This is a genomic window from Moraxella sp. TY6 (assembly GCF_048551375.1).
In the GTDB taxonomy this organism is placed as follows: Bacteria; Pseudomonadota; Gammaproteobacteria; order Pseudomonadales; family Moraxellaceae; genus Faucicola.
The window spans coordinates 114054-161660 of the sequence record NZ_JBLYZJ010000007.1 but is presented as its reverse complement, the minus strand read 5'-3'; the positions used below and the strand labels follow the sequence as shown (position 1 = coordinate 161660).

Sequence of the window (47607 nt, the reverse complement as noted above, 5' to 3'; positions counted from 1 at the left end):
GATTTTCCGTGGGTTACGCTTCGCTAACCCACGCTACGAGAATTGAATCTTATACGATAATTCTGTTTCGGTACTTACTATTTATCTGTTTTATTAATCATGTGTAAATCCTAAGGATAACGAAAATGCCCACTAATCGGATATTGATACAAAATATCACTTTCTTCCGTGCCACGCCCAATGTTATGAATAATCAATGGCGTGCCATCTGCCGTGGTATTGTCCGACACAATGCCAATATGCGGTAGCTTTTTACCATTGACATCCAGTCGCCATGTGACCAAATCCCCTGCCTTAAAACTTGCCTTATCGGTCAGCGATAAGGTTTTGCCATGCCGTTTAAAAAACACTTCCAAGTTTGGCACACGCCGATGGTCGATATTGTTATCAGGCTTGGATAATCCCCATGTTTTTGGGTAGGCGTTCCATGCTTTTTTCATATCCACATTTACCAAGGCTTGCAAATCTTTGCCTTGTTGTCTATAAGCTCGAATCACCACATCGGTACACACGCCTGTGGATTTGTCCACATCCCCCATTGGGAATTTAAGCTTGCGATAGGTTGGGTCGTAGCTAGTGGTTACGCCAATTTGTTGCCGTGCCGATTTGACCAGTGGCGGTGAGTTGGGGTGGTCTTTTGGCTTTGGTATTAAGGTTTGCTCAAGTGTGGTCACAGCGGTGTCAATCGCTGAGGGTTTATTGGGTTTGGCGGTGCTGGTATTTTGGTTTGGCGGTTGGCAAGCGGTTAAGACAAGGCAACAGCCAATGATGGATAAATGATTTTTCATAGTCGCCAAAATTGATGATTACAATGCGATGATAATAGCATTTTGCCAAATTTAAGTTTGTGAAAAATTGATGGATTCCATGACGACCAATCTCATTTAAGCTATCATGCGTTTTTAACCATAATATTTTTAGGTGGCATAATGAATTATCTATATTTAGCATTGGGCTTGTTGGCGGGCATGGTGTTACCAGTACAGGCTTCGATTAATAATCGGCTAGGGACGATGTTTGGCAAAGAGCCATTATTTGCCAGTTTTATTTCGTTTTTTGTGGGGGCATTGGTATTGGGTGTTTTGGTGTTGCTCAGAATTGATAATCAAGTGATTAGCCAAGGCTTTGGCAATATGACCTTAGCTGATAGTTGGAAATGGGTAGGCGGTGCGATGGGGGCATTTTTTGTGTTCACCTCAATTTTTCTTTCCCCCAAAATTGGGGTCGCCAACATGATGTTCTTGTTTATTTTGGGGCAGTTGGCTATGGCAATGTTGATTGATAGTTTTGGTTTAATTGGTATGCCTGTACAAAGCGTGCATTGGACAAAAATCGTAGGTTTGATTGCGATGGTGGGTAGTGTAGCGTTTTTTATTATGGGTAAAAAATGGTTTGAATAATTGGTGAATGAGCAAAAAATTCAAAAATTAATGAGGTTGGCAAAGGCTTAAAGCGTTGAATAAGTCATATCCTAAAATAGCAAATTTCTTTATAATAAATCCAGTTTACACAGATAACTGAAAATAGATTAATTAAAAAATCAGGACGACATCATGCCCACTTTAACCAACAACATCCCAGACAATATCGGACAATTTTACCTTGGCACGGACGTATATCCGCAAGATACCCAAGGACAGCCCACCCTCTATGACATGGCGGACTTGACCACCCATGCCGTCATCATCGGTATGACAGGCTCTGGTAAAACAGGCTTGGGGATTTCGTTACTCGAAGAAGCCTCACTCGACAATGTGCCGATTATCGCCATTGACCCAAAAGGCGATTTGGGTAATTTGGCATTGACCTTTCCAAACCTTGCCCCAAGCGATTTTGAGCCGTGGGTTGATAAAAGTCTGGCAGGGCAGTCTGGTTTGAGCGAAGCCGACTTTGCCAAACAAACTGCCGAGCAACTTGCCAAAGACTGGCAACAAGGGCTTGCCAATACCCACCAAACCCTAGAGCGTGTGCAAGCGTTAAAAAACGCCAATCCTGTCAGCATTTACACCCCTGGAAGCGACAACGGTCTGTCGATTGCGTTGCTTGGCAACCTTGTACCGCCACCTGATGCGGTGAAAGCCGAGGGTGAGGCGTATGCCGAATATATTGATGCCACCGTGTCGGCATTGCTAATGTTGCTCAAGGTCAATGGCGATAATTTTAGCCCTGAACACGTTTTTTTGGCACAACTGCTCAAAACCGCTTGGGACAATAACCAAACCTTGACCCTAGTCGATTTGATTACCCAAATCCAAACCCCACCGTTTGACAAAGTGGGTATCATGCCGTTGGCTCAAGTGTTTGCCGACAAAGACCGCATGGCGTTGGCGATGAAGCTGAACACCTTGCTTGCGTCACCCTCATTTGCTAACTGGTTAAAAGGGATGCCGTTGGACTGTGGCTCGCTGTTTTATGGGACAGACGGCAAAGCCCAAACCAGTGTGATGAATATTGCCCATCTATCGGACGATGAACGGTTGTTTTTTGTCACCCTGTTGCTGACCAATTTATTGGCGTGGATGCGTCGTCAGCAAGGCACATCGACCTTGCGAGCGATTTTGTATATGGATGAGGTGTTTGGCTACCTACCACCGAACGGCAATCCACCGACTAAAGTTCTGCTATTAACCTTGCTAAAACAGGCTCGTGCGTTTGGCTTGGGTATTGTGCTTGCTACGCAAAACCCTGTCGATTTGGACTACAAAGCCCTATCCAATGCAGGGACTTGGTTTATCGGACGCTTGCAAACCGCCCAAGACCGTGAGCGAGTGATGGACGGCTTGCTGTCCGCAGGTAGCAATAATTTGACCAAAGCTGAACTCGGTACATGGTTTGACCAACTGGGCAAACGTCAATTTTTGTTAAAAAATATCCACGAAGCCAGTCCTGTGATTTTTGCCACTCGTTTTACCCTAAACTACCTCTCTGGTCCTTTAAGCAAAAATGCGATTGCCACGCTAAAAGCCCAAAAATTAAGCCTTGTGAATGCCCAAAACCCTGCCCAAATAGGTACGGCAATCCCTGCTGTGACCGCTGACCCATTGCAAAGTTCATCAAACCAACCGCCTGCCTTGCCAAAAGATATTGGGCTGTACTTTTTGCCAAAAGATAGCGTAAGCGAAGGGCAGACTTTTTATCAACCACAAGCCTTTGCGTATGCGAGGGTGTTTTTTAACGATAAAAAATCTGGGGCAAACACTCAGCAACAGTTAATTTTAACCACGCCATTTGGCGAACCGCCTTTAGTCGTGGACTGGCATGGGGCGGTGTTAAGCGATGTTAGTTTTGAGCAATTGCAAACCTCTGCTCATCAACCTGCGGTGTTTAAAGAATTGCCGACTCAAGCCCTTGATAAAGCCAACTGGAAAGCATGGGAAAAAGAAGCCAAAGAAGCCATTCGCCAACAACAAGTGCTGAATTTATGGTGGGTCGAAAGCGTTGGGCTATACAGCGAAGTGGGCGAAACCGAAGCCAGTTTCCGCAATCGCCTTGCCGTGCCATTGCGTGAACAGCGTGACATTGCCATCGCTAAATTGCGTGATAGCGTTGCCAAAAAACAAGAAGCCTTAAACAAAAAAATCCAAACTGCCAACGAAAAATACGAAAAAGAATCTGCCGAAGCCAACAAAGGCTGGCTCGATGCAGGCATGAGTATTGGCTCTGCGGTGCTAGGGGCATTTATGGGGCGAAAAGCCTTGTCACAAACCAACATCACCCATGTCAAACGTGCGATGAACTCGGTGGGCGACATGAACGCCACCAAACAAAGTGTCGCCGAACTTGACGGTGTACGTCAGCAACTGCAAGCCGAATACACCGCCCTTGAGCAAGATTTACAAAGCCAATTGGACGCACTTGCCCAGCAGTTTGACCCACAAAGCATTGCCTTTGACAGCGTACAAATCACGCCCAATGTCAAAGATATTAGTATCTTATTGGTGGGCGTATTGTATCAGCCGATTTGATGATGGTATAAAAATTGGCATTTGTGGTAAGATAGGGGTTTTGAGATAAATTAAACATTCACGGAAATCCCCATGACTGATACCCAAGCCCAAGCCGATTTTTTGCGTTATGCCGAACTTGCCGAACAAGGCGATGCCGAAGCCCAGTATCAAACAGGGCAATGCTATGCCAAAGGCTTGGGCGTTGCTCAAAATTACCACCAATCTGCCCATTATTGGCTGATGTCTGCCAAACAACAGCACCCTTTGGCACAAGTGTATTTGGGGACGTTATTTGAAAAAGGGCTGGGGGTAGCTCAAGATTTTGTCAAATCTGCCCAATGCTATCAAGTCGCTAGCCAACAAAATTTAGCGATTGCCAAAGTCCGTCTTGCCATGTTATACCTCAAAGGGCAGGGCGTGCCACACGACCCTAAACAAGCCATTGCATTATTTATCCAATCTGCCGAACAAGGCGAGCCAACCGCCCAATATAATTTAGCCGTTGCCTACGAAAAAGGCTTGGGCGGACTGACACCCAATGACCAGCAAGCCCTTTTTTGGTATCAACAAGCCGAGCAACAAGGCTATCCACAAGCCACGCAAGTATTACAACAAGCCAAATTTACTGACTTATTGAATGTTCAAGCTAATATCTCGTCCAATACCCTAACTCACATATCCTCTAGCACGCCAACACCCACCGCTGATAATGGCGAAGCCTTGTTTGAGCAAGGGGTGGCGTTGTTGGGGCAGGATTTGGCAGGGGCGATGGACGTATGGCGAAAATCTGCCGAACAAGGTCATGCCAAAGCCCAGTATAACCTTGGAGTTGCCCATTTATGTGGGATTTCCCAATCCGAGCCGAATATTGATAGAGCGGTGGAGTATCTTAAACAATCTGCCGAGCAAGCCTTTCGCCCTGCTCATTTGGTGTTGGGATGGTTGTATCAAGGTGGGGCAACGACTTTACCCCAGTCGCCAGTGGGTTCAAGCTTGCCAATCGACCATGAGCTGGCATTGGGCTATTATGAGGTTGCCAGCGAATTGGGTAACCCACAAGCCCAGTATTTTTTATATCAAATGTATGCCACAGGCAATGGGGTGGATGCCAACCAAGAGGTGGCATTAACATGGTTACGCCAATCTGCCAAACAGGGCTATGGTAAAGCGTTTGAGCGACTAGAAGCATTAGATAATTAACGGAAGGTATAAGTAATGACAACCACTAAAAAAATCCTCGTCACAGGCGGTGCTGGCTATATCGGTTCGCACACGCTGATTGAGCTTATCCAAGCAGGGTTTAGCCCCATTGTGTATGACAATTTATCCAATGCCAGCCCCATCGCCCTTGAGCGAGTCGAGGCGATTGTTGGGCAAAAAATTGACCTTATTCAAGGCGATATTTTGGATAAAGACTTGCTTGCCAAAATCTTTGCTGAACATGAATTTTTTGCGGTGATTCATTTTGCAGGGCTAAAAGCGGTGGGCGAATCGGTTGCCAAGCCGTTATGGTATTATCAAAATAACGTCACTGGCACACTAAATTTATTGGATGCCATGAGCCAAGCCAATGTGAAAAATATCATTTTTTCATCCTCAGCCACTGTGTATGGCGACCCAGCAAGCCTACCGATTACCGAAGATATGCCTCGTTCGGCGACCAATCCGTATGGTCAAAGTAAGCTGATGATTGAACATATTTTGGCGGATTTGGCGGTGTCGGATGGCGATTGGCAGGCAGTTTCGTTACGTTATTTTAATCCGATTGGGGCGTATCATACAGGCACAATTGGCGAAAATCCCAACGGTATTCCCAATAATCTCATGCCTTATATCAGCCAAGTGGCGGTGGGTAAACTCAAACAACTCAGCGTGTTTGGTGATGATTATGACACGGTAGACGGCACAGGCGTGCGTGATTATATCCATGTGGTGGATTTGGCAAAAGGTCATGTGAAAGCCTTGCAATATTTGCAAACTAAGCAAAAGCTAGGCTTTGAGGCGATTAATCTTGGCACAGGCAATGGTACGTCCGTGCTTGAATTGGTCAATGCTTTTATCAAAACCACCGAGCAAGCCGTGCCTTATACGGTTGCCCCAAGACGGGCAGGGGATATCGCCAGTTGCTATGCCAGTAGCGATAAAGCCAAGACATTATTGGATTGGCAAGCAGAAAAAAATATTGAGCAAATGTGTGAAGATACGTGGCGATGGCAGTCGAATAATCCGCAAGGGTATGTGTAAATTTTGATGCAAAAAATCCCCAATTTGACAAATTTCACTTGACCCACCACGTCAGTAAGCGATAATAAGCGGTTATTTATACTTAATTTGATTTTATTTACGGTTTGTTATGCCAAAGACGCTTGCCCCACTTGCTGTTAGTGATTTTAGCCATGAAACGGTTTTATTAACTGAAACCGTTGCCAGTGTGTTGGGGGTCAAAAACCTTGATGCCTTAGGTGAGCGACCCACAGGAATTTTTGTTGATGCGACCTTTGGGCGAGGTGGACATAGCCGATTGTTGCTTGAGTATCTGAGCGATGACAGCCGTTTGATTGTGTTTGACAAAGACCCTCAAGCGATTGCAGTCGCCAATGCGTTGGCAAGCCAAGACCCACGAGTGACTGTGGTGCATGAAAGTTTTGCTAGCCTACAAGCCAGTTTACAAGCGTTGGGTCTTGAGCAAGTCGATGGCATTATGGCGGATTTGGGCGTGTCATCACCACAACTCGATGATGGTAGTCGTGGCTTTAGCTTTATGCGTGATGGCGTGGTGGATATGCGAATGGATACCAGCCGAGGACAGACGGTGGGTGAGTGGCTTGCCGAAGTCGATGAAACCACGCTTGCCGATGTGCTGTATGAATATGGCGAAGAGCGTCATAGTCGGCGGATTGCCAAAGCCATTAAGCAAATGCCAAATTATGATTCGACCTTAGCCCTTGCCGAAACGATTAAACAGGCTCATCCGAATTGGCAAAAAGGCAAACACCCTGCAACGCAAAGTTTTCAAGCCATGCGAATTTTTATTAACAATGAATTGGGCGATGTGGCAAGTTTTTTGGAGCAGTCGCTGTCGGTATTGGCGAGCGGTGGGCGATTGGCGGTGATTAGTTTTCATTCGCTCGAAGACCGTATGATTAAGCAGTTTTTGCAAAAACATAGCAAAGGGCAATACCCAGAAGATGAGCATTTGCCGATACCAATCCCTCGCCCTAAACTATTGAGTAAGCCTGAGCGTGTTGCCCCTTCCGATGCCGAAATCAAAACCAACCCAAGAGCCAGAAGTGCGTGGTTACGCAGTGCCAGTCGTTCAGCGGTTCATTTCACCTTAACAAGCTAGAGAAAATAACGTGTCATCTGTCAATCCTCAAGCCATCACTACCCCAAATGCTCAGTCTAAGCCGACCCCACCTGTGCCACGCACAGACATCATTAATATGAGTATTATTGAGGTGTTAGAAAGCGATTATCGAGGTGTGAGTTTATATACTGTGGCAATGGGGATTTTGGTCATAGCAATTCTTTGGACAGGCGTTAGCGTGGTGGAGCAAATTCAAAGCTACCATCACCGCTATGGTGAGATGTCAAAACTCAAAAAAGAATTTCGTCAATTACAGGTCGAACGCCAACGGATGTTGATTGAACAGCAGACGTTCAGTGCCACGCCTCAGGTCACGCAACGAGCGGTGGCTGAATTGAATATGTTTTATCCAGATTTATCAGATCGGATGATTGTGCATGCCAATCAAGGTCAATACTCAACAACACAGACAGTAAATCAAGCAACAGCAAAGGCTCAATAAGTCAGTGGCGTTGAATGATATCCCTACAAAATTTATCTTATACCAAGCCTAATAAATATTGTATTGTAGGGGTTTATTACTAATAGGACTTACGCAAAAGACACTGGATTCCTGCATTCGCAGGAATGACGACCAAATTTAAATTACTCGTCACCCCTGCGTATGCAGGGGTCTAGCGTCTTTGTAAAGAAACGATATTTTAAAATTGCGTAAGTCCTAACTAATTGAAACAACAATCATTATCACATAACTTTATCAGAACCTTGTAGAAACAGTTCCACTCTATGCCAAAAGATACCCCAAATACCGACTTGCCTGCGAATAATTCTGCCAATAAATCGAGCAAAGCGAAGACTCGTCAAGCTACTAGCCCAAAGCAAGCCTCTAGCTCAAAAAATACTGGTGTATTGCCCAAAAAAGTAAGTACACCAAAACGGCGAACTTCTGCGTTACGTGGGGCATCGTTACGTGGTGGCGTTGAGGAGGATAGTTTAAGGTTTAAAGGTATTTGGCTATTGATGGGGTTGGGGTTTTTGGCAATTTTTGTCCGATTGTACTATATTCAAGTCATTAACAAAGATTATTACCAAGACAAAGGCAATACCCTTATCACCACGACACGTGTTCAGCCGTCATTCCGAGGCATGATCACTGACCGTAATAACATTCCGCTTGCTATCTCTGCTCCCTTAGTGACTTTGGTGTTTAGCCCACATGAATACGCTGTTGAATATTATTCGCTCAAAGGTCGGTTACAAGAACTACAAGCCTCTACGCCCAGTGAAGCGGTGAAGAAAGAAATCGAACGCATTACCAAACGCCTACAAAATATGGATTTGGGGAAATTGTCTGCCCTCACAGGCATTGATGTGGCGGAGTTTCAAAATGCGGTACGTCTTAATGATAATGTGAATTTGAACGACAAAGAAGCCATTCAAGCGGTACTCCCCACTGGGGCAGGCTCACATTATTTCTTACTGATGAAAGATGCCAAGCCAGAGCTTGCCAAGCCGATTATTGATAGCAATTTTGTGGGCGTTAATGCGGAGCATTTTTACCAGCGTTTTTATCCCCAGCCTCAGCCCAATGCCCAATTATTGGGTTTTATGGCACGTACTAGCGATAAACAAGCAGGGCATTATCAAGGGCAGGCAGGGATTGAGCGAGTATTTAATGATGTTTTGTCAGGTAAAAATGGCGAAATACTGGTGATGCGTGATGCCAAAAATAACAGTATTAGTGACATTGAGCAAATCAAACCTGAAATTGCAGGTAAAGACCTACAGCTCACCATTGATTCACGTTTGCAATATATTTTATATCAACAACTTGAGCAGGTTGGACGACTACAAAAAGCCCGTTGGGCGACAGGGATGATTGTCGATGTCAATTCGGGGGAAGTCATGGCGATTTCTAACTGGCCCTCGTTTAATCCCAATGATTTAAACAGCATGACCAATGAAAATCAGCGTAATCATGCGTTGATTGATGTGTTTGAACCAGGGTCAGTGATGAAGCCCATCACTGTGGCAACAGGGCTAAAATCTGGACAGTATACAGTCAATTCTCTCATTAACACCAGTCCAGGGAGCATGGTGGTACAAGGGCATACCATCCGTGACCACGGTAATTTAGGGATTATTAGTCTTCGTACCCTACTGCAAAAATCCAGTAATATCGGCTCGGCAAAAATTGCCTTGTCATTACCGGGTAGCGTGATGAGCGATGGGCAAAAAGCCTTTGGGCTTGGCAAAAAAACCAACTTAAATTTCCCAAGCGAAGCATCAGGGCTGATTCCAGTACCAGAAGATAGGGAAACGGCACGCCGTGCCACCGTATCGTATGGTTATGGCTTGCAGGTGACGTTGGCACAGCTTGCCCAAGCCTATAGCGTACTGGGAGCAGGCGGTGTGATGCACCCATTGACATTGGCAAAAAGCACCCAAGACAATGCCCTAAATAGCAATAACACCCAAAATATCAGCATCCCTTATCAAAAACCCACCAGTACCCAAGTGATTAAGCGAGAAGATGCTCGTGCGATTGTGGACATGATGACTTCCGTCACTGAAGCAGGTGGTACAGCAACATTAGCAGCGATTGACGGCTATAAAGTCGCAGGCAAAACAGGGACAGCAAGACGTTCTAATCCCAAAGGTGGTTATTATGATGACCAATACCGCACCTCCTTTGTTGGCATTGCCCCAGCATCCAATCCACGTTTTGTGGTGGCGATTATGGTCGAAGACCCTCAAGTGCAGAAATTCGGTGGGTTGGTTGCCGCCCCAGTGTTTCGCAACGTGATGAAAGAAACCTTACGCTTGTATAATGTACCGTTTGATAAGGGCTTAACAGGCAAAGAAAATCAAACAGCCGATGAAAATAGCGTGAATGATTTATAACATGATGACATATCAAATAATTAGGGGAAATCATGCAACTCCACCAATTCAACTTATCCCAAACCCTACAAACTAAGCTTCAAAGCGTTGCCAATCTTGAATTTGACCAATTTGCCATTGATAGCCGAAAAGTCACCAATGGCAATGCCTTTATCTTGCTAAAAAGCCAAAATCCCAACGCCAAAACCGATATGGCTACCCTACAAGGCTACCTTGACCAAGTCAAAGACAAGGCGGTATTTGTGCTATCTGAGCTGGATGTATCAGCGATTGCGAATCACTATAATTTTCCGATTGTAACGATTGTCAATATCCGAGATATGTTGGGGGATATCATCGCTCAAAGTCTGCAACTGGCTGACCCCATCAAGCTTCCCACCATCATCGCCACTACAGGCACGAATGGCAAAACCACCGTAAGTCAGCTTGTCGCCCAGTTGGTGAGCCATGCAGGTAACAAAACTGCCATCATGGGAACAGCAGGTAATGGTTTAATTGATGCCAATGGCTTACCAGTCTTGACCCCTGCCACCCATACCACGATGGAAGTGTTTAATCTGCATCATGCGGTATATGATTTTGCAAAACAAAACGTGCAAGTATTATCCATCGAAGCCAGTTCACATGGCTTGCACCAACAACGTTTACAAGGGTTGCCAATCCAAGTCGCTATTTATAGCAATCTCAGCCGTGACCATCTCGACTACCATACCGACATGGACGACTATGCCAATGCCAAAGCTCGCCTATTTGACAAAGCCTATTTCCTAAGCCTGACCCATGCTATTATCAATTTGGATGATGAATTTAGTGCGTTGATGATAAATACTGCCAAACAATCGGGTGTCACGGTTTGGACGTATAGTTTGATGGATAATACAGCGGATTTTTTTGCCAAAAATATTGCCCCAAGTTTGAATGGTGTGGATTTGACCATTGCTACGCCACAAGGTGATTTAACGGTAAAAAGTCCGCTATTGGGGCGTTTTAATGTCGCCAATTTGCTTGCCAGTATCGCAGGGGCGGTTGCTATGGGCGTGTCGCTTGAACAGTTGCAAGTCGCTGTGCCGAATCTAAAAGGGGCGACAGGGCGTATGGATAGAGTAGCGTCAAAGGTTGGGGCGTTTATCGTGGATTATGCACACACGCCTGATGCCCTTGAGCAAGTGTTAACTAGCTTACGTCCGCATTGTGAGGGCAATTTGTGGGCGGTGTTTGGCTGTGGGGGCGACCGTGATAAAGGCAAACGTCCGCTGATGGCTCAAGTGGCGTTGAAGCTTGCGGACAAGGTAATTTTGACCGCTGACAATCCACGCACCGAAGACCCCAATGATATTCTCAATGATATGCAATCGGGCATGAGTTGCGAACAGCACGAAAAAGCCGAAATTGAGGCTGACCGCAAAACCGCTATCAATATGGCAGTACAACACGCCAAGCCGAATGATATCGTGGTGATTGCAGGCAAAGGGCATGAAACTTATCAAGAAATCAATGGGATACGCCATGATTTTGATGATAAACAAGTGGTGGCGGAAGCGATTGCCAAATTTAATAAGTAAGTTTGGGAAATAAATTTGGAAGATAAATGAACCCAACACTCATTCTTGATTTACCGTCAAAGTTTTATGGGATTTTGCAAACGGCTGTTAAAAATGAAATTCAGCGAATGCAAGTTTTGCTAGAGGATGACACTACGCCCGAAATGGTTTTGGCAGAGATGGACTACGGCAATGACCAATGGATTTTAAAGATGATTGCTGATGACCTTGCCAATCCCAATCATTATGTCGAAACTGAGTTTTATCAATTAAGCACAAACGCAGATAGTACAGAATATACCTTAACGAAGTTTGGCAAACCAATTTCTGATAACGAAAAACGGTTGTTTGTATTTTCTGCGACTGATTATAATCAAGCAATGGCAATTAGAAATCAATTTTTGGGCTTTGAGCCGTACAAACCGTTTTAAGTGCTAAGGATAAACCATGTTTGATACAGGACAGACCACTCAACCAAAAAATGGCAAAAAAATCTACCTAATCCGCCATGCCCAAAGTGAGTCCAATGCGGGCAAGTTGGTGCGACCCAATCATGAAATCAACATCACCGAATTGGGGCAGACCCAAGCCAATGAGCTTGCCGAGTGGTTGCAATCGCACATTAACGAGCCGATTGCTGATATTTTTATCTCGCAATATGTGCGTACACATCAGACCGCCAAGCCGTTTTTGGATAAAGTCGGTCGCAGTGCCACAATGATTGATGATTTGCATGAAATCAATTATTTGGACTTTGAGCGTATCAAAGATTTGTCATTTGATGAGATACGCAAGCTTGCCGATGAGTTTTGGCAAAAATCGCCAAGTCATCAAGATAGTGATGTGACCGATAGTTTTGAGCAGTTTGTTCAGCGTGTGAAGAATGTTAGAGCGTTTTTTGATGGCTTGCCCGATGGGACGTATGTGGTGTTTACGCATGGGATGTGGATTGGCATGTTGATGTGGCAGGTGTTGCTTGGCAATAGCCCTCGTGTGATGAATATGCAACGCTTTCGTGAGTTTGAGCTTGTGGTGCGACCGAAGAATTGTGAGGTGTTTTTGTTTGATGGTCTGGCTATTCACAAGGTGCGAAGTCGTAATGATGGCAATGATGATGAAATTCGTTAAAGTTCAGATAAAACAAAGCACTATACTGAAATTGATAGATTTTTTATGAATATCAAAACTAAAAAGAGAACTTAAAATGACCCCATATATTTGGCAAACCGAAAACCTAACTCAAGCCGTCCAAACCCTTAATCCCACTTGGCACGGCAAATTTACGACTACCGCCACACGCATTATCACCGACACCCGCAAAATCGAACAAGGCGATATCTTCCTCGCTATCAAAGGCGACAACTTTGACGGACACGACTATGTCCAAACCGCCTACGACAAAGGGGCATTGATGGCAATTGTCAGCCACCAAACCGCCTGCCAATTCCCCCAACTGATTGTCGATGACACTAAACTCGCCCTCGGACAACTCGGCAAATACCGCCGTGACCAACACCCCAACCTAAAAGTGGTCGCCATCACAGGCAGTATGGGCAAAACCACTGCCAAAGAAATGCTTGGCAGTATTTTAAGCGGTATCGCCCCAACGCTTGTGACTCGTGGCAATCTCAACAACGACTTGGGCGTTCCCATGATGCTCTTGGAACTCTGTGACGAACACCAATTTGCTGTAATGGAATTGGGGGCGAATCACGTTGGTGAAATCGCCTACACCACCCAGCTTGTTAGCCCTGATGTGGCATGCGTGCTAAATATCGGCACGGCGCATCTTGGTGAGTTTGGCGGACGTGATAATATCGCCAAGACCAAAGCCGAGATTTTTCAAGGCTTACAACAAGATGATATGCAACAGGCAGGCGTGGCGGTTGTGCCATTTGGCGATGATTATTTTGATAGTTTAATAGCACAAGCCCAACAGTTTACCCCAAATGTACTGACCTTTGGTGAGCGAGATGTGTCGCTTGCAGAGGCTGGGGTGGATATGGAGCAAGCCAAAGAAATTGGTTTGACCGATGAAGACACCGTGCTATTGATGGGCGATGTGTTTGCCGATGATGTGGATGTATTTGCCGACCACAGTGCCTTTAGCCTAAACGTCAATTTGGAAGTCGATGAGATTGACAGCCTTGATGTCTGCCTAAACTTCAGTGGTGAGCATAACATCGTTAATGCGTTAGCCAGTACCGCCTGTGCGGTGGCGTTGGGCGTGCCGTTAGAAACCATTGCGACAGGGCTAGAGAATGCCAAACCTGCTAAAGGGCGACTCAATTTTATTAATTTTACCAATCAAACAGCAAGCCACACCTTGATTGATGATACTTACAACTCTAACCCATCTGCAGTATTGGCAGGGGCGGATGTGCTGATTCAACAAGACGGTTATAAAGTGTTGGTGCTGGGTGATATCGGTGAATTGGGTGATGAAGCGGTGAGCGAACACGCCAAATTGGGTGAAAATTTAGCAAAATTGCCAGTTGATAATTTATTGGTCGTGGGTGATTTGATGGCTCATACCGCCCAATCTGCCAACGTAGAGCGAACTGATTTTGCCATTCATTTTGCCAATAAAGACAACTTGACTGCTCATTTACAATCGCTTTTGGCAGAGCAAAAATGTAGCGTATTGGTGAAAGGCTCACGGTTTATGGCGATGGAAACGGTATTACAACAAGTGATGGGGTAGGTGGTTAGCTATTCACTTGAAAATACGCATAATTTTACGTGATTTTTCACAAGAATTTTTTTACAATATTGCATTTTTAGTAAATTTTAACAATAAGCAGACCACCCCAAAGGAGAAACCTTGTGCTATTGTGGTTATTTGAATGGTTAGGACAGTTTTACTCGCCATTTTCGGCAGTATCATCACTGACCTTACGAGTGTTGTTGGCAGTATTGACGGCATTGGGTTTTAGTATGGCGTTTGGTGGGCGTGTTATCGCCAAGTTGCATACCCTCAAGTTTGGACAAGCGATTCGTGAAGACGGGCCTCAAAGCCACCTTGCCAAAAAAGGCACACCAACGATGGGTGGGGTGCTGATTTTGGCCAGTATCTTGGTGACGACCTTGCTATGGGCGAACCTTGCCAATCCGTATGTATGGATTTTGATGGTGGTGTTGGTAATCTTTGGGGCAGTCGGTTGGGCGGATGACTGGCTAAAAATCAAGCATAAAAATCCTGATGGCTTGATTGCTCGTAAAAAATACTTTTGGTTATCCATTGGGGCGTTATTTGTCGGTATTTCGCTGTATTTTATTGCCACTCAGCAAACGCATATTGCCACTGCCAATGCGATGCAAGATTTGCTGATTCCATTGTTCAAAAATTTATCCATTCCGTTCTCGGCTGTGCCGTTTGGCTTGGCGTTTATTATTTTTACCTATTTTGTGATTAATGGCACATCCAATGCGGTCAATCTCACCGATGGTTTGGACGGTTTGGCGATTTTCCCTGTGGTGTTGGTATCGGCAGGGCTTGGCGTGTTTGCCTATATTTCTGGTCATGCCAATTTTGCCAATTATATGCACGTTCCTTTTATTGCTTATAATGCCGAAGTCACTGTGGTTTGCGGTGCGATGATAGGGGCAGGGTTGGGCTTTTTATGGTTTAATGCACCACCTGCTCAGGTATTTATGGGCGATGTTGGCTCATTGGCGTTAGGCGGTATGCTTGGTACAATTGCGGTGATGACTCGCCAAGAATTTGTGCTATTTATCATGGGTGGATTATTTGTGGCGGAGGCGATTTCGGTGATGCTACAGGTCGGCTCTTACAAATTGCGTAAAAAACGAATTTTCCGTATGGCCCCTTTGCACCACCATTTTGAATTGGGTGGCTGGCAAGAAACCCAAGTCGTTGCACGCTTTTGGATTATTACCATTATCCTTGTGATTTTGGGATTGATGACATTAAAATTGCGTTAAGGCTTGACTCACTTTCGCCATCGCTAGTGGATAACCTCGTTGATTTGCCAATTGGTGGGCGAGGGTGTTCACTTCCTCCACTTCAATCACTTGCCAACTCAACCGCTTACGAGCCTCAATCGGCAATAGTTTCCCCTCAATCAAGGCTTCCACCACGCCATCCGCCACGTCAAGGGCGGAGTTGGCTTTGACGTTTTCGGCAATCGCATAACGTTTATCCGCAAATACTTGCAAATCCGCCACACGCACGCTGATATCATCGCTCGGCACTTGCTGACCACCATATAACGCATTATCAATCGGTGTCGCTGTCGCAAAATTGGGGATAAATTCCGCCACATAATCAATCGCCTTTTGCGTGCGATTTTGCAAGGTGGATTTATCCCAACCGTTCTCGATATAGTCGAGGTATTGCGGATTGATGGGCGGTTGCGAACTGGTGTCGGTGCTTTTGCTTAAGCCATCTTTAAACAGGGTAATGGCTTCGGTCATGCCATGTAATTGGAAAATCCCATTGGGATAGGGGGTAAACTGTGCCATGCCGTGTGGTGTGCCACGTTCACCATGAAAAATCATCTCAGGCAGTGGATAGCCAAAATTTTGCCAATATGCCAAATACGAAGCTTTAAACTCGACCATCCGCTCGACTTTCACGCCCACTTTATCATCAATTATACCTGTGCGAAAACCGCAGGCGTTGATGACATAATCAACATTAAAGGTTTTGACTTCGGCTTGTTCGGTTTGGTTTGTTTCAACAGTTATTTGCCAACCGTTTTCTGATTGGGTTAAATCAGTCACTTTGGTATGGGTCAAAACGTGGGCGTTTGGTAAATTGTCTAACTGCAAATGAGCTGAAGCCGATAGCCGAAAAATATTCCAGCCGTATTCTTGCACCGCTATCACAGGGTATTGCAGTTTGTCCAAATCCACCAGTTTGGCGTAACCAATCAGCCAATCATCCGTGGTTTGTGGATTCGCTACAAGGTCACATTTGGCTAAACTTTCCAACTCGTCACGCTGATAAACACGGTAGTAATCTTCGGCTTTGCCTAATACTTGATGACTGGGGTTTTGCTCAATCAAGGTTTGGTAAAAGGTTTGCAATAATTTTAGGCGTGGTAATAAATCACTGGCGGTTTGTGTATCTCGTGTTGGCACAGCGATAATGGTGGGACGTACGTCAATGCTATGTGGATATAGCCGAGCGATGTCGATACATTGACACATGAGGGTTTTGCAGTCGTCATCGCTGATTTCTCGGTACAGATTGCCCCCTGCGTGGAGGTGGCACATGGGTGGGGCGTTGATAAGACTGGCATTTTTCTCGAATAAATGCACGGTCGCCCCTGTCATGGCGAGGCGAATGGCGATGGTCGAGCCTGCCACGCCACCGCCGATGATGGCGACTTTGAGGGGCTTAGATAATGGGTTATTTTTGGTTGTCATTGTTATTATTTTTGGATAAATTTAAAAGCGTACCATAGCAAAAAAGGGTATTAGTTAATACCCCTTTTTGGTAAGTCTTTTTGAATCAAGCACTTTTTGTCAGTAACTTTTCACCTAATGCTAACAACTGTTTTAATTCGTCATTGGCTGGCATAGTGTCACCAAGCATTTCATTTACCAACTCAATTTCATTTTCGCTAAGATAATAAACTGGAATGTTATCAGTAAATTGCAAAAATTCTTTTTTATAGTCAGTGTTCACTGCTTTTATTTCCAAACACTATCAATACTGTCAGTTTCTAATAAGGTTTTGCAAATAGCTTCTTTAGTTTTTGCTTTTTGATGATACTTATGCGATTCATTAATTTCTGCTGTTAATTTTTTGCCTGTAAGTTCAGTCGCTGTGGCGTTTTCATACGCATAAACATCTGCACGAAGTGCCAGTAAATCTAAGGTTTTGAGCTTTGGGTCGCTACAAACGGCTTTATCATAAGCAGACTTAGGGCTTTTGCATTGTACAGGCGATTTTACTTTAGCATAATATTGATTGGAGTTCGCTAACTGAGCGTTTAGGTCTTGAAGATTGAGAGAGGAAACACAATCAGCATGGGCTACGCTCATCAATAATAAACCACTAGTGAATAAAGTTGTTTTAAAAAGCTTCATTGGTTTGTCCTTAATAGAAATTGTAAGTAATCCTGCTTATTTAATTTAGCTTAGATAATCATGTTTATCAATATAATCTCTTGAAAATATTTCAAATTTCTGAATATAACATGAATAAACTTTTTTCTGAACTTGTCGCTAACCCATGCTATAGCCTCTATCGTCAATCAAAAATTTTCCCTTTATTCATAATGCCATTGGGGTCAAATACCGCTTTCACGCCACGCAGATAGTCAATTTCCGTTGCCGAGCGAGTATAAGTGAGATACGGTTTTTTGGTCATGCCCACGCCATGCTCTGCCGAAATCGAACCGCCATATTTCTGCACGGTTTCAAACACTTTGACATTTACCACTTGGCATTTCTCAAAAAACTCTTCCTTGCTCATCGTATCAGGTTTTAGGATGTTCAAATGCAAATTGCCATCACCAATATGCCCAAACCAACACACTTGGAAATCTGGGTAATTTTCGCTGACGATTTTATCAATATCGGCAATAAAATCAGGCACATGGGTGATTAGCACCGATACGTCATTTTTGTAAGGGGTAAACACTGAGATGGTTTCAGAGATATACTCACGCAGTTTCCATAGCTCTTGGGCTTGGTGAATCGACTGGCTCATCACACCATCTAGCACCCAACCCGCTGCCATACAGTCCTCAAAAATCTGCATGGCGGTGTCCATGATTTGCTCATACGGGGCTTCAAATTCGAGCAAGGCATAAAATGGGGCATCGGTTTCAAACGGCTTATGCACATGACCTGTGGCGAGTAGTTTCTCGACTGCCACCTCATCAAAAAATTCAAAAGCGGTCAAATCCATTTGGCTTTGAAAGGCGGACAAAATCTGCATGACATTGGCAAAGGCTGGCACGCCTAGTACCATGACGGTGAGGTTTTTGGGTGGGCGTTCGAGGCGGATTTGGGCTTCGGTGACGATGCCGAGCGTTCCCTCTGCCCCAATCAATAACTGGCGTAAATCATAGCCTGTGGCGTTTTTTATCATGCCGTTATTGAGCTTGAGGATATCGCCTTTGCCTGTGACCACGGTCAAGCCTGCGACCCAGTTGCGAGTCATGCCGTAGCGAATCACCTTGATACCGCCTGCATTCGTGCCGATGTTGCCACCGATTTGGCTTGAGCCTGCGGAGGCAAAATCGACAGGGTAGTACAGCCCTTGCTCCTCGGCATAGTCTTGCAAGGCTTTGGTGACGATACCTGCTTCGACATGAACAAGGCGGTCAGCAGGGTAGAAGTCAATGACTTTGTGCATTTTATCAAGGCTGACCACCACTTCACCGTTACTGGCAACTGCCCCAGCCGATAGCCCAGTACGTCCGCCACTTGGGGTAATGACAATGCCGAGTGCGTTACATTGTTTGACGATGGTTTGCACTTGTTCGGTGGATTTTGGGAATAAAATCGCACTGGCGTTGGGTTCAAAGTGTTTTGTCCAGTCTTTGCCCCAAAAGGCGAGGCTGTCGGCATCGGTTTTGATTTGCTGTTCGTCAAAACCTTGGGCGGTAAGATGGTCGATAAGGGTTTGGATGGTCATCTTTGGTACTCTTTACACTAAGTTTTCTAAATTAGGCATTAGGAATGAGAAAAAATGGGATGAATTTTAATTTTGGAATAAACTGATAAAAAATTACGTCCCTTGCTCATTTGATTTAATAGGGCATTGACTTCTTTTTGTTGCTGTTCGATATCGTCCGTATCGCTAAAACGGTCTTGCCACATGGTATAAAAATTCAGTTCACCTGTCGGTTCTTCGGTCTTATTGGTATAAATGGGTTGTTGTGAATCCAACAACATTAAAGCATTTTGATAGGCATATTCTTGAATAAAATCTGCCATCGCCATGCCTGCGATTTGCGAAGCTTGCTCAATGACGGCTTGCTTTTCTGGGGCAAAATCTAACGCTATCATTTTATTTTCCTTTTTATCAAAAATTTAACCGTATTAACACCAAAAGTTAGACCTTATGCCGTTTAATGTTATCGATATTCAGCACAAATTTATTCGCATTTATGATACCATATTCCCCATTCCAAAAAGCACCATCCCCCTGCAAAACCTTAAAAAAGAGGTAATCATGGCACAAAATCTTTCGCTCGAAAAAGACAAAATCCGTTTTCTAATGCTCGAAGGCTTGCATGACAATGCGTTCAAAGTGTTGCACCAAGCAGGGTACAACAACATTGAAAACATCAGCACCGCCCTCGACCCAGAAGAACTTGCCGAAAAAATCAAAGACGCACACTTTATTGGCATTCGCTCACGCACCAACTTAACCAAAGACATCCTCGAAAAAGCCGAAAAACTCATTGCGATTGGCTGTTTTTGTATTGGTACAAACCAAGTCGATTTGGATTCGGCTCGTGAGCTTGGGATTCCTGTGTTTAACGCCCCATTCTCAAACACTCGCTCAGTCGCAGAATTGGTACTTGCCGAAATCATCATGCTAATGCGTGGTATCCCAGAAAAAAATGCCGTTGTACATCGTGGCGGTTGGAATAAATCTGCCAAAGACAGCTACGAAGTGCGTGGCAAAACCTTGGGGATTGTCGGCTATGGCTCAATCGGCTCACAGCTATCAGTATTGGCAGAAAGCCTAGGCATGAAAGTCATCTACCATGATGTCATCACCAAATTACCATTGGGTAACGCTCGCCAAGTCGCAAGCCTTGATGAACTGTTGGCGAATGCCGATGTGGTCACGCTACACGTGCCAGACTTACCAAGCACTCGCAATATGATTACCGCCACCGAATTGGCAAAAATGAAGCCAAAATCTCACCTGATTAATGCCGCTCGTGGCAAATGTGTGGATATTGACGCATTGGCAGATGCACTCAAAAGCGGTCATATCATTGGGGCGGCGATTGACGTATTCCCCAAAGAGCCAAAATCGGCTGATGAAGAATTTGAATCGCCATTGCGTGCCTTTGATAATGTGATTTTGACCCCACACGTTGGTGGTTCAACCCAAGAGGCTCAAGCCAATATTGGGCTAGAAGTTGCCGAAAAATTCGTGCGTTATTCAGATATGGGTGATACTGCAACGTCTGTGAACTTCCCGAACATCAGCCTACCACAAAAAGAAGGTACGCACCGTTTGCTCCACATTCATAAAAACGTACCAGGGGTATTGTCGCAAATCAATAAATCGTTTGCCGATGCCAATATCAATATCTTTGCTCAAAGTCTGATGACGGAAGAAGATGTGGGTTATTTGGTGATGGATGTGGGTGATGGCGATTCGCAAAAAGCCCTTGATGCCCTAAAACAAATCCCAGAAACCATTCGTGTTAGGGTGTTGTTTTAATACAAGTTTTTAAAGTAAAAAGGGCGTATTGAATACGTCCTTTTTAATTTTTTAATCACTTCGCTAAAATTTTTGACAACTCTTCCACCAAAGCAGGCTTTCGCCCACGGTTAGCAGTTTTGGTGGAAAACTGCGTAATCCAATGTTGTACACTGGCTGTCCAAGCCGATTTGCCTTGCGGAAACTGTGCCATCGCTTGACTGATTTCGGTGGCAAAGGTTTGATATTCTTTGCGACTGGATAAATGGTCAATACGTTGTTGCCATGATTTACGGTAAAAATCTATTAACCATGTCATGTCTTGTTTGGCAATTTTGTCAGCATATTTATCAATTAAATATTTCATGCCTAACTTTTTTAACAAGTTAACCAATTCATTATCTTGCCCCTCAAGGTCATAAAATTTTGCCAATATTTCATATTTTTTGGCTTTTAAAAGTTGGTTTTGGGTCGTGTTTCTAACCTGCTCCCAGTCTTTATTATCAAAGGTATTTTTCCAAATAGCCATATATTTTTTATTCAGTTCATAGTTGTTGAAAGTCAAAATTTCGCTGATTTCTCGTACCAATTTTACATCATTGATTTGCTCACCAATCTGTACCAACTGCTCATACCATGTGGTTTGTTGGTTTTGAAATTTGGTCGTGCGGATACCCTCATTGATTAAGGCAATGGCTTCATCAAACTGGGATTTTTGTAGCAATCTATCAATCTTTAATTGACGTATTTTTGGTAAATTTAAGTGTTTATCAATTTCAGCTTGGGTGTCCTGTCCCAAAGAATCCAGCACTTGCCATTTAAACTTGAGCAAGCTATCTAATTGATAGCTTTGATATTTTTCTGCTCTTTCAATCACTTGATTCAGCCACTTCATTGCTTCATCTTGCTGATTCAAGCTCCACAAAAAATCAAACCAAAAACGCTCAATACTGGTAACACTGGTATATTGACCCCGTAAAGTACCTTGTCGCCAACTATCTGCTAAAATCGATAGCTGTTGAATCATATCGTTGTCCATCTGCGACGTGACTGGCATAAAGTCTTGATACCAGTCAGCATGATAATCATTAATAGCGAAACATTGTTCGGATAAAACGGCAAGGCAAAGTATCAAGGTATCGTCAACTTCGTCATAAACCTCATCATAGGTGCTAAGTGCAATATCAATCCAAGTACAGGCGATTTGGCGTAAATAATGCGGTTGACACTGAAATTCAGCGAATAAATCCTCAAGGGCTTGGCTTTGCTCATCAAACACAAATTCTTCCCAATCGTTGAATTCATCTAGGGTCAAGATTCGGTTAATGCGTTGTTGGATGGTTTTTTGGACTTGGTCATCTGTGGGATATCGGGGTTTTTGGTGGGGTGTCGCTTTGTTTGGTTGATGGGCGTGTTTGTTTGCCCATAATATCCAGTCTTGTTCTAAGTTTAGATATTTATCTGATAAATAGGTGATAAATTCAATAAGTTGGGTTTTGTCAAAACTGGCAAGTTGGTCGCTAAGGCTAGGGGCTTGCGTTTTGGGCGTATCATTGACGGTGAGGATTTGGTCTTGTAGTTTTAGCAATACGGCAACTTGGTGTTTGCAGTTATCTTCGTATTCACAGGTACAATCCATGTTATCAATAAAGATATCGCCCCAGCCATTTTTGGATAGTTCGATTTCGACTCGATAACGCTGATTGCCTTGAACAATGGCTGTCCAATGGTTGTCGTAGTCATTGCGTAGGTTTAGCACCTCACCGTTTTTGTGATAGCCAATCCCACGTTCGATGATTTTAGGGTTGAAAAGTTGTTTAAAGTTACGGAGTAATGTGGGCATGATTAGAGTTCTTTGTGTAATGTAAAGTAATCAACCAGTTCTTTGGCACTGGGGCAATTCGGGTGATTGGCAGAATTTTCGATAGAAAATCCATGATGTTTGGTCATTTGTTTGGCTAATAAAACCTTTGAGCCAATCCCACGAACTTTTAACTGCATGATAATTTCTTTAATTCTATCAAAGGGCATGGTTACTGTTTGCTCTGGGTACGTTTCTAACGCAAAATTTTCTGATTTCAAGAATTTTTTCATCGCTTGCGTATCTGCCAAAAACCAAGCTTCGATGGCTTTGACAGCGACAAAAACCAATTCGATTTTTGCATGATAAATACGTTGTCTAACATCAGCAATGCTAGCGTTATTTTCCAAATCAGTCAAAACGAAGATTTTATCAGGCTGACCTTGTTCGATAGCCTTAATGGATGGTTCAATATTTTTGGGTAATAGATTGCCACCACCTTTGGCATTAACAACAGGGTCTATCAACTCATAGCCATGTTTTTGCAAAAATGCTCGGAACTGCTCCGATTCAATGATGATTTTTTCGGTTTCACCCTCTACGATAAAGCCAACTTTTACCATGGCAGACCGCCGTTAAGCAAATTCATTAGCCATGCAGTATCTAGGGGAATTTGGCTCTTATCTACGCCAGAATCTTTAACACTTTTGATTTTGGTAATACCTTGCTCTTTACTGACAAAAAACAGCTCATCAAGCTCCAATTCTCGTACCACGGATTCGCTATGGGTTGTTAAAATAATGGGATGATGGTGGCTGGCGTGCTGTCTGATAAAGCCAATCAATTCACCAATCGCTTTGGGGTGTAGTCCACGCTCTGGTTCTTCGATGATGGTAATGCCTGCTTTTTGGGTGCGTGTTAATACTGCTACTAGCATAGATAGAGCATATATCGTGCCATCTGATACCATGTGAGCAGGGAATTTCTTGCCACTTTCTTCTTCAAACTGAATGCTTTTTGAGCCGTCAAGTTGTCGATTATCGCTAATGACATTTTGCATTTCGGGAACGATAAGACATAACCAGTCAAGGATAGTGGCTCGCATTTCGTCATCTTGCTCTAAATTGGCAAGGATATTGGCAAGGTTACTACCGTCAGATTTTAGGTGAATACTATTGTCAATCGATGGCTTCTTTGCTTCGAGATGGTTAATGCGGAAAATTTTGATGTTTGATAAAGTTGAAACGAATGTTTCCAGTTCCTCAATTTGACTAATCTGGTTTTTATATATTTGAACTAAACTAAATTCTTCATCAATATCTAGATAACGAATTTTATCTTCATAATCTCTAATTTTTAAGTTGATATCAAATAATTCTAGACTAATCTCATTTAATTTTTTTATATCGAAGTAAGCTGACTTATAATTTTCAGTAGTTTTATTTTGAGCAATCTGCTTTTCTAAAATAAAATTAATTCTATCAATTTCTTCCTCTAGAATTTTTTTTTGTGAATGACACTCATCAATTTTTTCTTGTAATTCTTCTTTTGAAAATGTGAAGTTTGCATTAGCATCATAAAGGACAAAATTTTTGGGGAAATATAATCTTTCATTTTTGATTTTATTACTTTTAATGACTATTTCATACAGTATTCTATCGTCAAATTTTCCTTGTTTTACCTTATAAGTTATTTTATCTTTCAAGTTTATACTTTGGGCGAGCTTCTCAACATTTTCAGTCAATAGCTGACTCAATAACTCTAAGGCATCAACAAAATTACTTTTACCTGAGCCATTTGCCCCAGCCAAAACCATCAAAGGTGGAATATCCTCAATCACAATATTTTGAATACTTTTATAACCACTGATTTCAAGGCGTTTAAACGCATAATTTTGTTCAGAACCCATCACTCATCACCTTGTAAAATTCAGCCAATTTAATCAAACATATAACAAAAAGCCCCATCAAATCATGACAGGACTTTGAAAAAATTTCAATAATTAATGTCTAACATTAACCACCAATCTTTTTATATTTCATACGTTTTGGCTCGGCATCCCCACCCAATTGTTTTTTGCGATACGCCTCAAACTCAGAGTAGTTACCATCAAACCAAATCGGACCTTCATCCTCAAACGCCAAAATATGCGTCGCAATACGGTCTAAGAACCAGCGGTCATGCGACACCACCATCACCGTACCTGGGAACACTTCCACCGCATCTTCCAACGCACGCAAGGTTTCCACGTCAAGGTCATTTGACGGTTCATCCAGTAACAGCACGTTTGCCCCTTGCTTTAAGGTCTTGGCAAGTTGCAGACGGTTACGCTCACCACCCGACAGGCTACCGACCAGTTTTTGTTGGTCTTGACCTTTAAAGTTAAAGCGTCCGATATAGGCACGGCTTGGCGTGGTGTATTCGCCAACGGTAATCATGTCCAAGCCGTCCGATACTTCTTCCCACACGGTTTTCTTATCGTCAAGCTCATCACGCACCTGACCGACATAAGCGACTTTGACTGACTCACCGACTTCAACCGTACCAGTGTCAGGCTTGTCTTTGCCAGTAATCATGTTAAACAGCGTGGTTTTACCTGCACCATTCGGACCAATGATACCAACAATCGCCAAAGGTGGCACGGTAAATGATAGGTTTTCGTATAGCAAACGGTCGCCAAACGATTTAGAAATATTATCCACCACGATGACTTTATTCCCCAAACGTGGTCCTGGTGGAATGTAGATTTCAGCGGTTTCATTGCGTTGTTGGAACTCACGAGAGTTCATCTCTTCAAATCGCTCGATACGAGATTTAGACTTGGCTTGCTGACCTTTTTGGTTTTTACGCACCCACTCAAGCTCTTGTTTCAAGGCTTTGGCAAAGGCTTCTTCTTGCTTTTGCTCTTGCTCTAGGCGTTTGTTTTTCTGCTCTAGCCAGTCGGTGTAGTTGCCTTGGTATGGGTAGCCATAGCCACGGTCAAGTTCCAAAATCCACTCAGCAACATTGTCAAGGAAATAGCGGTCATGGGTAATCGCCACGATTGTGCCAGAGTAGTCTTTAAGGAATCGCTCAAGCCACGCCACTGATTCTGCGTCCAAGTGGTTGGTTGGTTCGTCCAACAACAGCATATCAGGTTTTGATAGCAATAGACGACATAGGGCAACACGGCGTTTTTCACCGCCCGATAGCTTGCTGACATCGGCATCCCACGCAGGTAAGCGTAGGGCATCGGCGGCTTTTTCGAGTTGGGTGTTTAGGTTATGAGCGTCCCATGCTTGGATGATGTCTTCCATCTTGCCTTGTTCGGCGGCAAGTTTGTCAAAGTCGGCATCGGGCAAGGCGTATTCGCCATAGATTTCGTCAAGGCGAGCCAATGCATCTAGGGCTTCACGCACGCCATCTTCGACATTGCCACGCACGTCTTTGGCAGGGTCGAGCATTGGTTCTTGGGCGAGGTAGCCGATTTTGATACCTGCTTGGGCACGGGCTTCACCGTTAAACTCGGTGTCCACGCCTGCCATGATTTTTAGCAAGGTTGATTTACCTGCACCGTTCAAGCCTAATACGCCAATCTTCGCCCCAGGAAAGAAAGATAGCGAGATGTCTTTGAGAATCTCACGCTTGGGGGGAACAATTTTTGACACCTTGTTCATGGTGTAAATATATTGAGCCATTTGGATAAGTTTCCTAGAATTAAAGTTTAAAATCTTTACAAAACCATGCGATATTATAGGCTAAAATTCAGATAATGCCTATCTGAATAGGGTTTTAAATGATTTTACAAAAGCAAAAAAATTTTCTATGATTGAGCATAGTTCATAACATTTAATGGAGAAAAAAATAATGTCACAATTTGATGAAGACCTAGCAGAAAAATATGGACTGACAGGCGAGAAACTTCAACAATTTCATCAGTCTTTAGATAAGCTATATGAAGATTACAAGGGCAAAGGTGGTGATTATTACTATTTGTATGAAAGTTTTCTCAATGTCTTGACTGAATTTGGTATCGAGCGTGACAATATAGATTCTCTTGTGAAAGATTTATACAATTCTAGTGAGCATAGACGTTTAATTACAGAATTTTCGATGAGCGTCACAGTCTGTGGCGACCTTTTTCAAGATAAGTTTTTTGACACCTGTGAGCGAATCATGCGATTTCAATACGATGATAGCGAAGACCGTGATGATGAAGCAGAAACGCCTTGGGATTTAAACTAAATTAACATTAACTAAAAAAGGAAAAAATATGACTACCATTACCCATAACGAACAAACCCAACGATTTGAAATTCAAAAAGACGGACATACCGCCTATCTTAGCTACCAACCGCAAGGCGATACACTGGTATATGACCATACTATCGTGCCAGAAGCGTTGGGTGGACAAGGTTTGGCAAAACAACTGACCCAACACGCCCTTGACTACGCACGTGAGCAAGGCAAAAAAGTCGTACCTGCCTGTTCATTTGTGGCAAGTTTTATCCAAAAAAATCCTGACTATGCGGATTTGGTGGCTTAAATTAGGAAAAATTTTGTAGAGGTAGGTTGTAGGGATGGATTACGTAGACACTCCACCCCTACAAATAACATTTTGGTGTCAGCCCTAGCTTTCAGAACGCTGACGAATCACGGTTAAGCTGTCATCAACCAATAATTTACCATCAACAAACACATCTTCCAGTAAATTGGTAGCATTAGCCAGTTCATCTTCTCGAATCGTTATCAAGTTCTCTGCTTGATTGACCAATGCCAAACGTCCTTTTTTACTGCGTTTATTGACACTGGTAATTGGGTCTTTATACACGTCACGCCATTCGCCAGCAACCATCGCCGCACTAGTTTTCATGGCGAAGTTCAATGTATCACGATTAACTTGTTGTAACAGACCGCCACCCATACCAAAGGTGATGTTCTCACTGCTAAAACCTGCCTGTAGCACGGCTTCGATGATTTTGCCAATGCTGGTTGGATTGATACCATCGCCTTGAATCAGACGCACGCAATTTGGCAAAACTTTATAGCCTTTGCTATTGGTGGTTGTGCCGAATTTTACTGCCAAGCGTTGCAATGCCTCACGCACCACTTTGATGGGGTCGCCACTATCTGGGCGAATCACGAGCGTACCGCCCATTTTTTCTACTTGCTCTTTGAGTTCGCCACCCCAAATATTGTCAATCGCATTCCACAAATCATAGCTGTCACTTACCACTGCCACGATTTTGCCGTCACCGCCAAATTGGGTCAGCATATTGGCATACGCCTCGGCTTCATGCTCACGCCCCCACGAAGTCATGGTGCTATGCTCGGCAGCAGGAATCGAAAATGCAGGCATACTTTTATCTTCGCTTGAGCCGTCCATGCCGTACCAACGGCTTGCCCCAATGAGCGCGGACAGCGTGTCTGTGCCTGAAAAATTCACCAAATGAGCCAAACCGCCTAGACTGGCAGATTCTAGGCTCGACACGCCCCTTGCCCCAAAATCATGCAGTTTAAAGGGTAAACTATCCAAATTATCCGCTGATTTTTCTAATCCTGCTTTGATGATTTGTTTGCAGTAATATGACAAGCTTGCGACTGTGGTCGGATACCAAATTGCTCGCAATAAGGACGTTTCGATATAACTGGTGAGCCAAAAAAATTCTGGGTCGGTATTGACCACTTGGCATAGCACTTGTCCTGTAGCAACGACTGTGCCTTCTGGCACGGCTTGAATGCGGAGTGGTAGATAACCGTCATATTTGTCAAGCAAGCGTTGCCAACCTGTTTCGTTAAATGGCACACCGTGAGCGGTAAGAACGGTTTTTGCCTCGTCAATGTCGGTTTGGGTAATGGGCTTGGTCAGGTATTCTTTCAAAAAGGCTTGTAACCCAAAAAATAGCACGTTGTCAAACGCATTGGTGCTTGTGCCACGAGCCTCGATATAGCTAGACACATATTCGGTATTGGGTGGATATTGCACCCAATGCGAGGTTTTGTAGCTATCGGTGTTAAGAATCAAATTGCTAAAGTTTTGGCTAAACATCACAGAAATCCTCTGTTGATTGGGTTAAATCTTGAAAAATCAAAGATTTGACAGGAAATTCCCAAACCGTCTATCAGTTTGGAATGAAAATTTACAATCCCACCATTTTACAGATAATGGCATAATGGTCTTCAAACAATTTATCCGCTTTTAACTCCGCCAACGGCAACCAAAACGCTTTTTTGGCATCATCACCGCCTTTGACCGGAGGCAAGCCTTTGGGGTCATTTTTTAACACAAAATAAAACGCTTGGGTAATGGTACGCCCACGAGCCGAGCGGTATGGGTCATCAAAGGTATGCTGACTATGGCGAGAGCCTCGCAATACCGCCTCTGGCACTTTGAGGCGAGTTTCTTCACGCAATTCACGGATACAGGCATCAAACAGCGTTTCTTTGGGGTCGATAAATCCGCCAGGTAACGCCCACAGCCCTTGCCCTGGCATACTTCTACGCTCTACCAATAAAATATGCCCAGACTGAATCACCACCGCATCCACCGTCATAAAAGTCGGTGGGTAAGGGGTATCTTCCCATTGTTTTTTGTATTTATCAATAAAGCCTGCTTCATCGTGAAGTTGTTGATAATCAGCGGATTTTTTTACCGCTTTCATCACTTTGGCAGTGGATTCAGGCACGACATTTTGGAGTGGGTCTGCCCCCAGCAAAAATCCCTCACGAATCGGCGTGGCGGATAAATCCATAAAATTAGGTACGCCCACTGATTGCCAGTTGGGGAACAGTGATAGGTAGTAGGAGGAGCTGTCTTTGGAATGCCCTATCAAGCCGATATTAGCGTTGAGGTCGCCTGTGACCGACTTGACGCACTGCTGAACGTATTGTAGCCATTTGGTGTCGTTATATAAGGCATCGTCTAGCCCAACGCAATGAATGCGTTTGGCTTCGGCTTTGTCATACGCCCCCAAAATCATCTCGGTACGCTCGGCAACGGTAAAGCTATTGCGAATACTGCGAGGCAAATTGGCAGAACCAATCAGCATGATGACGTTTTCGGCAAGTTTTAGGGCTTCATCAATAACGGCTTTATGCCCAAGATGAAACGGTTGAAAACGCCCAATAAAGACGAGATAATCAAATTGATAGCCTTTTTTATTTTTGGGTTGGCTAAAGCGTTGGTTGTCAAGCTCTAGGCTGTCATCGGCTTTGGCAGGCGTTTTTGCAGTTTTGGTCGTTTTTGTAGGTTTTTGGGCGGTTTTTGGCATGACGCAAACTCCTTGCGGTAAATAAAACCATTGGTCTATCCGTTGGTTTTTTGGTTTTGATAAATGCAATCGTAATCGGTTTATCATGCCAAAATATTCAACCCTTGCCAAGGGTTGGTTACATTTCTTTGCGTTAAGCCATGGCTAAATTGATTAGGCTTGGCTAAACTCATCAAAGGCTTCCATTGCGTCAGACGCATACATCAACGCAGGGCCACCGCCCATATACACACACATCCCCAAAGTTTCTGCCACTTCTGCACGAGTTGCCCCCAATTTTACCAAGGCTTTCATGTGAAAACCGATACAAGGGTCACAGCGTTGACTGACCGCAATGGCTAATGCAATCAACTCTTTTTGTTTTTTATCCAATGCCCCATCGGTTAACGCACTGCTTGATAACTCGCTAAAGGCTTTGAGGGTATTAGGGACTTCTTTGCGTAGTTTGCCCATATTGATTGACACACGTTTGGTAATATCATTGTAAGATTTGCTCATCATCCGCTCCAGTTGGTATAAAAATGAATTATTTTATTATTATACAAAATAATATATTAAAAATAAATATATTATTTTAACAAGTTGATAAATAAAAATCCCAACTAAAACACTCAAGATTTGCTATAATAACCGCAAAATGATGACATATGAACGAACGCAAAATTAGGGATTTGTTATGACTGATAATACTACTCCAAATTCAACTGAACCAACCAAAACCACCAATATTAGCATCACTGATTCGGCTCAAAGCTACTTGACCGAATTGCTTGCCAAACAAAATACCGATGGCATTGGCGTGCGAATTTTTGTCGAACACGCAGGCACGCCACGAGCCGAATGCTGTATGTCATACAGTCAGCCAGATGACCGCAATACCGAAGATTTAAAACTCGATTATCCGACCTTTACCGCTTATATCGACACGCCCTCATTGCCCTACCTTGAAGATGCGGTCATTGACTACAATAAAGACCGTTTTGGCGGTCAGCTCACCTTTAGAGCCCCTAATTCAAAAGTGCCAAAATTGGGCGAAAATGCCAGTCTGGAAGAGCGTATTAACTATGTCCTATCAAGTGAAGTCAATCCAAACCTTGCCTCACATGGTGGCAATGTTCAGCTTGTGGACTTGGTCGAAGAAGAAGGCGTGGGCATCACTGCGGTGTTAAAGTTTGGTGGTGGCTGTCAAGGTTGTTCGGCAGTCGATATGACCTTGAAGCAAGGCGTGGAAGTGACGTTAAAACAACAAATTCCAGAACTGACCCAAGTCATTGATGAAACCGACCATAGCTATACTGCTAATGCGTTTTATAAATGATATCAAATCCAAAATTTAGCTTGGTAGGGGCGTGTTGCATACGCCCAAAATGGCAAAGTATGATTTCTGATTTGATTTACCATACAATATGACACTGATTATGTTTTCACAAAAAAGCCCTTACACAACGTAAGGGCTTTTTTCTAATTATCACTAATTATTTTGATTGAAACCAGCTATCCGCACGGCTACGAGCGGTGGCGATGTCTTGGCTAGATAAGTTCAATGCCAATTGACCGATTTTACCTTGAGCACGACTACGGACTTCGCTTGATAGCATACCATCACGAGCGGCTAGGTCATACCATTTGTACGCATCGACCAGTTTACGCTCTTTTTCGTCTAGCATGGCAAGGGTGTAGCTGGCACGGTTATCACCCAATTTGGCAGCTTTTTCTAGCCAATAGCGAGCTTGTTGTGCGTTTGGCTGTAAGCCTTCACCACGAATATACATCATGGCAAGGTTAAGCTGTGCAGGTGCGATGTCTTGTTTGGCGGCGGTGGTGTACCAGTTGATGGCTTGTTGGTAATTTTGGGCGATACCCAAGCCTTTTTGGTAGCGTTTTGCTAGGAAGAATTGGGCTTGTTGGTTGCCTGATTTGGCTTGATTGATTAGCTCATTGGGTTGCATGGTGTCAAAACGTGAACTATTTAGCGGTACGTTTGACACGAGGTCAGCACTAGCGACACTTGAGATACCTAAGACTGTGGTCAACATGGCGATTTTAAATAATTTCATAAGTTACTCCAGTGGGCGAGTGAGGATGACCCATACCCAGCGTTGTCATTAAAATTTACGAAAATAACCCAGCTGAAATTATGATTCAGTGATGGGTTTTTATATGAATAAAAGTATAAACTTACTATAACTAATAGGGGATTTTGATAGTTTTAGGTTAACATTGTTGAATGTATGTTTCAATCAAAAACCAGCGAATGTTAATGATTGTTACAATATTTCTTAGGCGAAATATTGTAACAGGTCATCAATTGTCGTATATGGCGGATTATTTAGAGAAGTGATAAATTTTGGTTATTGTTTATATCTAATTGATAAATTATTTAAAATAATTCCTTACTGTTTGGTCACTCGATAAATCGCCACATCTGCCAATAGGTTGGCATTTTTTCGCACGATACTTGCCATCAAGGGTGAGTAGGGCTTTTCGCTTTCTTGCACGGCATAGCGGTTTAAAATCTTGATATCGTGGTCGGCACACAGTTGTTCAAAGTCTTTAAAGGTGCAAAGGTGAATATTGGGCGTGTTATACCATGCGTAGGGCAAAGCGTCCGACATTGGCATTCTGCCTTTAATCCCAAGCCAAATGCGGTTTTGCCAATGGGCGAAGTTGGGGAAAGTGACGATGACTTCACGCCCCACTCGAAGCATATCGAGTAGCAATTGGTCGGGGTTATCGACCGCTTGCAAAGCACGAGCCATGACCACAGTGTCAAAACTCTTGTCGGCAAAGCGTGATAAGCCGAGGTTAAGGTCCTGTTCGATGACGTTGATGCCTTTGGCGATACCGTCATTGATTTTGGCTTGGTCGATTTCGATGCCGTAGCCAAAGACGTTGAGGTTTTGTTGCAGGTGGGCGAGCAGTTCACCATCGCCACAGCCGAGGTCTAGCACTTTACTGTGAGGTCGAATCCATTGTTCGGCAAGTTGTTGGTCTATACGCATGAATTCCCCTTTTAATTAGCTTTCAAAAAATTCTTAACTGCTTGATTATACAGCGGAATATCAAACAAAAACGAATCATGTCCATACGGAGCATCAATATTCACATAACTCACAGGCTTGGCATTGGCAATCAACGCATCGACAATCTCTTGCGACCGCTCTGGGGCAAACCGCCAATCAGTCGTAAACGACACCACCAAAAATTGACATTCGGTATGTTGTAACGCTTGGCGTAACGCCTCGCCATCGCTGACCGTTTCATCTACATTGCTTGCCAAATTTCTCGCAGGGTCAAAATAATCCAACGCCTTGGTCATCAGCAAATAGGTATTGGCATCAAAGCGTTCACTAAACTGCTCCCCTTGATAACGCAAGTAGCTTTCCACTTGGAACTCCACATCATAATTAAACATCAATTTGCCAGCTTTGAGGTCACGCCCAAATTTGACCCGCATCGCCTCATCGGTCAAATACGTGATATGCCCCACCATGCGAGCCAAAATCAGCCCACGTTTGGGGATTTTGCCCTGTTCAAGGTATTGCCCTTGACAAAAATCTGGGTCGGACAAAATCGACTGGCGAGCCACCTCATTAAAAGCAATATTTTGGGCAGATAGCTTGGGGGTACTGGCGATAATCACCGATTTTTTTAGCCGAGCGGGATAGTCAATCGCCCATTGCAACGCCTGCATACCGCCCATCGAGCCACCCACCACAGCGTGCCATACGTTAATGTTAAGGTGGTCAGCAAGCATGGCTTGGGTGGTTACCCAGTCTTTAATCGTTACCAGTGGAAAATCCGAAGCATAAGGCTTGCCTGTTTCTACATTTATCGTGGTCGGTCCTGTCGAACCGTAGCATGAGCCGATATTATTGAGGCATACCACAAAAAATTGGTCGGTATCAATGGCTTTGCCACCACCAATAAAATTATCCCACCAACCTGCTTTTTTATCCGTTTCGCTGTGATAGCCTGCGGCATGATGACTGCCCGATAACGCATGACAAATCAAAATCGCATTGGATTTATCCGCATTTAATGTGCCGTAAGTTTCGACCATCAAGTCAAATTCGTTTAGCACTCGCCCACATTCGAGCGTCAATGGCGTGTCAAAATGGATTTTTTGGGGCGTGACAATGCCTACCGAGCCTGTTTTGGCATTGGCAAAGCTGATGGGTGTATCGTCCTCAAACGGATTGGGCGTGTTAACTTCGGCTTCGGCTGGGATGGGGGTAGCGTGTTTGGTCAAACCTAGATTCTCATAGATTGGGTGAATAGGACAACCAATAAACCGACAATATACATCAGTTTGGTTACCAAATTGCCTAGGAATTTCGGCAAATTACTGCTATTGTAAGGGTTTCATTGGCGTATCTCAACCTTTTGTTAGGTGAGGTTTTTTTGCCAGTTGTCATCTTAATGTCCCAAAAATTTGCTAAACTATTGCACATAAAATTACGTTAAACCAATAAAAACGGAGTTACCATGCCTATCAAAAAACCTGTCGAAACCAATCAGCCCAATCAAACGAGTAGCCCTACTTCAGCCCAAGTTGCCCCCAGTAAAGGTGTGGCATTACAAGCCCCTCAACCCAACCCTGCCCAACCGACCCCACAAGGCACGCCACCACTAAAAGAACTGGTCAAACAATACGACAGCGTTGCCTTGCTACTTCAAGGCGGTGGGGCATTGGGGGCGTACCAAGCAGGGATTTATGAGGGCTTGCATAAACAAGGCATTAAAATCGACCGTATTTCGGGCATTTCGATTGGGGCATTAAACACCGCCATCATTGCAGGCAACCGCCCAGAAAATCGCCTTGCCGCCTTGCAAGGGTTTTGGAACACCATCACCCAACGCAACTACACACCAGCAGGGGTGAATTTTTACCGTCAATTTGCCAATCAACTTGACCAAATGAGCCGAGTGGATATGGTCAGCCATTTTATGCCGTGGATTTTTGAAAATGGCTTTCTCAAACAGCAACTGCGTGTGATGGAATCCACTGCCGAAGCGTGGCAGACCATGATTGAGGGGCAAAGAGGCTTCTTTAAACCTCGCTATTTTATGCCGTATGACACCACACCCAACCATTTGAGCTATTACACCACCGATAAACTACGTGAAACCCTCGAACGCTACTGCGACCTCAAACTGGTCAATGATGTCAACCGCATGAAAGTATCCGTATCAGCGGTCAACGTGCGTAACGGCAACTTTGCCATCTTTAGCAATGAAAATGAAGAACTCCATTACGACCACTTTATCGCCTCTGGTGCGTTGCCCCCTGGTTTCCCTGCGGTGGAGATTGATGGCGAATACTATTGGGATGGTGGCATGGTATCAAACACGCCATTGAACGAAATCCTCAGCCACGAAGAACACCTTAAACAGTTGATTTTCCAAGTGGATTTGTGGAATGCTCGTGGACAAGTGCCAGAGAATATGATGGAAATTGATGAGCGTGTCAAAGACATCCAGTATTCGAGCAAAACTCGCATGGTGACTGACTTTATGGCACAAAAGTTACGCTATACTCGTTTGGTAAAAGAGTTACTCGAAATCATTGATGACGATGCCAAAGTGGATAAATATGAAAAACTTTGTGTGGATAAAGCTCGCCAAATGACCGAAGTGGGCGTGAAAAATGTGATTCATTTGATTTATCACAAAAAGACCTATGAGCGTGGCTATAAAGACTATGAATTTAGTGCCACCACCATGCAAGAACACTGGCACAGTGGGCTAGAAGATATCGAAAATACCTTCCGTCACCCAGATTGGTTTATGTTGCCAGAAACTGATGATATCTTTGTCACCCACGACATTCACCAAAAACGTAAAAAATTGGCTCAAATCAATAACTTTATGGGCAATGGTTAAGGGTTTTATCAAGCAAATATCGTAGGGGCGTATTGAATACGCCCTGTTTGAAATTTTGAGGAATTATGCGGTTTTTCTAAAGCCATTTTTAAAAACCCTAGACCTCTGCCTACGCAGGGCTGACGAGTAATTAAAATTTTTTCTATCAATATCGGGCGTATGCAATACGCCCCTACCATGCCTAACTTGTTAGACTAATTTTTCCAAATCCAACGTCAGTAAGCGGTCAATCGCTTCCTCACTTTGTGCAATATCCGCCACCAACGCCATGCGGACAAAGTTTTCCCCTGCATTACCGTTTGGGGTATCTCGTGATAAATACCGCCCTGCCAACGCATGAATATTGAGTTTTTCATAAATCACTTTGACAAATTCTTCGTCATTTTTGACAGGTAGCCAAAAATAAAACCCTGCATCTGGACGGCGAAGCGGTAATTTGTCATTTAGCTTGTCTAACCACAAATCAAACTTTTGACGGTACATCACTCGATTGGCTTCAACATGGGCTTCATCTTGCCAAGCGGTGATTGAGGCAAGTTGGTGATGAATCGGCATCGCACAGCCTTGATAAGTGCGGTAAAGGGCATACGGCTGTAAAATCTTAGCATCCCCAGCGACAAACCCTGACCGCATCCCCGGTAGATTTGAGCGTTTTGACAGTGAATGAAATACCACACAATTGGTAAAATCATCTCGCCCCATGTCGGCACACACTTCAAGCAGTCCGACAGGTGGCGTGTCAAAATACAGCTCGCTGTAGCATTCATCACTGGCAATCACAAAGCCATGTTTATCCGACAATGCCAAAAGTTGTTGCCATTGTTCGGCGCTCATCACTGAGCCTGTGGGGTTGTTGGGGCTACAGACGAATACCAGTTGGGTTTTTTCCCATACTTCACTCGGAATGGCGGTGTAATCACCGACAAAGTTGTTATCTGCGGTACAGTTGACAAAATACGGCTGTCCCCCTGCCAGCAAAGTCGCCCCTTCATAGATTTGGTAAAAAGGGTTGGGCATGACGACATAGGGTTTTTGATCGGCTTGCGAGCGGTCAAACACGGCTTGGGTAAAGCTAAACAGGGCTTCACGAGTACCCATGACAGGTAAGACTTGGGTGTCGATGTTGACGGCTTTGACATGAAAGCGTGAGCATAGCCAGTCGGCAATGGCTTGACGTAGTTCTGGCAAGCCGTTGGTGGTGGGGTAGTTTTGGATTCTGCCAAGGTTTTGTTTGATAACGTCTAGCACAAACGCAGGTGGCTCGTGTTGTGGTTCACCGATACCGAGTTTGATGGGGGTGTAGGCAGGGTTTGGGGTGATGCCGTTGAGCAGGGTTGCCATTTTGGCGAATGGGTAGGGGTGTAGGCGTGTGAGGTCGTGGTTCATGGCAGGCAGTCCGTTTGTGTCAAGTCAAACGGTTACTTTAATGGGATTTGGGCGGTTTGACAAGGCTTAACGGAAAGTTTGGCATGGCGATTTGGGCTTATACCACTGCATTTTTGAAATTTAGCATAACAGAATAATAGCCCAATATTGAATAAAAAAATTTTAATTACTTAGAAAAGGCTAAAAATTTTGGCTACTTTAAGCTATATCTTATCTTGAAATTTGAATCATTATCACTTGGTATTAATTCTATCTCAACCTCATCACCTATTGTGAATTTATTAATATTCAATTTAATTTTAAAGTTTTCAAAGAGATATTCCACATTTGGCAACACAAACTCTTGACCAAAAATTGATATTTTCATGTTATCTAAATATTGAATTTTAAAAAAGAAACTTGAGTTATCATTCGATGTTAAGTTAGAAAAAATGTCATAATTCTCTTCAGTTACTAAATAAGTTGCTGTGGTATTAGAAGATAATTCAATAGGTTTATACACTTTTTTATTGATTAAGTTTTCATAAAATTCTGTGATTGCCTCATATTCATCAGAATCTAATACGCAATTTTGAGGTAAGATAGCCTTGTAGTTTAAAGTTTTACAGATTTTTGAGGCTTTATAAATATATCGTATTAGATAAATTATGCTTTTAGAAGTGTTCTCTTTGAAGTATCTAGTAGAAAAACTTGCAACCTCATAATCATTTACATAAAAAATTCCATGGACATTTTCATTAAGTAATAAATTGATAAAATTATAAACCTTGTCAATATCGTTTATAGAACGTAATTCACATCCTTCCCATTTTTCAAAGTTAAAAGAAATAGAGGCTGAAAATTTATCTTCAAGCACCTCAAGACTAATCGGAATCTTTTTAAAACTGAGTGTAATGACATCAGCTATTGAAGCAAAAAAACTGAAAGTTTCTATGCCGTGTGTTACGTTACCCTCTATAGTTTGAATAGAATCAAATAAAAAATTATCATCTTCTGTATAAAATTGAATATGGGCTTTCAGTTTTTTTTCTGGACAGATATAAAGACTGTTTGGGATAAAATTTTCTGTACCTATCAAATGATTAAAAAGCTCTGAATCTGTTTTTATCTCTGTTATATTTTCTAATAAAACTGCTTCGCCATGTTTAAATAAATTTTCAAGTTTACTTTTGTTTTGAGCGTTAAAATCCATTGCCATACTAAGATTTAAAGTTTTATTTTCTTTTTTTGGATAAATAACAAAAGATGATTTATTATCATTGTAACTTGAAACTACTTTGAATCTTGGGTCTAGTAGTTCTAAAGTTTTTTGTACATTTTTGTGTACATTTTCGATAGCATCGGTCTTCATTGGGATGGACATTCCCTTTAATAAAGAATGTTGAGCCTTCTCAATATCTTCATCAGTTTTTGGTCGTTTACCAATATTATCAACCGAATATTTTTCGGCACACTCTTTCCACTCCCTTAATAACTCGATAGGGTATTTTTTCGGTTCACTATCTATAATTTTATGGCAATTTCTACATAGCCATATACCATTGTCATAAGACTTTCTTTGCTCGCTTGTCATAGTAGCCTCATATCTAGCACCGTTCGGCTGAACTGCACAGATATGAGCCCCCTCACCTATAATATGTACATTAGTTGATGTACTTTCTTTAGCAGAAATAGTAAGAACACGACAATTAGGATTTGAACAATAATTTGCTACCCTTTCTCTTAATTGTCTTATAACTGTTAATGTAAAATCTTCTTTTCCATTTCTGCTCATCAAAAACCCCCTAATTTGACACTTTCGCAATCCCACTCACCTTTTGAATCCCTTTCGGCAACACCGCACCTCGTCTACCTCTCGCCCCTTTAAAATTCTCAATATCCATTGGCTTTAAAGTCACCTTGCGTTTGCCACTTTCCACCGCAAGGCTTTCCCCCTCCGCAAAGGTCACCACAGCCACCACCGATTCACCGTCTTTCAAATCAATCAGCTTATTACCCTTACCCTTTTTCATCTCAGGCAATTCCGCCAACGGATAGACCAGTAGATGACCGCTCGAACTCACCACGCCCACAAGCGTATCCGTCTCGCCAATCGGTTGCGTGATTAATGTCGATTTATCATCAAAATTAATCACGTTTTTGCCTGCTTTTTGGTTGGTATCAAGGTCGATAAAGGTATTGATAAAGCCATAGCCTTGCGTACTTGCCATAATCAATTTGGCATCGTCTTGCCCCATGAGTACCTTGACAAAACTCGCCCCACTGCTAGGCTTGAGTAGGCTAGTCAGCGGTTCGCCCTGCCCACGAGCGGACGGCAAGGCATGAGCATCAAGGCGGTAACTTCGCCCTGTGGTGTCGAGTAGATAGACTTTTTCGTTGGATTTGCCTTGGGCGTGGGTCAGATAGCTGTCGCCAGAGCGGTAGTTGAGATTAATGGCATCAATGTCATGCCCTTTTGCCGAGCGTATCCACCCTGCTTGCGACACGATGACGGTCACAGGTTCACTGGGGGTCATGTCGGTTTCTTTGATGGCAACTGCTTCGTCACGCTGTACGATGGGCGATAGGCGTTTGTCGCCATGCTCTTTCATGTCGGCGTTAAGTTCATCAATGATTAAGCCTGTCAAACTGTCTGGATTGTTCAGGTATTCTTCGATTTGGGCTTTTTCGGCTTCGAGTTCGCTTTGCTCACGTTTCAGTTCGATTTCTTCAAGTTTGGCAAGTTGGCGTAAGCGAATATCAAGAATCGCATTGGCTTGGATTTCGCTCAAGTCATAGCGTTGCATCAGTTCGAGTTTGGGGTCGTCTTCTTCACGGATAATGCGAATCACTTCGTCAATATTAAGGTACGCAATCAGCAAGCCTGCCAAGATATGCAGACGTTGTTCGATTTTGTTGAGGCGGTATTGCAGACGGCGAGTGACGGTGTCACGGCGTACCGATAGCCACTCGCTCAAGATGGTGCGTAAGCCTTTGACTTGCGGTTTGCCATTTACGCCAATCATGTTGAGATTGACACGGTAGTTGGTTTCGAGGTCGGTACTGGCAAACAGATGGCTCATCACCATATCGATATCGACACGGTTGGAGCGTAGTTCTAGCACGATACGACAGGCGTTTTGATGGTCGGATTCATCATGGATATCGGTGACCCACGGTAGTTTTTTGGCATTAATCAGGCTTGCGATTTGCTCGATGATTTTATTGCCCGATACTTGATAGGGCAGGGCGTTGATGATGACAAGGTTTTTTTCTTTGGCATCTAGCTCGTAGGTCGCTCGCATTTTGTAGCTACCCTTGCCCGTACTGTACATGGCAAGCAAATCATCGGGAGAAGTGATGATTTCAGCTTTGGTCGGTAGGTCGGGGGCAGGGATATATTTGGCAAGTTGGCGGTCGGACATTTCAGGATTTTTAAGTAACGCAATACAGCCTTTGACCACTTCATTTAGATTATGCGGTGGGATGTCAGTCGCCATACCGACTGCGATGCCTGTCGTACCATTTAGCAAAATATTGGGCAAACGGGCAGGCAAGGTGACAGGCTCTTGCATCGTACCATCAAAGTTGTCTTGCCAATCGACCGTGCCTTGCCCCAATTCATTGAGTAAAGTATTGGCATAAGTAGAGAGTTTGGCTTCGGTATAACGCATGGCAGCAAACGATTTTGGGTCGTCTGGCGAACCGAAGTTACCTTGCCCTGTCACCAGTGGATAGCGGTAGCTAAAGGGTTGCGACATTAGAACCATGGCTTCATAACACGCACTGTCGCCATGCGGATGGTATTTACCAATCACATCGCCGATGGTGCGAGCGGATTTTTTGGGTTTGGCGGTGTTTTTGAGACCGAGTTCGCTCATGGCATATACGATACGGCGTTGCACAGGCTTTAAGCCGTCCGCAACATGGGGCAATGCCCTGTCCATGATGACGTACATGGCGTAGTTGAGGTAAGCATTTTCGGTAAATTCTGCCACCGAGCGAGTGGGGTTATTTAGGTCTTTTTTGACAGTAAGGGTATCGGACATGGTGGTGTTCTTAATCATGGCTAAAATTTTTTCTAATGATAAAGAATAATCCTCAAAACTCAAGTAAAAAACACATTTACCCATTTTTATACGTCAATGGTTGTCGTTTTTCCACCCACTATCGTGCATCACGGATTGGCAAATTGTTTGATAGAACCAAACGTTTCCAAAATTTTCTTGTGGCAAGGGCAAAATTTTAGTATGGTAATGGTAATTTTCACTATTTTTAGCTTTGATTGTACAGTTGTTTAGATTAGCAATACAACAAATTTGGTAGGGGTGTATGGCATACGCCCAAAATCTCAACCTATTATGCCTAATTTGATTCACGATACATTGCAACAAATTGATTTGATATACCTCATTAAGGACAAGCCCATGACTGACACTACAACCGCCTTAGACGATAATAACCACCCACAGCTTGCCACTAGCCATGAAAAACCTTGGTTGGCGACCTACGAAAAGTATGGGATTGCTTATAATATTGAGTACCCTGCCCCCAATGTCAGTTTGATGGATATTTTTGAGCGAAACTTTGAAAAGTTTGGCAATCAAAATGCGTTTGCCTGTATGGGTAAGCATTTGACTTTTCGTGATGTGGATACCTATAGCCGACAAGTGGCAGCGTATCTGCAAGGTTTAGGGCTAAAAAAAGGTGACACCGTTGCGGTGATGATGCCGAACGTATTGCAATACCCTGTGTGTATGATTGGGATTTTGCGAGCAGGGCTGACGTTGGTGAATGTCAATCCGCTATACACCACGCATGAGCTTGAGCATCAACTTGAAGACTCGCAAGCCAAAGCCTTATTTATCATCGAAAACTTTGCCAAAACTTACCAAGACATCAACAGAAAACTGGTTGACCATGTCATCGTGTGTTCGATGGGGGATTTGCTCGGCACGGTCAAAGGCTTTATGGTCAATACCGTGGTCAAATATGTCAAAAAAATGATTCCAGAATGGCATATTGCAGGCCATGTGACCTTTAAAGACGTGCTAAAAACCTCTGCCAGCCGTTATCAACGCCCCAACGATATCATAGGCGATGATATTGCCGTATTACAATATACAGGTGGTACGACAGGGGTCGTCAAAGGGGCGATGCTGACCCATGCCAACTTGATTGCCAATTTATACCAAGCCATGACCCATGTTCGCACCGTTTTTGACGAAGATGCTCAAGGTGAGTATATCGTGGTGGCGTTGCCGTTATATCATATTTTCTCATTTACTGCCTGTGCGTTATTGGGGATGTATCAAGGCTTTGTGTGTTTATTGATTCCGAACCCTCGTGACCTCGATGGTTTTGTCAAAGAATTGGCGAAATACAAACCTGTGTTCTTACCTGCGGTCAATACTTTGTTTAACGGTTTGGCTCACCATACAGGCTTCCGTAACCTCGACCATAGCAACCTTAAAGTATCGCTCGGTGGTGGTATGTCGGTGTTGCCATCGACTGCCGAAGAATGGCAACGCATCACCAATACCAATATTGTTGAAGGCTATGGCTTATCCGAAACCTCGCCAGTTGTGACCCTAAACCCACTGCGTTTGGTAAAGTTTAGTGCCAAAATTGGCGTACCGATGCCAAATACCGATGTCAAATTGTTAGATGACGATGGTAATGAAGTGGCTATGGGCGAGCGTGGCGAAATTGCTGTCAAAGGCCCACAGGTGATGAAAGGCTATTGGCAACGCCCAGAAGCCACTGCCGAAGTGATGACTTCAGATGGTTATTTCAAAACAGGGGATGTGGGTATCATTGATGCCGAAGGTTTTGTCAAAATCGTTGACCGCAAAAAAGACATGATTTTGGTATCTGGCTTTAACGTGTATCCCAACGAAGTCGAAGAAGTCATCGCCAGCCATCCTAAAGTCCTTGAAGTGGGCGTGATTGGTGTGCCTGATGATAAAAGCGGTGAAGTGCCAAAAGCCTATGTGGTGCGTAAAGACCCAAGCTTGACCGAAAAAGAACTGCTTGATTTTGCCAAAAAAGAACTCACAGGCTACAAACGCCCACGCTTTATCAAGTTTGTCGATGAATTGCCAAAATCTAATGTGGGTAAAATCTTGCGTAAAGAAATCCGTAAATTGGAAGAGCAAGGGAAATAATTACTTTCCCCATTTCTAAATGACACATTGAACATGGATAAGTTACCCTACCGCCCTTGGCATATCAGCTATGAACGCTACCAAATCAAAGCCCATATTGATATGCCCAGAGCCAGTGCCTCGCTACTGGATATGTTAGAGCATAGTTTTGCCAGTTATCCAGACCGCACCGCCTACATTTTTAATCAGCAACGCTTGCGATATGCCGAGCTAGACCGCTTGAGTCAAGCGGTGGCGTGCTATTTGCACGAATTGGGGCTGGTGGTGGGTGATAAAGTCGGTATCATGCTTCCCAATGTGTTGCAATATCCCATTATCGTGCTAGGCGTGATACGGGCAGGCATGGTGGTGGTGGGGATTAATCCCAATCACACCGCCCAAGAAATTGCCCACCAACTCACCGATGCCGATGCCAAAGCGGTGTTTGTGCTTGAGCGGTTTGTGGGGTTATATCAAACCAGTCGTGAGTTTTGTAGCCAATCAACCCCCTCATTACCGCCACACCTTGTCATTTGTCGTTTGGGTGATTTGCAGGGCGTTGTCAAAGGTATCATTACTAATAAATTGACCGCTTCGCCTTTGCCAATGCTTGAGCCAAAGCCGATTTTTTTTAGCCAATTAATCAAACACGCCCATACCTTGAGCTATCAGCGTCCTACGTTGAATTTAACCAGTGTTGCATTATTACAATACACCAGTGGTACGACTGATACCGCCAAGGGCGTGATATTAAGTCACGGCAATATTTTGGCAAATATACTGCAAATCGACAATTTGCTTCGTAGTGCCTATGATGATGAGCCGAGCGATGAGCTGATTTTGTGTGCTTTACCTTTGTATCATGTGTTTTCATTTAGCATTTGCTGTATGTTGGCAGTGTATCGAGGCTTTGCCAGTTTGTTAATTGCCAATCCCAAAGACAATGCCCATTTGATTAAACAACTACAATGCCACCAACCCAGCGTAATGGCAGGGGTCAATCCGCTGTTTCATGCGTTATTACAAAATCCGACTTTTCGGCGATTGGACTTTTCAAGGCTCAAAGCCACCATCGGTGGGGGCATGAGTACCTGTCCGCACGTTGCCAAAAAATGGCATCAAGTCACAGGGATGCCGATTATTGAGGGCTATGGCTTGTCCGAAACCTCACCTGTGGTGACCTTTAACCCTTTGACAATCGCCGAATTTACCAACAAAATCGGTATCCCAGCCCCTGCCACCGATGTGTTAATCGTCGATGCCAATGACCAAGAAGTCCCCATCGGTGAGCGAGGTGAAATCATCGTCAAAGGCCCGCAGGTCATGCAAGGCTACCACAATTTACCCCAAGCCACCGCCCAAGCCTTTACTCGCCACGGTTACCTACGCACAGGCGACATCGGTATCATGGACGAGCGTGGCTTTATCAAAATCGTTGACCGCAAAAAAGACATGATGGTGGTGTCTGGCTTTAATGTGTATCCCACCGAAATCGAAACCGCCATGCTTCAACATCCGCAAGTGGCGGAATGTGTCGCCATCGGCATTCCGAGTGCCACACGAGGTGAAGAACCCAAAATTTTCGTGGTACGGCAAATCGTTGCCAATCAAGCCCCTGTCAGTGAAGCCGAACTGATTGAATTTGGCAAACAACACCTCACAGGCTACAAACGCCCTCGCCATGTTAGTTTTGTCGATGAATTGCCAAAAAGCCCCCTTGGTAAAGTGCTACGCAAAGAATTGCGGAAAAGAGAAGGATTAGAATAAATTAGGAATGTAAACAGAATCTTTAATCTCCCCCAACCCCCTCTTTACAAAAGAGGGGGCTATGCCTTCCTAATTAGACTAAAACGGAGGGGAAGTCCTCCTTTTTCAAAGGTGAGGAATATATTCCGCAAGAGGGGGATTAAAACTTACAATATTTACTCTACCAAATACAATTATCTCCGCTCACGTTTTTCACTTGCCAAAAGCCTGCTAGCAAGGTAGCATAAAACCTTAAAAGCTGTGTTTTGACAATGATTTGCCAACACTATTTAGGGAAAATTATGCGTATCGACAACCGTGAAAACAACCAACTGCGTCCAATTAGCTTTACACGCAACTACACCAAACACGCTGAAGGCTCTGTCCTTGTGTGTTATGGCGACACCAAAGTGCTATGCACCGCCAGCATCGAAACCCAAGTCCCTCGCTGGCTCAAAGGCACAGGCAAAGGTTGGATTACTGCTGAATACGGTATGCTTCCTCGTGCCACCCACGAACGCACCCAACGTGAAGCCAGTAAAGGCAAACAATCAGGACGCACCCAAGAAATTCAACGCTTGATTGGTCGTAGTTTGCGAGCGATGGTTGACCTCGAAAAATTGGGCGAAAACACCATTCACATTGATTGTGACGTACTACAAGCCGATGGAGGCACTCGCACCGCCAGTATCACAGGGGCTGCGGTGGCATTGGTCGATGCGTTAGAAAAACTGCAACAAACCAAAAAACTCAAAGCTGACCCATTGGTAGGCTTGGTGTCTGCTGTGTCAGTGGGTATCAAAAACGGTGAAGTATTACTTGACCTTAACTATGACGAAGACTCAAGCTGTGACACGGATTTGAACGTAGTGATGACCCAAAAAGGTGAATTTATCGAAATTCAAGGTACTGCCGAAGAAAAGCCCTTTACTCGCACCCAAGCCGATGAAATGTTGGCGATGGCAGAGGCAGGGATTAAACAACTCATCGCAGAACAACAAAAAGTATTGGGTTGGTAAAATCTGATGCTCACCGTCACCGATAATGGCGTAAAAATCGCCCTACAATCACACTCGCTTGCCAATACCCTGTTGCCCAAGATTTTATTGACGGCAGGGGTATTGGCGGTGATTGGTGGATTAAAAATGCTCGGCATTATCGGTGTAATGGGCGTGATGATTGGCGTGATTGTCACCCTATTGGCAGTGGGAATTTGGCAATTTTGGCAAAGCAAAAATCGCCCCCAGTCGCTATGTGGCGGTGAATTATCACTGACCAAACAAGGCTTTATCCATCAACAATTTGGTAAAACCACCCAATACCAACTTGCCCCCACTGACACCATTCAAACTACTGGCACAGGGCTAGCGATTTGTAATCAACAAGGCAAAACCTTGTATCAAATTCAAGGCTTTAGCGAAGCCAAACATTGCCAAATCGCCCAAGCGGTGATGAATGGCAAAACCATCCAAACCCAAGCCAAAAATATCAAAATGCAAAGTAATTAGCTTTTTTTACACGCCACAAGCGTGGATTAGCCAAGCGTTACCCACGGCTGAGAGCAAAATCCCTGTTTAACCCCACCATTTACGCAAAACCTCACCATCGTTACCAAAAAACAAAAGTCTATCAGATGAATTTTGCTACACTAGGAAAACCTGTAGCTAGCTAAAATATACCTTACTTATTATATCTAACCCAATTAATATCAATTTTAGCGGATTATATTGTAGGGGCGTATTGAATACGCCCAATATGATATATGTCACCAAAGGGCGTAAGCATTACGCCCCTACCACAGTATATTTTTTGGGTCTGTTATCAACCATCAACTACTAATTTAATTCACTGCTTTACCTTGAGGAAGAACCCATGAATATGACCAAAATCGCTTTACCATTAGCTTTGTCAATGGCATTATTTGGCTGTAATAAAGCCGAACAAAAAACCGAAGCCCCAGCTCCAGCCACCGAACCTGCGACTATCACTGCCAGTGCCAATGGTGCAACAGCAACTGCCACGGTTAACAGTGCCAACACAGCGACCGCCACAGCCGTTGACCCAAACATGACCCCAGAGCAACACAAAGACGCTCGTGAAAAAATTATGAAAGACTGGAGCAAAGCCAACAAAGCGATGGGTGCAATGGTCAAAGACCCAACCAAATTTAACGCTGAACAATTTAAAGCCGAAGCCAATAAACTCAATCAAGACCCTTGGGGACATTTCGCTGATAATGCCAAAGGTGGCGATGCAAAAGACGCTATTTGGACGGATAAAGCAGGCTTCCAACAAGAAATTGACAAATATAAATCTGCCATGACTGCCCTAACCACAGCCACCA

At 43.8% G+C, this 47607-nt stretch carries 41 protein-coding genes (1 of these 41 cut by a window edge); 22 read left to right on the top strand and 19 right to left on the bottom strand.

Annotation, left to right across the window (positions count from 1 at the left end):
- Nucleotides 1–110: 110 nt before the first annotated feature.
- The gene (locus tag ACK1U4_RS07250) at nucleotides 111–788 is read right to left on the bottom strand and encodes a DUF1287 domain-containing protein (RefSeq protein WP_419400217.1); all 678 of its coding nucleotides are present in this window, start codon (nucleotides 786–788) and stop codon (nucleotides 111–113) included.
- A 141-nt stretch (nucleotides 789–929) separates the two neighbouring features.
- On the opposite strand from ACK1U4_RS07250, the gene ACK1U4_RS07245 reads away from it, so the two are divergent.
- From ACK1U4_RS07245 to mraY, 12 genes are all read left to right on the top strand, one after another.
- On the top strand, nucleotides 930–1400 hold the full coding sequence (locus tag ACK1U4_RS07245) for a DMT family transporter (RefSeq protein ID WP_419400216.1): 471 nt from the start codon (nucleotides 930–932) through the stop codon (nucleotides 1398–1400).
- Between the two features lie 153 nt (nucleotides 1401–1553).
- Complete coding sequence (locus ACK1U4_RS07240) at nucleotides 1554–3965, top strand: ATP-binding protein (RefSeq protein ID WP_419400215.1); 2412 nt, start codon at nucleotides 1554–1556, stop codon at nucleotides 3963–3965.
- Between the two features lie 72 nt (nucleotides 3966–4037).
- The gene (locus ACK1U4_RS07235; RefSeq protein ID WP_419400214.1) at nucleotides 4038–5147 is read left to right on the top strand and encodes a tetratricopeptide repeat protein; all 1110 of its coding nucleotides are present in this window, start codon (nucleotides 4038–4040) and stop codon (nucleotides 5145–5147) included.
- 15 nt (nucleotides 5148–5162) lie between these two features.
- On the top strand, nucleotides 5163–6191 hold the full coding sequence (galE, locus tag ACK1U4_RS07230) for a UDP-glucose 4-epimerase GalE (RefSeq protein WP_419400213.1): 1029 nt from the start codon (nucleotides 5163–5165) through the stop codon (nucleotides 6189–6191).
- Between the two features lie 109 nt (nucleotides 6192–6300).
- Nucleotides 6301–7293, top strand: coding sequence for a 16S rRNA (cytosine(1402)-N(4))-methyltransferase RsmH (rsmH, locus tag ACK1U4_RS07225; RefSeq protein WP_419400212.1), 993 nt, complete (start codon nucleotides 6301–6303; stop codon nucleotides 7291–7293).
- A 10-nt stretch (nucleotides 7294–7303) separates the two neighbouring features.
- Entirely contained in the window at nucleotides 7304–7756 is a 453-nt protein-coding gene (ftsL, locus tag ACK1U4_RS07220) for a cell division protein FtsL (RefSeq protein ID WP_419400211.1), read from the top strand.
- Between the two features lie 284 nt (nucleotides 7757–8040).
- Nucleotides 8041–10158 carry a peptidoglycan D,D-transpeptidase FtsI family protein gene (locus tag ACK1U4_RS07215; protein WP_419400210.1) on the top strand — a complete coding sequence of 706 codons (2118 nt, stop codon included), beginning with the start codon at nucleotides 8041–8043 and terminating at the stop codon, nucleotides 10156–10158.
- Nucleotides 10159–10190: 32 nt separating this feature from the next.
- Entirely contained in the window at nucleotides 10191–11720 is a 1530-nt protein-coding gene (locus ACK1U4_RS07210; RefSeq protein WP_419400209.1) for a UDP-N-acetylmuramoyl-L-alanyl-D-glutamate--2,6-diaminopimelate ligase, read from the top strand.
- Nucleotides 11721–11746: 26 nt separating this feature from the next.
- Nucleotides 11747–12130 carry a hypothetical protein gene (locus ACK1U4_RS07205; protein WP_419400208.1) on the top strand — a complete coding sequence of 128 codons (384 nt, stop codon included), beginning with the start codon at nucleotides 11747–11749 and terminating at the stop codon, nucleotides 12128–12130.
- 16 nt (nucleotides 12131–12146) lie between these two features.
- Nucleotides 12147–12827, top strand: a complete 681-nt coding sequence (locus tag ACK1U4_RS07200; RefSeq protein WP_419400207.1) for a histidine phosphatase family protein — start codon at nucleotides 12147–12149, stop codon at nucleotides 12825–12827.
- Between the two features lie 76 nt (nucleotides 12828–12903).
- Nucleotides 12904–14403, top strand: coding sequence for a UDP-N-acetylmuramoyl-tripeptide--D-alanyl-D-alanine ligase (locus ACK1U4_RS07195; RefSeq protein ID WP_419400206.1), 1500 nt, complete (start codon nucleotides 12904–12906; stop codon nucleotides 14401–14403).
- Between the two features lie 122 nt (nucleotides 14404–14525).
- On the top strand, nucleotides 14526–15644 hold the full coding sequence (gene mraY, locus ACK1U4_RS07190; protein WP_419400205.1) for a phospho-N-acetylmuramoyl-pentapeptide-transferase: 1119 nt from the start codon (nucleotides 14526–14528) through the stop codon (nucleotides 15642–15644).
- Here mraY and ACK1U4_RS07185 read toward each other — a convergent pair.
- The 5 genes from ACK1U4_RS07185 to ACK1U4_RS07165 all read right to left on the bottom strand — a co-directional run bounded on the left by ACK1U4_RS07185 (nucleotide 15630) and on the right by ACK1U4_RS07165 (nucleotide 19691).
- Complete coding sequence (locus ACK1U4_RS07185) at nucleotides 15630–17093, bottom strand: FAD-dependent oxidoreductase (RefSeq protein ID WP_419400204.1); 1464 nt, start codon at nucleotides 17091–17093, stop codon at nucleotides 15630–15632. The two genes, mraY and ACK1U4_RS07185, sit on opposite strands and share 15 nt — an antisense overlap.
- Before the next feature lie 85 nt (nucleotides 17094–17178).
- Nucleotides 17179–17355: a hypothetical protein gene (locus ACK1U4_RS07180; RefSeq protein ID WP_419400203.1), complete on the bottom strand. Its 177-nt coding sequence runs from the start codon at nucleotides 17353–17355 to the stop codon at nucleotides 17179–17181.
- Nucleotides 17356–17360: 5 nt separating this feature from the next.
- Nucleotides 17361–17759, bottom strand: a complete 399-nt coding sequence (locus ACK1U4_RS07175) for a hypothetical protein (protein WP_419400202.1) — start codon at nucleotides 17757–17759, stop codon at nucleotides 17361–17363.
- A gap of 163 nt (nucleotides 17760–17922) precedes the next feature.
- Complete coding sequence (locus ACK1U4_RS07170; RefSeq protein WP_419400201.1) at nucleotides 17923–19317, bottom strand: FAD-binding oxidoreductase; 1395 nt, start codon at nucleotides 19315–19317, stop codon at nucleotides 17923–17925.
- A 38-nt stretch (nucleotides 19318–19355) separates the two neighbouring features.
- Complete coding sequence (locus ACK1U4_RS07165) at nucleotides 19356–19691, bottom strand: hypothetical protein (RefSeq protein WP_419400200.1); 336 nt, start codon at nucleotides 19689–19691, stop codon at nucleotides 19356–19358.
- Nucleotides 19692–19857: 166 nt separating this feature from the next.
- Here ACK1U4_RS07165 and serA point away from each other — a divergent pair, with 166 nt between their 5' ends.
- Entirely contained in the window at nucleotides 19858–21090 is a 1233-nt protein-coding gene (gene serA / locus ACK1U4_RS07160; RefSeq protein WP_419400199.1) for a phosphoglycerate dehydrogenase, read from the top strand.
- 55 nt (nucleotides 21091–21145) lie between these two features.
- On the opposite strand, the gene ACK1U4_RS07155 is transcribed toward serA, so the two are convergent.
- The 4 genes from ACK1U4_RS07155 to ettA all read right to left on the bottom strand — a co-directional run bounded on the left by ACK1U4_RS07155 (nucleotide 21146) and on the right by ettA (nucleotide 26547).
- Entirely contained in the window at nucleotides 21146–22912 is a 1767-nt protein-coding gene (locus ACK1U4_RS07155) for an SWIM zinc finger family protein (protein WP_419400198.1), read from the bottom strand.
- A gap of 2 nt (nucleotides 22913–22914) precedes the next feature.
- A complete protein-coding gene (locus ACK1U4_RS07150) occupies nucleotides 22915–23493 on the bottom strand; it encodes a hypothetical protein (protein WP_419400197.1) in 579 nt (192 codons plus the stop codon).
- Nucleotides 23487–24779, bottom strand: a complete 1293-nt coding sequence (locus tag ACK1U4_RS07145; protein ID WP_419400196.1) for an AAA family ATPase — start codon at nucleotides 24777–24779, stop codon at nucleotides 23487–23489. The genes ACK1U4_RS07150 and ACK1U4_RS07145 overlap by 7 nt, the downstream gene beginning before the upstream one ends.
- Before the next feature lie 106 nt (nucleotides 24780–24885).
- A complete protein-coding gene (gene ettA, locus ACK1U4_RS07140) occupies nucleotides 24886–26547 on the bottom strand; it encodes an energy-dependent translational throttle protein EttA (protein WP_419400195.1) in 1662 nt (553 codons plus the stop codon).
- Nucleotides 26548–26716: 169 nt separating this feature from the next.
- Between ettA and ACK1U4_RS07135 the strand changes: the two genes are divergently transcribed.
- Both ACK1U4_RS07135 and ACK1U4_RS07130 read left to right on the top strand, forming a co-directional pair.
- Complete coding sequence (locus tag ACK1U4_RS07135) at nucleotides 26717–27094, top strand: hypothetical protein (RefSeq protein ID WP_419400194.1); 378 nt, start codon at nucleotides 26717–26719, stop codon at nucleotides 27092–27094.
- A 28-nt stretch (nucleotides 27095–27122) separates the two neighbouring features.
- A complete protein-coding gene (locus ACK1U4_RS07130) occupies nucleotides 27123–27395 on the top strand; it encodes a GNAT family N-acetyltransferase (protein ID WP_419400193.1) in 273 nt (90 codons plus the stop codon).
- Nucleotides 27396–27479: 84 nt separating this feature from the next.
- Here the strand turns inward: ACK1U4_RS07130 and ACK1U4_RS07125 are convergent, their stop codons facing one another.
- The 3 genes from ACK1U4_RS07125 to ACK1U4_RS07115 all read right to left on the bottom strand — a co-directional run bounded on the left by ACK1U4_RS07125 (nucleotide 27480) and on the right by ACK1U4_RS07115 (nucleotide 30618).
- Nucleotides 27480–28898, bottom strand: a complete 1419-nt coding sequence (locus tag ACK1U4_RS07125; RefSeq protein WP_419400192.1) for a nicotinate phosphoribosyltransferase — start codon at nucleotides 28896–28898, stop codon at nucleotides 27480–27482.
- A 91-nt stretch (nucleotides 28899–28989) separates the two neighbouring features.
- Nucleotides 28990–30120 carry a bifunctional nicotinamide-nucleotide adenylyltransferase/Nudix hydroxylase gene (locus ACK1U4_RS07120; RefSeq protein ID WP_419400191.1) on the bottom strand — a complete coding sequence of 377 codons (1131 nt, stop codon included), beginning with the start codon at nucleotides 30118–30120 and terminating at the stop codon, nucleotides 28990–28992.
- Nucleotides 30121–30273: 153 nt separating this feature from the next.
- Nucleotides 30274–30618 carry a carboxymuconolactone decarboxylase family protein gene (locus ACK1U4_RS07115; RefSeq protein ID WP_419400190.1) on the bottom strand — a complete coding sequence of 115 codons (345 nt, stop codon included), beginning with the start codon at nucleotides 30616–30618 and terminating at the stop codon, nucleotides 30274–30276.
- Between the two features lie 178 nt (nucleotides 30619–30796).
- On the opposite strand from ACK1U4_RS07115, the gene nfuA reads away from it, so the two are divergent.
- Nucleotides 30797–31438, top strand: coding sequence for a Fe-S biogenesis protein NfuA (nfuA, locus tag ACK1U4_RS07110; RefSeq protein WP_419400189.1), 642 nt, complete (start codon nucleotides 30797–30799; stop codon nucleotides 31436–31438).
- A 157-nt stretch (nucleotides 31439–31595) separates the two neighbouring features.
- On the opposite strand, the gene ACK1U4_RS07105 is transcribed toward nfuA, so the two are convergent.
- The 3 genes from ACK1U4_RS07105 to metX all read right to left on the bottom strand — a co-directional run bounded on the left by ACK1U4_RS07105 (nucleotide 31596) and on the right by metX (nucleotide 34297).
- Nucleotides 31596–32177, bottom strand: coding sequence for a tetratricopeptide repeat protein (locus tag ACK1U4_RS07105; protein WP_419400188.1), 582 nt, complete (start codon nucleotides 32175–32177; stop codon nucleotides 31596–31598).
- Between the two features lie 336 nt (nucleotides 32178–32513).
- On the bottom strand, nucleotides 32514–33122 hold the full coding sequence (gene metW, locus ACK1U4_RS07100; RefSeq protein ID WP_419400187.1) for a methionine biosynthesis protein MetW: 609 nt from the start codon (nucleotides 33120–33122) through the stop codon (nucleotides 32514–32516).
- 11 nt (nucleotides 33123–33133) lie between these two features.
- Nucleotides 33134–34297: a homoserine O-succinyltransferase MetX gene (metX, locus tag ACK1U4_RS07095; protein ID WP_419400252.1), complete on the bottom strand. Its 1164-nt coding sequence runs from the start codon at nucleotides 34295–34297 to the stop codon at nucleotides 33134–33136.
- Nucleotides 34298–34608: 311 nt separating this feature from the next.
- Between metX and ACK1U4_RS07090 the strand changes: the two genes are divergently transcribed.
- Nucleotides 34609–36006, top strand: a complete 1398-nt coding sequence (locus ACK1U4_RS07090) for a patatin-like phospholipase family protein (RefSeq protein WP_419400186.1) — start codon at nucleotides 34609–34611, stop codon at nucleotides 36004–36006.
- Between the two features lie 189 nt (nucleotides 36007–36195).
- Here the strand turns inward: ACK1U4_RS07090 and dapC are convergent, their stop codons facing one another.
- From dapC to parC, 3 genes are all read right to left on the bottom strand, one after another.
- Nucleotides 36196–37392, bottom strand: coding sequence for a succinyldiaminopimelate transaminase (gene dapC / locus ACK1U4_RS07085; protein ID WP_419400185.1), 1197 nt, complete (start codon nucleotides 37390–37392; stop codon nucleotides 36196–36198).
- A gap of 193 nt (nucleotides 37393–37585) precedes the next feature.
- Nucleotides 37586–39166 carry a hypothetical protein gene (locus tag ACK1U4_RS07080; protein WP_419400184.1) on the bottom strand — a complete coding sequence of 527 codons (1581 nt, stop codon included), beginning with the start codon at nucleotides 39164–39166 and terminating at the stop codon, nucleotides 37586–37588.
- 10 nt (nucleotides 39167–39176) lie between these two features.
- Nucleotides 39177–41420, bottom strand: coding sequence for a DNA topoisomerase IV subunit A (parC, locus tag ACK1U4_RS07075; RefSeq protein ID WP_419400183.1), 2244 nt, complete (start codon nucleotides 41418–41420; stop codon nucleotides 39177–39179).
- A gap of 378 nt (nucleotides 41421–41798) precedes the next feature.
- On the opposite strand from parC, the gene ACK1U4_RS07070 reads away from it, so the two are divergent.
- The 5 genes from ACK1U4_RS07070 to ACK1U4_RS07050 form a co-directional block, all read left to right on the top strand.
- Nucleotides 41799–43538, top strand: coding sequence for an AMP-binding protein (locus tag ACK1U4_RS07070; protein ID WP_419400182.1), 1740 nt, complete (start codon nucleotides 41799–41801; stop codon nucleotides 43536–43538).
- Nucleotides 43539–43571: 33 nt separating this feature from the next.
- Nucleotides 43572–45284, top strand: a complete 1713-nt coding sequence (locus ACK1U4_RS07065; protein ID WP_419400181.1) for an AMP-binding protein — start codon at nucleotides 43572–43574, stop codon at nucleotides 45282–45284.
- Nucleotides 45285–45565: 281 nt separating this feature from the next.
- The gene (gene rph, locus ACK1U4_RS07060; RefSeq protein ID WP_419400180.1) at nucleotides 45566–46282 is read left to right on the top strand and encodes a ribonuclease PH; all 717 of its coding nucleotides are present in this window, start codon (nucleotides 45566–45568) and stop codon (nucleotides 46280–46282) included.
- A gap of 6 nt (nucleotides 46283–46288) precedes the next feature.
- Entirely contained in the window at nucleotides 46289–46771 is a 483-nt protein-coding gene (locus ACK1U4_RS07055) for a hypothetical protein (RefSeq protein WP_419400179.1), read from the top strand.
- A gap of 364 nt (nucleotides 46772–47135) precedes the next feature.
- On the top strand, nucleotides 47136–47607 hold the 5' portion of the coding sequence (locus tag ACK1U4_RS07050) for a c-type cytochrome (protein ID WP_419400178.1). It continues 92 nt past the right edge of the window; the window shows 472 of its 564 coding nt (coding positions 1–472); its start codon is at nucleotides 47136–47138; its stop codon lies off the right edge, out of view.

Coding starts and splice junctions, on each gene's coding strand:
- ACK1U4_RS07150 (WP_419400197.1), bottom strand. CDS start 23,493: ATGGTAAAAGTTGGCTTTATCGTAGAGGGTGAAACCGAAAAAATCATC.
- ACK1U4_RS07065 (WP_419400181.1), top strand. CDS start 43,572: ATGGATAAGTTACCCTACCGCCCTTGGCATATCAGCTATGAACGCTAC.
- ACK1U4_RS07105 (WP_419400188.1), bottom strand. CDS start 32,177: ATGAAATTATTTAAAATCGCCATGTTGACCACAGTCTTAGGTATCTCA.
- galE (WP_419400213.1), top strand. CDS start 5,163: ATGACAACCACTAAAAAAATCCTCGTCACAGGCGGTGCTGGCTATATC.
- ACK1U4_RS07205 (WP_419400208.1), top strand. CDS start 11,747: ATGAACCCAACACTCATTCTTGATTTACCGTCAAAGTTTTATGGGATT.
- ACK1U4_RS07115 (WP_419400190.1), bottom strand. CDS start 30,618: ATGAGCAAATCTTACAATGATATTACCAAACGTGTGTCAATCAATATG.
- ACK1U4_RS07165 (WP_419400200.1), bottom strand. CDS start 19,691: ATGATAGCGTTAGATTTTGCCCCAGAAAAGCAAGCCGTCATTGAGCAA.
- serA (WP_419400199.1), top strand. CDS start 19,858: ATGGCACAAAATCTTTCGCTCGAAAAAGACAAAATCCGTTTTCTAATG.
- ACK1U4_RS07135 (WP_419400194.1), top strand. CDS start 26,717: ATGTCACAATTTGATGAAGACCTAGCAGAAAAATATGGACTGACAGGC.
- ACK1U4_RS07240 (WP_419400215.1), top strand. CDS start 1,554: ATGCCCACTTTAACCAACAACATCCCAGACAATATCGGACAATTTTAC.
- ACK1U4_RS07215 (WP_419400210.1), top strand. CDS start 8,041: ATGCCAAAAGATACCCCAAATACCGACTTGCCTGCGAATAATTCTGCC.
- ACK1U4_RS07155 (WP_419400198.1), bottom strand. CDS start 22,912: ATGCCCACATTACTCCGTAACTTTAAACAACTTTTCAACCCTAAAATC.
- rph (WP_419400180.1), top strand. CDS start 45,566: ATGCGTATCGACAACCGTGAAAACAACCAACTGCGTCCAATTAGCTTT.
- ettA (WP_419400195.1), bottom strand. CDS start 26,547: ATGGCTCAATATATTTACACCATGAACAAGGTGTCAAAAATTGTTCCC.
- ACK1U4_RS07250 (WP_419400217.1), bottom strand. CDS start 788: ATGAAAAATCATTTATCCATCATTGGCTGTTGCCTTGTCTTAACCGCT.
- ACK1U4_RS07080 (WP_419400184.1), bottom strand. CDS start 39,166: ATGAGCAGAAATGGAAAAGAAGATTTTACATTAACAGTTATAAGACAA.
- ACK1U4_RS07145 (WP_419400196.1), bottom strand. CDS start 24,779: ATGGGTTCTGAACAAAATTATGCGTTTAAACGCCTTGAAATCAGTGGT.
- ACK1U4_RS07125 (WP_419400192.1), bottom strand. CDS start 28,898: ATGTTTAGCCAAAACTTTAGCAATTTGATTCTTAACACCGATAGCTAC.
- ACK1U4_RS07130 (WP_419400193.1), top strand. CDS start 27,123: ATGACTACCATTACCCATAACGAACAAACCCAACGATTTGAAATTCAA.
- ACK1U4_RS07235 (WP_419400214.1), top strand. CDS start 4,038: ATGACTGATACCCAAGCCCAAGCCGATTTTTTGCGTTATGCCGAACTT.
- ACK1U4_RS07055 (WP_419400179.1), top strand. CDS start 46,289: ATGCTCACCGTCACCGATAATGGCGTAAAAATCGCCCTACAATCACAC.
- dapC (WP_419400185.1), bottom strand. CDS start 37,392: ATGAACCACGACCTCACACGCCTACACCCCTACCCATTCGCCAAAATG.
- parC (WP_419400183.1), bottom strand. CDS start 41,420: ATGTCCGATACCCTTACTGTCAAAAAAGACCTAAATAACCCCACTCGC.
- metW (WP_419400187.1), bottom strand. CDS start 33,122: ATGCGTATAGACCAACAACTTGCCGAACAATGGATTCGACCTCACAGT.
- ACK1U4_RS07210 (WP_419400209.1), top strand. CDS start 10,191: ATGCAACTCCACCAATTCAACTTATCCCAAACCCTACAAACTAAGCTT.
- ACK1U4_RS07090 (WP_419400186.1), top strand. CDS start 34,609: ATGCCTATCAAAAAACCTGTCGAAACCAATCAGCCCAATCAAACGAGT.
- ACK1U4_RS07070 (WP_419400182.1), top strand. CDS start 41,799: ATGACTGACACTACAACCGCCTTAGACGATAATAACCACCCACAGCTT.
- nfuA (WP_419400189.1), top strand. CDS start 30,797: ATGACTGATAATACTACTCCAAATTCAACTGAACCAACCAAAACCACC.
- ACK1U4_RS07245 (WP_419400216.1), top strand. CDS start 930: ATGAATTATCTATATTTAGCATTGGGCTTGTTGGCGGGCATGGTGTTA.
- ACK1U4_RS07185 (WP_419400204.1), bottom strand. CDS start 17,093: ATGACAACCAAAAATAACCCATTATCTAAGCCCCTCAAAGTCGCCATC.
- ACK1U4_RS07175 (WP_419400202.1), bottom strand. CDS start 17,759: ATGAAGCTTTTTAAAACAACTTTATTCACTAGTGGTTTATTATTGATG.
- ACK1U4_RS07170 (WP_419400201.1), bottom strand. CDS start 19,317: ATGACCATCCAAACCCTTATCGACCATCTTACCGCCCAAGGTTTTGAC.
- ACK1U4_RS07200 (WP_419400207.1), top strand. CDS start 12,147: ATGTTTGATACAGGACAGACCACTCAACCAAAAAATGGCAAAAAAATC.
- ACK1U4_RS07120 (WP_419400191.1), bottom strand. CDS start 30,120: ATGCCAAAAACCGCCCAAAAACCTACAAAAACGACCAAAACTGCAAAA.
- ACK1U4_RS07195 (WP_419400206.1), top strand. CDS start 12,904: ATGACCCCATATATTTGGCAAACCGAAAACCTAACTCAAGCCGTCCAA.
- rsmH (WP_419400212.1), top strand. CDS start 6,301: ATGCCAAAGACGCTTGCCCCACTTGCTGTTAGTGATTTTAGCCATGAA.